We start from the raw sequence: 57119 nt of genomic DNA on the forward strand, positions 1-57119 counted from the left end.
TGATTTCTAGCCTTTTAGTCATTGTGGCGAACACATTCATGTGTGCAAAAGCTATTTGGAAGCGTGAATATGTATTAGCCATTATCTATTTTGTAATAGCCTTCAGTGTAACCATGTTTTTCACTTCTATAAAATTTGGGAAAATTGGTGGATAGAGAGTTAGACGTTTTCCACATGAAGATTATAAGAGCTTATTCATGAAATATCAGCTTGGATTTGGGAATAAACGCGTGTAGCTAAAATACAGGCAGTAAAAGTTAGAGCCTGGGAAAAAGCGGATATTGATACTAGCGGACTAACTTATTTCAGGCACCCGTAGCTTCCATGTCTTCCCACCTCGGTAAAACCCTTTTCCTGCTCGGCCTGGGCCTGATGTTGCTGGGGGCGCTGCTGTGGCTGGGCGGCGGATTCAGTAGTGACTGGCATCTTGCTGTAGCCGTTGCTTTCGCCCCTACTTCCCGTTCAGCTTGCGTAGTTGCTGCGTGAAGCTGAACGGCACCGACTGCTCATCGAAGGCCAGCACGAACGTAAGCTGCCGGGCGGCATCGAGGCGGGGGAAATACACGAGGCCCACGGCCCGGTCGCCGGGCTGCAGGGTGGCGCGCTGCAGGGTGCTCACGGCCAGATCCGAAACGGTCTGGTTCAACTGCTCCGCCCGCACGGCCCGTACGACCCGTTGCACCTCGAAAAACGCCTGGCTGCCCTCGTGCCGGACCTGCCGGCTCGTTCGTTGCAGGGGCGTTTCGCGCTGGTTGGCGCTGGCCACGTCCTCGGCCGTATTGGCTACCAGCAGCAGAATCTGAACCAGATTCACCCGGCTTGCCTTATCGGCCAGTTCGTCGCGGCGGTGGGCCAGCGAATCCAGCCGCACTTCAGGATTTAGAGCCAGCCGGCGGTCCGCCGTGAGAGTGGGGGCAGCCGGCGCGCCTTCTCCATGTCTTGCCGTGCTGTCGGGTTGTGGAAAGTAATAGAAACGAGCCGGGTCGATGGTTACGGGGTGGTTGGCGGCGTTGCTGAACTCGGCCTCAAATACCAGTTCCCGGGCATCGGCCCGCACAAACTGCAGGCGCACGTACACGCTATCGGAGTGGCTGACGAGGTTCGAAGTCCGGCCCGGCTCCGAACTTATAGGAGCGATACTCAGGGTTTGGGTGGGCGCGCATGCCGTCAGTCCGCAACCCAGCACCAGCGCCGAAGAGAGACCCATCAGCAGCCGGCGTGCCATGAGTGAACTAGCAGTAGATAATGAGAGCATAGAAAGATGCTTTAGACTGGATAAATATAAGCTGCTGCCGTTCAAGCAGCCGACGCTACAGGAATACTTCGCACAAGAATGAAGCCGCTTTTGCTCAGTTACTTAGAGTCGATATGTTTTTTTATGGAGTGATAAAGAACTTCTTAGGAACAGCTATCCGCTGCCAAGCCTTCCCGCCGGGGCTACGGCGCAGGCACAGCTGGCAAAATGCTTACCCACAGAGTATTCGGGCTGGCTTGTTTAATGGTTCAACTTGCGTAGCTCCTGCGTGAAGTCGAACGGCACCGGCTGCCCGTTGAAAGCCAGCACGAACCGTAGTTGCCGGGCCGCGTCGAGGCGGGGGAAGTAAACGAGGCCCACGGCCCGGTCGCCGGGTTGCAGGGTGGCGCGGCGCAACAGGGCGCTTGCCATGGTGGTTGCCTGGGCGTGCAGAGCCTGGGCCTCATCAGCGTGGCCGGCCCGCTCGTTGTCGAAGGAGATTCGGTCGTTTTGGTGGGCGATGTCGCGGGCTTCTTCCTGCGCCGCCGTTTCATCTTTGCCAATACTTTTGATATCCTCGGCCGTGTTGACAACCATTGTCAGGATTTCGAACAAGCTCACTTTCTCGGCTTTTTCGGCCTGCTCGTCGCGGTGGACTGTCAGGAGGCTTAGCCGCGTTTCCGGGTCGCTGGCCTGGTATCGGCTTGGCGCGAGGCCCAGGTATGCCGGGCGGTTGGCGGCACTGTCGGGCAGCGGCAGAAAGTAAAATTGAGCCGGGTCGATGGTAACGGAGTGGTTGGCGGCGTTGCTGAACTCGGCCTCAAATACCAGCTCCTGATCTTCGGCCCGCACGAAATGGAAGCGCACATATACGCTATCCGGATGGCTGATTAAATCCGAAACCGGGGTGCTACCCCAACCAACCGGACTCATGCTCAGATACCTGTTCGGCCCGCAGGCCGTTAGCAGCATCCCCAGCAGCAGGCTCAGCAACAGCCGCCAAACTGCGGATAGAACCGAAATAACCGATATAAACATACAGTGGAGTGGATGGATAAGGGGCCGGACTGTTCAACCGGTGCAACGCTATATAGAAGCTTTGCGCAAGAATAAGGCCGTTTTTACCTATCACTGAGAGGGGCTACCGAAGCATCAGCTCCGGGGGCAGCACCGCCGCGCCGTCGGCAGCTACCGGTAGTGGCCAGGCCCGGCGTACAGCCACGAGGGGCACCGGCCCGAACAGGTGCGGAAACCACGCCTGCCGGCCCGCCGCCCACTCGCGCTCCACGCGCACACTAGCGGCCATTAAGGTAGTTTCATCAATTTCCAGCAGCAGCGCGCCGGGGCTGCCGGCGTAATAGAGGCGGGCGGTTTCGAGGACCTGATCCAGCTCCGACGCATGGATAAACCCTTCCGCTGCCAGGTCGGGGCTGGCGAAAAAGCCGGTTTGCTGCGCCTGCTCCCAATCATGGGGTTGGCTGATGCGGTAAAGCATGGGGTCGGAATCTAACATTGAAATTGACAACGGTAACAGTCGGCTGAAGTACGGTCGGCAGAATGACCGTAGCGCCAAGAGCCAACAAGTGACAGACTAAAAAGTGGGAGCCGGCAACTATAGCTGCCGGCTCCCACTTTTTAGTCTGTCACTTGTTGGCTCTTGGCGCTAGGCTTGCCACACATCCTGTTGCACGGCTTTGCCCACCGTCAGCACGAGGCGGACGGGGTTGGGCACCAGCGTCAGGCGGGCTTCCTTGCCGGAGTATTTCTCCGAGTCAATCCAGACGCCCTCTTTGGGGCTGGGCTTGGGGCCGGGGCCGGCGGGCAGGTAGGCGGTGGGCAGCAGCACATCGGTATCGGAGCTCAACTCGTCGTGCACTTTCTCGAGGGCTGCTTCCAGAAACGGGCCGTATTCCTCGTTGAAGTCGTCTTCGAGGTCGTGGAGTTCCTCTTCTACGTCGTCGTAGCGGGCATCGTCGTAGGTGAGTTTCTGCAGTTCGGCTTTCTTGTCGATGAGGGCCACGAGGGCTTTGTTAAGCTCTTCCGAATTCATAAGGCTAAAGGCAATAGGTTCGTTGGCAAAGGTAAGGGCTGAAAAAGAACTGGCACATGGGTCGAGCGAAAGAACGGTGGCAGGCCAAACCCAAAAACAGTAGCAGGCGAAGCGGAAGCAGACCACGACACCGTTTCAGGGCTCCGCCCAGTACCATTCTGCCCGCCAGCCACCCCTTGAGCAAAAACCCGTATTTTTACCCAACCCAATAAATTCTCCGCCAACCTACCCATTCTTATGCAAACCATGACTTCCCCGGCCGTGCAGGCCCATCCGGCCCACGATTTTCTACCCCTCAACGGTACCGATTACCTCGAATTCTACGTCGGCAACGCCAAGCAGTCGGCCTATTTCTACCAGGCCGCGTTCGGCTTCGAGCTGGTGGCCTACGCCGGCCCCGAAACCGGCGTGCGCGACCGGGCCTCCTACGTGCTGCAGCAAAACAAAATCCGCCTGGTGCTCACCACCTCGCTGCTGCCCGACTCCGACATTACGCGCCACGTAGCCCAGCACGGCGACGGCGTGAAGGTGATGGCGCTGTGGGTAGACGACGCCCGCAAATCGTTCGAGGAGACCACCAAGCGCGGTGCCAAAGTGGCCTTCGAGCCCTACGTTATCGAGGATGAGCATGGCTCCGTGACGCTGGCCGGCATCTACACCTACGGCGAAACCATCCACACCTTCGTGGAGCGCAGCAACTACTCCGGGCCGTTTCTGCCGGGCTTCGTGGCCCGCACCAGCACCGTGCCCCAGGGCAACCCGGTGGGCCTGCAGGTAGTCGACCACTGCGTGGGCAACGTGGGCTGGGGCGAGATGAACCAATGGGTGAAGTTCTACGAAGACGTGCTGGGCTTCAAGCTGCTCATTACCTTCGACGACGACGACATCAGCACCGAGTATTCGGCCCTGATGAGCAAGGTGGTGAGCAACGGCAACGGCTTCGTGAAATTCCCCATCAACGAGCCCGCCGAAGGCAAAAAGAAAAGCCAGATTGAGGAGTACCTCGACTTCTACCACGGCCCCGGCGTGCAGCACATGGCCCTGCTCACCGACGACATCCGCACGACCGTGACGGAGCTGCGCCGCCGCGGCGTGGAGTTTCTCAACGTGCCCGCCACCTACTACGACGACCTGCTGGAGCGCGTGGGCCACATCGATGAGGACCTTGACAGCGTGCGCGCCCTGAACCTGCTTATCGACCGCGACGAGGAGGGCTACCTGCTCCAGATTTTCACCAAGCCCGTGGAAGACCGGCCCACCGTGTTCTACGAAATCATCCAGCGCAAAGGCGCCAAAAGCTTCGGCAAAGGCAACTTCAAGGCCCTGTTCGAGGCCATTGAGCGCGAGCAGGGCCTGCGCGGTAACCTGTAACTGCGCAGGCAGGTAGAAACCTGTCATCCTGAGCATGCTGCGCTTAAAGCAGGGACGAAGGACCTTATCCCGTGAGAACGAATCGTCGTTACGGGATAAGGTCCTTCGTCCCTGCTTTAAGCGCAGCATGCTCAGGATGACAGGTTTTTTCGTCATTTTTGCCCGACCTAAATACTACGTACCAACACCTAAGCACTAAACCTAATGGCCCTTTCCCCCGACCTGCAAACCAAAATCAACGGCTGGCTGACCGACGACTACGACGCCGCTACCCAGGCCGAAATCCGGCAGCTGCTGGCCGATAACCAGGACGAGCAACTGTCCGACGCGTTTTACCGCAACCTGGAGTTTGGCACCGGCGGGCTGCGCGGCGTAATGGGCGCGGGCTCGAACCGCATGAACCGCTACACGCTGGGCATGGCCACCCAGGGCCTGTGCAACTACCTGCTCCAGTCGTTTCCGGGCCAGGAAATAAAGGTGGCCGTAGCGCACGACTCGCGCCACAACAGCCCCGAGTTTGCGCGCATCGCGGCTGATATTTTTTCAGCCAACGGCATCACGGTGTATCTGTTCGAAAGCCTGCGGCCCACGCCTGAGCTGTCGTTTGCCATCCGCGAGCTGGGCTGCCAGAGTGGCTGCGTAGTTACGGCCTCGCACAACCCCAAGGAGTACAACGGTTTCAAGGTGTACTGGAACGACGGCGCCCAGGTGGTAGCGCCTCACGACCAGAACATCATCCGCGAGGTAGAAGCCATCAGCTCGGTGCGGGAAGTGAAGTTCCAGCCCGAGCCCGCGCGCATTCACCTGGTGGGAGCCGAACTGGATGCCGCCTATCTGGCCCGGGTGAAAGACCTGAGTATCAACCCCGAGGCCATCCGGCGGCAGCACAACCTGAAAATCGTGTATACGCCCTTGCACGGCACCGGCATTACTATGGTGCCGGCCGCCCTTTCGCAGCTCGGCTTCGATAACCTGCACATCGTGGAAGCCCAGGCCACGCCCGACGGCAACTTCCCCACGGTGCTCTCGCCCAACCCCGAGGAAAAGGTAGCCATGCAAATGGCTCTCGACGAAGCCCAGGCCCTCGATGCCGACCTTGTGCTGGCTACCGACCCCGATTCGGACCGCGTGGGCATCGCCCTGAAAAATACGGCTGGCGAATGGGTGCTAGTCAACGGCAACCAAACGGCCGCTCTGCTCACGCATTACGTGCTCTCGGCCCGCAAGCAGGCCGGCAAGGCCACCGACAAGGACTTCATTGTGTACACCATCGTAACGAGCGAGGTGCTCGGCGACATTGCCCGCTACCAGGGCGTGAAAGCGTACCGGACCCTGACGGGTTTCAAGTACATTGCCGGTGTCATCCGTGAGCGGGAGGGCGAGGAAACCTACGTGGGCGGCGGCGAGGAAAGCTACGGCTACATGCTCGGCGACTTCGTGCGCGATAAGGACGCTATTTCGGCCTGCGCACTACTGGCCGAAATGGCCGCCGTGGCCAAAGACCAGGGCCACTCGCTCTACGAAGAAATGGTGGCCATGTACCTGCGCTACGGTTTCTACAAAGAGCACCTGATTTCCATCACCAAAAAAGGCCAGCGCGGGGCCGAAGAAATTCAGGAAATGATGCGCGAGCTGCGGGCCAACCCGCCCGCCACGCTGGCCGGCCAGCCGGTGGTGGAAATGCGCGACTTCAAAACCGGCAAAATCAAGGACCTGCGCACCGGCCTCGAAACCGAAACCGGCCTCGAAAGCTCCAACGTGCTCCAGTTCATTCTCGAAGATGGCAGCAAGATTTCGGCCCGCCCCAGCGGCACCGAACCCAAAATCAAGTTCTATTTCAGCGTGAAGCAGCCGCTGGCCTCGGCTGTGGATTTCGACTTGGCTACCCGCTTGGCCGACGAGAAAATCCAGCGCATTATCGGGGATATGGGTCTTAATTGAGTTGATAGCTTGACGTGCTGGCTGATTAGTATAAGCGAGGCGGGGACGGGTTTGGGGCTCGCCCTCGCCTCGCTTACGTAACAGGTTAAGCGCTAACAGCTCAAAAACTAAAAAGCTTGGCCCAGGCCGAAGTAGAGCAGCTTATCCTCGCGGGAGAGGCCGTAGTCGAAAGATATGATGGTAGACTGGTTCCAGGCCAAACGTAGGCCCGCGCCATAGGAGGCACGAATGTCGCGCAGGCCCAAATCCTGCCACCGGTCACGCACGGTGCCAGCATCGACGAACGGAGCCACTGCGAAGGTGAAGCGCTGCTTGCCCAGCGTGGTTTCGAATAGTCGCGCCCGGAGCTCCAGGTTGGCAAAGGCCACCGAGCGGGCCAGGAAGCGGTTGGCCCGGTAGCCGCGCAACGACTGCCGCCCGCCCAGGGCATTGATACTACCGTCGGGGCTCCACTGGTCTTGAAACTCGAAAAACGGGGCGCGGTTGCCGAAAATGGTGCCCGCGCCCAGCCGGCCGGCCAGCACCGTGCGGGGCCCTAGTGGCAGCCGCTGGTAAGCTTTCCCTTGCACAAATAGCTTGTTGAAGTTAAACTGCGAGCCGATAATACGGTTAGAAAACTCGTTGGCCACCTCGAAGTAATAGCCCCGCGTGGGGTCGGGCTCAAAGTCGCGGGTGTCGTAGAGCAGAGCCGTTTGCAGAATCGAAATCCAACCGCCTTCTAGCCCAAAAACGCGGTCCTGTTCGAAGTCGCGGCGTAGTAGGGAAGTGCCATTAGGGGCCTCGGTAGCTTCGCCCGAAATGGGCATCAGGGCTTCAGCTGGCTCGCCCTCGAAGGTTTTATAGCTCAGGTGCTGAATCTCGTAGCCACCCATTACGCGCCACCGGCCCGCGCCCAGGGCATAGTCGGCCTTGAGGTTGAGCATAAACTCGGTTTCGCGGAAGCGGTTCGACAGCGCATCGGTAACTAGGGCGGAAGCCTCGCCGGGCTGGCTGGGCCGCAGTGTTTTGCGGGCGCGGTCGAAGGCTTCGTAGGTGGCGTAGGTGGGGCCGCCTTCAGGCGTGGAAGGCAGCCGCAACTCGCCGAGTGTGGCTTCGGTGAGGCCGAAATACAGGTTGGCCGGGTTTTGCTGAGCCTTGAAATCGAGCTTGAAGCGCCAACGGGTGCCATTGTAATAGGGGGCATCCAACCCTAGCACCAGCTCGCGGGCATTGGAGGTATAATAGGCCGCGTTGGCTTTTAGCTTGAGCAAATAAGGTGTATAGGCAAAAAACGGGTTGGTGCGCTGCCCATTCCAGTACACATTCGTGCGAGCCCCAAAGCCAAAGCCCGTCACCGGGTCGGACGAGAAGTCGGGCAGCCCGGTAACGAACGTCCCTTCGCGCTTCTTGGCTAAGTCCGCGTCCGACATACGCCGCGACTGAATGAAGGAAACGGTATCAGGTAGGGTAGCCGTTGGGGCCGAGACCTGACCCCGCGCCGCCAGCGGGGCCACCAGTAAGGTTACGCAAGCAACCGACCAAAAATTACGCGTCATGCAAACTTGGGCTAATCGTTGGCTTCGTTCAGCCCATCATACGGGCTACTAGATGTCCAACATGAATATCTGATGAATTTGGCTACAAGGTTATAGCCCGATTCTAAAGCAAATCTGTGGTCCGATACAGTTGCAAGCTCCATTCTTGAACGCAAAAACGCCCCGTACAATTAGTGCGGGGCGTTTCAAAAAATACTAATGTCGGTTCTGCTACTTGCTTTTCTGGTCGTTGTCCTGAGTAGCCTTGCGGATTTCCTTTTCGTCTACCTGGTCGCTGATGGGGGCACTGGCATCGGTTTCGCCATCGGCGGCCGTGGTCATTACCTTCTCGGCACCAGTAAGGCTGGTAGCAGTGCTGCCGGTTTTGGTCGAGTATACTTTGTCGTCGTTTTGGTCGGTGGTCTTCTTGGAATCAGACATGGAGTAGGAAAAATAGGAGGAGAATAGATTACGACTGGCCCCGAAAGGGCTGCCTGCTATCTACTACGCATGGCAGGGGCGGCAGGGTTACTTTTTCGGCTGATTAGTCTTGGTGCTGGCCAGTTCCTGCGCCGCCCTACTGCGGCTTGCGGCGGCGGGGCCGACGGGTGCCCAGCAGCAGCAAAATCAGCAGTAGCAGCGCGGCGGCGGCCAGTGCCCACCACGTAATGGCGGGCAGCCCGCGGTAGTAGGGCATGGCCGGCGAGTAGTTGCCCAGCAAACTCAGGCCCGCAAACAGGATGATGGCCACCGTAACGGCCGCCAGAATGCCGCGGCCCACCAACTCGTCGGCTTTGGCCATGAGCAGCTGGAAGCCACTGAGCTCGACGCGCAACCGTAAGTCGCCGCGCGAAATTTTGCGCACGATCTGCCGCACGTCGGTGGGCAGCGTCTGGAGCAGGGCCAGCAGTTGGGTGCCGGTGTAAAGGGCCTCGTTCTGGATGTTCTCGCGCGAGTACTGCTCAGCAATAATGCGCGCGCCGTAGGGCCGCACAAAGTCGAAGGTGTTGAAGCGCGGGTGCAGCACCTTGCCAATACCTTCCAGAATCACCAGGGCCCGCAGAATCAGAAATACCGCGCCCGGCACCTGCAGCTTGTAGCGGTAGATTACGTCTTGCAGCGAGTCGGCCAGATCCGACATGCTCATTTCCTTCACATCGAGCGAGGCGAAGTCCTCAATCAATTGGCTCAAATCGGCCTCGAAAGCCCGCATATCGGGTATTTCCGAGGTCAGGGCCAATCGGCGGAAGTTGAGGGCCATACTGCGCGCATCCTGCCGGGCCATGCCGATGAATACGCCCGCGAAGGCATACTTCTGCTGCTTGGTCAGGCGGCCCACCATCCCAAAGTCGATGAGCACCAGCGTGCCGTCGGGGCGCACCAGCACGTTGCCCGGGTGCGGATCGGCATGGAAGGCGCCGAACTCGAAAATCTGGGTCAGGTAGATGTCCATCCCCGTTTCGGCTACCTTCTCCGGACTCAGGCCCCATTCCAGCAGCTGTACTTTATCGGTAATCTTGCAGCCACTCACAAACTCGATTACCAGGATGCGGCTGGTACTCAGCTCGCGGTAGGGCTTCGGAATGTAGAACGTGTCGTAATCCTCGTAAAGCAGCCGAAACTGCTCCATGCTGCGGGCCTCCGAGTTGTAGTCCAGCTCCTTTATCATGCTGCGCTCGAAGGCATCCACAATGTCCTGCGGATTACTCAAACCCTGCTTTTTGAGGAAGCCGGCCGTCAGCCGTACCAGCTCGCGCAGTAGGCTCAGGTCGGTCCGTACCTTCTCCTGCACGTCGGGCCGCTGCACTTTCACCACCACCTGCTCGCCCGTCAGTAGCCGGGCGCCATGCACCTGCCCGATGCTGGCCGAGCCCAGCGGCACCTCCTCAAAATCAGCAAACACCTCTTCCAGCGGCTGGCCCAGCTCGCGCTCAATAATGGCGCGCGCCTCCGCCACCGGAAAGGGCGGCACGTTGCTCTGCAGCTTCTCAAACTCGTCAATCAGGGGCTGGGGCAGCAGGTCGGCGCGGTTGCTCAGGGCTTGGGCCAGCTTGATGAAAGTGGGCCCCAACTCCTCGATAATCATCCTGATTCGTTCCCAGCGGGTCGTTTCAAATACCGCCTGCTCGCCCTCCAGCCACGAACGGCGGCGGCTGTTGGGTACCAGCCGCCGCAGGGGCGTGCTCGTTACCACGTCCTCGAAGCCGTAGCGGATCAGCACTTCGGCTACCTGCCGGATGCGCGAAAGATTGGAGATGGTGTTCTTGAACATGCTCGGGACAAGTTACGGCGAAAGCGGAGCGTACTGAGCTTCTGCTGTTCACAAACAAAAAACCCCGCCCGTAAAGTACGGATGGGGTTTTTTACTTCACTTTAGCGGAGCTTACGACTTGGCGTCGGCAGCATCAGCCTTGTTTTCGGCTTTCTTGGCGGCACCAGCCGAACCAGCGGCCGATTTCTGCGTTTTGCCCGCGGCGGCGCTGGTTTTATCAGCAGCTTTTTTCACGGTGCTGGCGGCTTTGCTGGTGGCACTGGCCACTGCGCCTTTAGCGGCGCTGGCGGCCTTAGAGGGGGCGGCCTTCTTGCTGCCCGATGTAGCGGCGCTGCCGGCGGCCGACTTACCGGCGGCCTTGCTGCTGCGCTTCAACTCCTCCAGCTCCGAGTTGGGCGCCACACCCACCGTTTTCAGCATTTTGGAAGCCAGGCTCTGGGCCTGCTTTTCCAGTTCCTTGCGCTTGGCATCGGTGTTCTTCTTGAGGTCGTCCATGATTTTGGCGCCTTCTTTCTCCGAGAGCTTGCTTTCCTTCACCAACGAATCAATGGTTTTTTGTACCCGGTCGTTGGTCAGCGACACGAAGCCCACACCGGCATTAACGAACTTCTTGAACAGATCTTCCATGAGGAGTTGGGATTGAATGAGTGGAAAGTGAAGGAAATCAGGGGAAAACCGCCTGCCCGAAGCCTACGGTCTAGAAATAGTATGCAAGCCTACTATTTTTTACAAACCTACGAAATACCTGCTATATAGTTAAGCCACAATCTGATTTTTCTCATCTGATGAAGCTCATTCTCAGACTGCTTGCGCGGCTGTAAGGGGCCGGGAGGCCGCAACGGCGCCAGCAGGAGCGGGGGCAGCTTCGGTCCATATCTGCCGGGTAAAGTCGGCTACCCGGTCGAGGGCGAGGTCGGCTTCGGGCACGAAGCGCCAGAACAGGTGCCACCAATGTACCAGCCCGTCGAAAATCTGGAGCGTAACGGGCGTACCGGCCATGCGGGCCTTGTCGGCGAAGCGGCGCACATCGTCGCTCAGCACCTCGGCGTCGGAAATCTGCAGCAGCAGCGGCGGCAGCCCGTGCAGCGCGGCGCGGGCCGGCGAGAGCAGCGGGTGGCTCAGGGGGGTATCGGCGGCATAAAGCGGCCCCCAGCTCCGGATTTCGAGCGCCTCCAGCAGCAGGCTTTCGTGGTGGCACACGCTGCGCAGCGTACCGGCGGGCAGCTTCAAATCGGTCCAGGGCGAAAGGCCGATGGCGGCGGCGGGCAGCGGCTCGTCGGCGTCGCGCAGGGCCAGTAGCAGCGCCAGGGCCAGCCCGCCCCCGGCCGAGTCGCCGGCCACGATAATGTCGGCGGGCGCGTAGCCCTGGTTCAGCAGCCAGTAGTAGGCCGTCAGGGCATCTTCTAGGGCGGCCGGAAACGGGTATTCGGGGGCTTTGCGGTAGTTGATGGCCAGCGCCGTTACGCCGCACTTCTGGGCCAGCCGGCCCACCAGGGCCCGGTGGGTATTAAGTGAGCCCAGCACGTAACCGCCGCCGTGCAAATATAGCAGCACCCGCCCCTCAGCCGCCCCGGCCGGCCGCACCCACTCGGCCGGAATGCCTTCCACGTCGGTGTCTTCCAGGAACACGTTCCAGGGCATAAACTGCCCGAAAGCCAGTAGCTCGGCAAACAGGCGCATAGCAGGCAGCTGGGGCCGCCGCTCGGCCAGCGGCCCCGTCGCCGCCACCAAAAACTGTTGCAATACTATGTGTTGAGGCGAGGACATATCGAAGGGAGTTAACAACTATGGACCAAGAGCCAGGAGTTCTACGTCTCTGATCAGACGATGTCCATTGTCTTATTCCTTCAATTTCAGATGGGTGGAATCGGTACGAATACGTGGTCCTTAGAATAGGTTCTCAATTCTTAATCCGGTGGTTTCGGTAGCCGCGGATGGCAATGGGAATCCAGCCCAGCAGCGGAATAAAGAAACTGATGGTGAACGGGTTGCGCCAGAGCATGCGCCAGTAGGCGCCGGGCGTGCGCAGGTCGAGGTCGAAGTGGCGGCGGCCGGCGCGGATGTACTGGCGCTCAAACTCCTGATACAGTGCGGGCCAGGCCCAGGGCAGAAAAAACGGGAAGTAGCGCCAGTTGGTTTTCACGCGCTGCCATAGCTCGCCCCAGCGGTAGGGCTGCTGCCCGTACTTGGCCACGGCGGCGTCCAGCTCGGTTTGCATGCGGGCGCGCAGCTGCTCCGATAGGGCCCGCAGGTCGTCGCGGGTGAGGTCGGCGGGGTCCTTGTCGGTTAGCTCGTAGGGCTTCACGCGGGTGCCCAGCACAAAGGTGAGCTTGGCCGGAAACGCCATGTAGAAAAACCAAGGCTGCAGCAGCACCAGCAGCAGCACCGGCCCCACCGGAATAAACGGAATCCCGATTTTCTTGCTCAGCCGGTTCACCCACTCCCAGGTGTAGGTGTGGGGGTTAAGGTACTCGCCGTTGATGGTATAGAACGGAATGATATCGGTGCGGTGCTCGATGCCCAGGCGCACGATGCTGGTGGCCAGGCGCTGAAGCCGGTACTTGTTGTTGAACCCCTTGCCGATGCCCGGCACCCCCTCGGGGTACAGCATCAGGTTGTGGTCGTTGTAGTACATCATCGTCTCGAAGTTGAGCGTGGTGGCATCCACGCAGCCGGCCCGCTTCCAGAAGTCTTTCACCAGAAACGGATTCATCAAAATCGATTGCGAGAGCATGGGCGCCGATAGCGGCCGGGGCAGGTCGCGCAGGTCGGGCAGGTGGCGCCAGAGGTGGGCCAGGGCCACCATGGCATCCCAGGGGAAAGCCATACCCGAGTGGTTGGAGGCAAACAGCAGGGGCCGGTCGGGGCGGTTGCGTTGGGGGTAATCCTCGAAGCCCACCAGCTCGGAGCGGAACCACACCCGGTCGAGCAGCTGCATGATATTCTGGTCGAGCGTTTCGACGAACTGCTCGTCGAAATAATCGGTGTAGATATGCTGGTTGGCCACAATGGCCGGCGGTGGCCCGGCAGGATTCGCGGCGGTGGGATTCGTCATAAGGGGCAGGAAGACGGTCGGGTTTCCAATGTACTGCTTTTAGCCGCTCCCTAGTTGCGCCCCGGCGCAGTACACTACAAAAACGCCGGCCGGCGGATACCCCGCGGCGGTTCTCAGATCTGGCGGGTCAGGCGCACCCGGGCTGTTTGTAAATCGTCGGTGCCGGGGCGGCGCACCACAAACAGCAGCTGGCGGCCGTCGGCCGAGTGCAGCATCCGGCTGATGTCGGTGAGCGAGAAAAACTCGGCCGGAATGAGATTAATCGACGTGATTTCATCGCCGGCCTGCAGCCCGGCCTGGTCGGCGGGGCCGCCGGGGTCAATGCGTAGCAGGCGGTAGCGGCGGTAGTTAGGGCCGAACGCCAGCAGGTCGAAGCCGACCATATCGTGCTCGAAAGGGTCGCGAAACTGGCTGTTGGGCCGCAGCAGGAGCCTATTGTGCGGATAATCGATGATGGTGGTGAAGCGCTTGAGCAGCTCGAAGCCCAGGTTACCATTGCGGAACGTTTCGGCACGTCCGGCCACGTCAGCCGAGTCGGGAAACGAGGTGAGCAGCGTACCGACGCGGTAGCGGCCCAGCTGCAGGGCCTGCACCCGGCCCAGAAAGCCGTTGATGGTGCCGTTAAGGCCCAACCCGAGCTGCGTGCGCAGGCGGGCCGGGGGCAGGTGCAGGCGGGGGTCGGAGGTGGTTTCGATTGATAGTGCGTGGCCGGCGCCGGTATCGAGCACCAGCCGCAGGGGCAGCTGCAGCGAGTCGGTGAGCTGCACGGGCAGGGTCAGGTAGGCTTTGTAGCCGTCGAGCTCGAGGGGCAGACTGGTCCAGCGGCGGCCCCGCGGGGCGTGGTAGCGGTCCGGATTAGAGAACACCAGCTGTTGCTGCTCGGCATCAATGCGCACCACAAGGTTGCGAAACACATCGGAGCCGAGCAGGCCGTGCACGGGCACACCTACGTAGCCCGAAATATTCAGCACGTCGTCGGAAAGCATCAGAAACGGGGCCCGCGCCGCGCCTACGTGGCCATCCAGCTCTACTGCCACGGCGGGTACTTGGTAAGCTTCCACGGCCTTCTCCTCGCCGGCCCCCGACACCATCATCCGGCCGGCCGTTATCAGCTTCAGCTCTCGGCCCACCTCCGGGTCGGTGATGAGCGAGATAGTCAGACCCGTATCGAGCAGGAAGTTATACGGCCCCTGCCCGTTTAGCAGCACTGTTACCACAATCAGGTTGCGCTGCAGGGCAAAGGGCACCTTGGCCTGCCGGGCATGGGGCCGCAGCAGCCGGAACACCGGCTCCGAAATCTGCCCCTGGCCGGGTATTACCGGGCCAGCCAGCCCCAGCAACAGCAGCAGCCAATAGGTCAGTCGCCACGGTCGGCACCGGCAGCACACACGCAATAAGACCCCGATTCGCAGTGGCATACCCAGGAATAAACTTCCCGGGTAAGGTACTTAAAATTCGATGTGAAGCGTAACCGCCCGGTTGCCCGCTGCTACCCCGGTGCCTCCCACGCCCCGGCCGGCTGGTAGTATAGCTGGCCGGCGTCTATGCTGAGTGGGGCCGCCAGGTTGTTGTGGTAAAGCTGACCCGTGCCCAGCCCCTGCGGGAAGCCGGGCCGGGCCACCGTGCCGGCCAGCTGGCTGATGGCATTCAACCCCACGTTCGACTCCAGGGCCGATGTCAGCCACCAGCCGATGCCGTGGCTGTCGGCCAGCGCGGCCCAATGCTGGCTGGCGGCCAGTCCGCCCAGTAGCGTGGGCTTAAGCACCAGGTAGGCCGGGCGCACGCGGTCAAGTAGTTCTGCCTGCCGGGCCGGGTCATTCAAGCCAATCAGCTCCTCGTCGAGCGCCACCGGCACGGGCGAGTGGCGGCACACCTGGGCCAGCGCCGCCCACTGCCCGGCGGCAATAGGTTGCTCGATGGAGTGCAACTCGAACCGGGCCAGCTGCTCGAGCTTGCCCAGTGCCTCAGACGGCGCGAAGGCCCCATTGGCATCCACGCGCAGCGTAAGGCGGTCGGAGCCAGCCAGGGCCCGGATATCGGCCAGAATACGCAGTTCGGTGGCAAAATCGAGGCTCCCGATTTTGAGCTTCAGGCAGTCGAAGCCCGCGGCCAGCTTAGCCTCAATCTGTTCGCGCATAAAGGCGGCGTCGCCCATCCACACCAGCCCATTGATGGGCAGGCCGGCCTCGCCCCGGCTGAAAGCGTTGTCGTAGAGCTGGCGGCAGGCGCCGTTCTGGTAATCGAGGGCAGCGGTTTCGAGGGCGAAGCGCAGCGCCGGCCATTCGGGGCCCACCAAATCGGCCGCTTCCTGCGGCAGCAGCTCGCGCAGCTGGCGGCGGTTGAACTCGCGCACAAACCCGTCGAGCGTGGCCGCAAAGTCGGGGCCGTGGTCGGGGCTGAGGCCGGCCAGCGGAGCCGCCTCGCCCCAGCCGGCGCGCTCGGGTGCGGCCGTATCGGAGAGCAGCAGATAGTGCGCCAAGTGCTCGGTGAGGGCCCCGCGGGAGGTGCGGGCCGGGAAGTTGAAACGCAGGGCGCGGCTAACGAATTGAAGCTGAAGCATGTGGACGGGAACAGGGAGCAGCCCACCGCGGCGGGTTTGGGCAATATACAAACTGGCCCTCATGCCAACGCCGCCCCTAACCGGATATGTCCGGCCGGGGGCGGCGTTGGCATCAGGGCCGGAGCCGGCAACAGCTATTCGTTGGTTGTATCCTTGGTTGTGCTACGGGTGGCCTGGCCACCCTTACGGCCGGCAGCGCGGGCTTCTTCGGAAGTAAAGCGGTGGCCCCGCCCACTCTGGTGCGAAGCGCGGCCGCCCTCGCTGGCAATACGGCGCTGGGTGGCCGGGTCCATGGCCGCGAAGCCGCGGGGGCGTTTAATTACGGCTTTTTCGGTGGGGGCCTTAGCGCCAGAGGTTTTCGTAGTTGCAGTGGCTCCGGTTGCAGTGGCTCCGGTTGCAGTGGAGCGGGCAGTAGGGTTGGCGTTCATAGTTGCGGAAAGAAGAGATGAGTGAGCGGCAAAACGGTAGTGATTTCCAAATCGGTGGCCGGTGGAAGAGCGCACTGGATGAATAGGCTAAATCTTACGTTTAATAAGAAGATTTCAACCACAGATGTAAAGCATTTACTGAGGTATAGACAGTAAAATACCACTTTCTACGGACGAGCTCATCCGTATAACTACGCACCAGCTTCGGTAAATCTGCGGGCTGGGACCCGGCTTTGGGCGGGCGTAAACTACTCGGCCGGTTTAGCGTTTTAGCAGTAGATTCCGCCCTTAAACCGTTTCTGCTTATGCCCGCTTTCCTCACCTCCGCCCCGGCCCCGTTGCCCCAGCCGGCGCTGGCTACCCGGCGCAGCTCCGCCGACCGGTTCGCGGCCGTGCGGACGCAGTCGGCGGCCCTGTGCCGGCCTTTGCTGCCCGAAGACACCGTGGTGCAGCCCATGCTCGATGTGAGCCCGCCCAAGTGGCACCTGGCGCACACCACCTGGTTCTGGGAAACCTTTCTGCTGCGCGAATACCTGCCCGGCTACCAGGTTTTCCACCCCGATTACGCCTTTCTGTTCAACTCGTACTACAACTCGCTGGGCTCGCGCGTGAACCGGGCCGACCGGGGCACGCTCTCGCGCCCGCCCCTGGCCGACGTGTACGCTTACCGCCAAGCCGTTGACGCCGCCATGCAACAGTTGCTGGCCCAACGAGCCGAAACGCTGCCGCCAGCCTTTTGGGAGGTGTTCGAGCTAGGGCTCCAGCACGAGCAGCAGCACCAGGAACTGCTGGCCACTGACATGAAGTACATCCTCAGTACCAGCCCACTGGCCCCCGCTTACCTGAATGATAAACCGGCGGCCGACACCTGCCTGCCCGCCCCAAAAGCCACCTGGCTACCGGTAGCGGGCGGCGTGCACCGCATTGGGTTTGAAGGCGAAGGATTCTGCTTTGACAACGAGCAGGCCCCGCACGATACCTACGTGGCCGATTTTGAGCTACAGAACCGGCTGGTTACCAACGCCGAATACCTGGAATTTATGGCCGCCGGCGGCTACCAGGATTTCCGCTACTGGCTGGGCGAGGGCTGGGATTTGGTGCAGCAGCAAGCCTGGCAAGCCCCGCTCTACTGGCTGGAGCGCGACGGGCAGTGGCTGCGCTTCACCTACCACGGCCTGCAGCCCGTGAACATGGCCGCGCCGGTTACGCACGTAAGCTTTTACGAGGCCGATGCCTACGCCCAGTGGCGGGGCTGCCGCCTGCCCACCGAGCAGGAGTGGGAAATTGCGGCCCGCCAGTTCAACCCCAATCCGGCGGCCGGTACCTTCCTGGAAAGCAGCCTCTTCGACCCGCAGCCCCTGCCGCCCGATGCCGCCCCTGACCAGTGCCACCAGCTGCTCGGCGACGCCTGGGAATGGACCTACTCGGCCTATCATCCGTATCCCGGCTATCAAAAAGCGGCCGGGGCGCTGGGCGAGTACAACGGCAAGTTCATGGTTAACCAACTGGTGCTGCGCGGCGGCTCCTGCGCCACGCCCGAAAGCCATATCCGCCTCACCTACCGCAACTTCTTTCATGCCGATAAGCGCTGGCAGTTCACTGGCATCCGCCTGGCTCGTTAGCAGTTAGCCAACAGAACTGATTCAGCAGCCAACAGTAGCCAGCCAACCGCTGTTACTACTGCCCAAATACACCTCTATGCCTCACCACCCTACTGTTCAGGCCGCCGAGTTGGCGCCGTCCTCAACTATCGTTGCCGACCCTAATTTGCTGCTGCAAGCGCACGTGCGCCAGGGGCTGGCCCGGCCGTTCAAGGCACTGTCGTCGATGTATTTCTATGACGATGAAGGCAGCCGGCTGTTCCAGCAGATTATGGCCCTGCCGGAATACTACCCCACCCGCACCGAGTTTGCGCTGCTCAGTCGCCACCGCGCGGCTATTGCGCGGGCCCTGCGCCCCCAGAACCCGGCCGAGCCGTTTTTTCTGCTGGAACTGGGGGCCGGCGACGGGCTGAAAACCAAGATTCTACTGCGCGAGCTACTGGAAGAAGGCGCTGACTTTACCTATGTACCAGTTGATATTTCGGCGGCGGCGCTCGAAGGGCTGGGGGCCAGTTTGCAGGCCGAACTGCCCACCCTGCGCGTGGAGCCCGTAGTGGCCGACTACGCCGACGCGCTGGGGCTGATGGCCGCTCGGCCGGGCCGCAAGGCAGTGCTGTTTCTGGGCTCCAACATCGGCAACTTCAGCCCCGAAGAGCGCCAGCAGTTTCTGCAACGCCTCGCCCGCCCCCTCACCGCCGACGACCGGCTGCTCATCGGCTTCGACCTGCAGAAGGACCCACGCCTGATTCGCGCCGCCTACGACGACAGCCAGGGGGTAACGGCCGCCTTTAACTACAACCTGCTGCACCGCCTCAACCGGGAGATGGAAGCCGATTTCGACCTCGACTACTGGCAGCACTACACCGACTACAACCCGCTCACCGGGGCTGTGCGCTCGTTTCTGGCCAGCACCCGTGCCCAGACGGTGCATTTCGCTGCCCTGGACTGGTCGGTTGATTTCCGGGCCTGGGAGATGATTCATACCGAAAACTCCTATAAATTCACCCGGCCTGGTATCGAGGCTGCCGCGCAGGAAGCCGGGCTGCAGGTGGCGGAATTTTTCACCGACGAGCAGGACTACTTTGCCGACGTGCTGCTGCGGCGCCAAGACGCTTAGCTTGTGCTGCGGCAGCCCGCATGGGCTTTCGAGCTACTGCGCTTCTTCGGCTTGCTTTTTCCTGCTTACTCATGAATACTCCTGTTTCCCTGGCCTCGGGCTACGGCAACTTTGCGGTGCCTCCCGAAGCTGCCGGCGCGGCCGCTCATGCCTTCCAAACTTCCCCGCTAACGGTGCTGCCCGCCGCCGGCTCCGAGGCGCTGCGGGCGGCCCTGGCAGGGCGGCCCCGACCGGCCGACGCCGCCCCACTAGGGCCGGCCAACGTGGTGATTACGCCCGGGGCCAAGGCGGCGCTGTTTGCGCTGCTGAAAACTGTCCTCCGCCCCGGCGACGAAGTGCTACTGCCCACACCCAGCTGGTTTGGGTTCGATGAGTTGGTCGCCCGCGCCGGCGGCACGCTCCGCACCCTGCCCCTCAGCCCCGACAACAACTACGCCCTGCCGGCCGAGCAGCTGCGGGGGGCATTATCAAGCCGCACGCGGGTGCTGCTGTTCACCAACCCTGGCAACCCCACTGGCCGCCGCTACAGCCGGGCCGAGCTGGCCGGCTGGCTGCAGGTAGCGGCCGAGTTTCCCGACCTCTATCTGCTCAGCGACGAGATTTACGACCTCATCTATTTCGAGCCCGAGCCACCTGTTTCGCTGCTCGATTTTCCTGATCCGCGTGGTCGGCACTTAGTGGTAAACGGCTTCAGCAAGTCACTGGCCCTGATAGGGTGGGGGATGGGCTACCTGGTGGCCCCGGCGCCCGTGGCCGCCGCCAGTGCCGCCTGGCAGCATGCTACCGGCGCGGCGGTGCCCGCCCCCCTGCAGGCCGCGGCGCTGGCCGTAACCGAGGCCGCCGCCGAAGTAGCCGGCCGCCTGCTGCAGCAACTGCGCCCCACCCGGGCCTACCTGCACGATTTTCTGGCTACGCTGCCGGCCACCGGGCAACCGCTGCTGCCGGCCGGCACCTACTACGCCTTCCCCGATCTGCGCGCCTACCTGAGTTCTGGCCTGCTACCCGCCCCAGCCTCGGCCGAGCTGATGAGCCGCCTGCGCACGGCCGGTGTCGAGGTAGTGGACGGAGCCGGCTGCCATGCGCCCGGTTTTGCGCGCATCTCCTACGCCGTTGCGGAAGCCGACCTGGCCACGGCCTGCCAGCGCATGACAGCAGTGCTGAGGTGAGAGGCCAGATGAGTAGCAGGGGAGTAAGAGAGTCATTCACTACCTATTACTAGTTTACCTTTGCGGCTCCTTTTTGCCGCCTGGTTATGCTTCCTTCTACTTTTCGCTCGCATCTCAATCCCACACTCAGCCTGGCTTACCCGGTGGTGCTTAGCCAGTTGGGGCACGTGCTGGTGAACGTGGTCGACAGTATGGTAGTGGGCCAGACGGGCAAGATTCCGCTGGCGGCCGTGTCGCTGGCCGTGAGCGTGAGCACTGTGGTGATGGTGCTGGGCCTGGGCCTGACGATGGGCATCACGCCGCTGGTAGCCGCCGCCGATGGCCGCCAGGATGTGGCCGCCAACGGCCGCCTGCTCGTGAACGGGGTGTGGCTGAGTGCCGTGGCCGGACTGGTGCTGGCTGCGCTGGGGTTTGTGGTGCCGGCGCTGCTGCCTCACCTGGGCCAGCCCGAGGCAGTGGTGCTGCTGGCGGCGCCCTGGGTGAAGGTGCTGTTCCTGTCGTTTTTCCCGCTGATGGTTTTCCAGGGCTTCAAGCAGTTTGCCGAGGGCCTGGGCCTTACCCGCCAGGCCATGGTGCTGTCAATCCAGGCCAACGTGGTGAATGCCGTACTCTGCTACGGGCTGGTGTTTGGCAAGTTGGGCATGCCAAATATGGGCATGATGGGCGCCGCCTGGGCCACGCTGATTGCCCGCGTGTTGATGGCTATTCTGATGGCCTGGTACGTGTTGCGGGCCGCGCGGCTGCAGCCCTACCGCCTGGCCGCGCAGGCCAACCTGCAGCCCGATAAAGCGGTGTTGCGCCGCTTGCTGGGCCTGGGCATGCCCATTGGCGTGCAGATGACGTTCGAGATGGGCGCGTTCAGCTTCTCGGCTATTATGATCGGCTGGCTCGGCGCTACTCAGCTGGCGGCCCACCAGATTGCCATCAACGTGGCCTCGGTTACCTACATGGCGGCCAGCGGCATCGGGGCGGCGGCCACCATCCGGGTGGGTAAGTTTTTCGGGGCCCACGATGGCCCCCGGGCCCGGCAGGCCGGCCTGATGGCCTACCTGCTCACGTTTACCTTTATGGGTTTGATGGGCCTGCTGCTGGTGCTGGTTCGCAACTATCTGCCGTTCTATTACAACAACGACCCCGCCGTGGTGGCCCAGGCCGCTACGCTGCTACTGATTGCCGCCGCCTTCCAGATTTCCGATGGCCTGCAGGTAGTGGGCCTGGGCGCATTGCGGGGCCTCGAAGACGTGAAAGTGCCCTCGGTGGTGGCCCTGCTGGCCTACTGGGTGGTGGCCCTGCCGCTGGGCTACGTGCTGGCCTTTAAGCTGAACTGGGGCGCGGTGGGTGTGTGGCTGGGTCTGCTCACGGGCCTGACGCTGGTGGCCGGGTTGTTGCTGCTGCGTTTCTACCGCCGCCCCCAACTAGCCGCCGATGCCAGCACTGCCTCCCTGAACGAACCGGCCCTGGCCATACGGTAAGTGAGCGGTTGGTGAAACAAACAAAAGCTGTCAGTTAACAGCTATACACCAATAGCTTAAAAATATGCTCTTTCCTGCTCCCATCTGGCTTCTGAGTTTGCTGCTACCGATGCCCGGCCCGGCCCAGGTTACGCCGCCGGTCCCCAAAATCAGTTGGAGCGCTGCCCGCCCGCTTACCTGGGCCGACTTCCGGGCCCGCCCCAACACCGACCGGCTGGCGGCCCTCACTGCCTCCACCATCGACGCCACCATTGGCTGCGTTGATTTCCACTTCTCGGGCAAGGTGCAGGCCACGTTTGCGCCCTCCGAGTCGTGGGTGCGCAACGCGGCCCAGGCCTCGCCGGCGCTGCTGCGCCACGAGCAGCTGCATTTCGACCTGACGGAAGTACATGCCCGCATGCTGCGCCAGAAGCTGAGTCTCATTAAGTTCGACTGCCTGCACCTGCAACCGGCCTTCAACAACATCACGAAAGTGGCCTTCCTGGCCTGGCAGCGCGATGAGGCACGCTACGACCAGGAAAGCAACCATGGTCTCAACGCACCCAAACAAGCCGAGTGGGAACAGAAAACCCGTCTGCGACTGGAGCAGCTCGACGCATTTGCCGAGTAAGTAGGCGATATGGTGAGATGATGAGTTTGACGCTCGGTAACCCTGATTGCGCAACTTGCGCCGTCGGGCCGCTGAAGCATCAAACTCACTATCTCACCATTTCACTATTTCACCTCATGCTAACCTGGGAAGAATTCGAGCGCGTGGATATGCGCGTGGGGACTATCGTGGAGGCGCACGAGTTCCCGGAGGCACGGCAGCCGGCCTACCGGCTGCTGATTGATTTGGGGCCCGAAATCGGCCTGCGCAAGTCCAGCGCCCAGATTACGCACCATTACCGGGCCACCGACCTGCCGGGCCTGCAGGTACTGTGCGTAGTGAACTTTCCGCCCAAGCAAATCGGGCCGTTGCGCTCCGAAGTGCTGGTTACCGGCGCCCCCGATGCGGCCGGCCACATCGTGCTGGCCACGCTGGCCGCCCCGCTGCCCAACGGCAGCCGCCTGCGGTGAGTGAGTGAAAAAGCCCGTCATTCTGAGCGGAGCGAAGAATCTCGCGTGCCACAGTAATTCCTGACGACAGGGTTAGCGTTGCACGCGAGATTCTTCGCTTCGCTCAGAATGACGGTCTATTTTCCCTCCCTTACTTCTCAAGGGTGGCGAGGCTATCGACGACGGACTTATAGAGTTTGTTCAGCTCCTGGCCCTGGATGGCGTAGTAGCGGAAGCTCTGGGTGAAGGTGGAGTCCGAGACTTCGTGGCGCCAGTAAATTTTCTTCTGCTCCTGCCGAAACAGGGCCCGGCTGGAGTCGGGCGTCAGACCAGCCGACTCGACGCGAGCTTCCAGCGTGTGCAGCTCAACCAGCAGGTTCACCATTTTGTCGGGGGGCAGTAGTTGGGCGGGGGCGGGCACCTCGTCGGTCTTCTGGCAGGCGCTGGCAGTCAGCAACAAAGCCGATAGCAGCGCCGATACCAGCACTCGGTGGGCAGGGGAGAGGCAGTGGGAAATTCGTTTCACGAAGGCAAAGTTAGGTCAATGCTGTAGTTTAGGCCGAATGAAACCCGCCGATTCGCCCTTTCAGCAGCTTGTGCGCCGCCTGCGGCAGATGGAAATCCGCATTTTAAAGGCCGTGGATGCCCAGTTGCAGGGCAATTTTCACTCCGTATTTAAAGGTACGGGCCTGGAAGTGGACGAGGTGCGCCTGTACCAGTACGGCGACGAAGTGCGGGCCATCGACTGGGCCGTAAGCAGCAAAGGCCACGGCACGTTCGTGAAAACCTACAAGGAAGAGCGCGAGCAGCAGGTGCTGCTGCTGCTCGATGTGAGTGCCTCGCAGCAGGTGGGCGCGGCCGGCCGCCGCAAGCTCGATGTGGGCCGCGACATTTGTGGGGTGCTGGCACTGGCCGCCGCCCGCCAGGATGCCCAGCTCGGCCTGCTGGCCTTCTCCGACCAGAAGGAGCTGTACCTGCCCTCGGGCAAAGGCACCCACCACGCCTACGCCCTCATTAAACGGCTGTATGAGCTGGCGCCCCAGCACCGGCAAACGGCGGTGGCGGCCGGCATCAAGCAGGCGCTGGGGCTGCTGAAGCGGCGCAGCATTGTGCTGCTTATTTCCGATTTTATCGACGCCGATTATGAGCGCGAGCTAACCATGCTGGCCCGCAAACACGATTTAGTGGTGCTGCAACTGCTCGACCAGCGCGAGCAGGAGTTCCCGCCTCTGGGCATTATTCCGCTCCACGACCAGGAATCGGGCCGCACCGTGTGGACCAACACCTCGTCGGCCGCTTTTCGGGCCCGCTACCGGGCCACCTACGAGCAGAATCACGCCCAGATTGGCCAGATTTGCCGCCGCCACCGCACCGAGTTCCTATCCATCAGCACCGCCACCGACTTCGTTCCCCAGCTGGTGAACCTGTTCCGGCGGCGCAACCAACGTGGGAGTCGTGGGTAAGGCAGTGGGGTTGAAGCGGTGGGGGTTCCGGCGCCTGCATAGTTGGCTGCCGGTTGTGGCAGTTCTGCTGCTGCTGAGTGGTGCCGCCGCCGCGCAGGTGCCGGGCCTGGCAACCGCTGCCACTACCGATACCACGGTTACAGCTGCCCGATCTGCGCCTCCTGCTGCGCCGGCGCAGCAGGAGGCAGTGGCGCGGGGGCGGTTCCGGCAGGCTACCGTGCGGGTGGGCGAAATTGTTGAGTTTGAGCTGACCTCGGACCACGCGCCGGCGCTGGAAATCATCTTCCCTGACTCGGCGGCCAATTTTGCACCCTTTGAGCACGTGGGCCGCCGCTACCAGCCCACCCGCACCCGCCGGGGCCGCAGCCTCGACCAAGCCGTGTACCGCCTGCGTACCTTCAGCCTCGATTCGGTGCAGACGCTGAGCGTGCCCGTAACCGTGCTGCGCGGCCGCGATACGCTGCTGCTGCCCACCGCGCCGGTAATGCTACGGCTGCGGCGTACGGCCCCGGCTACTGGCCTGGTAGCCGAGTTGCCCGCCCTACGCCAGAATCTGCAGCTGCTGCCCGTGGCCCAGCGCTTCAACTACCCCTATTGGCTGGCCGGGCTGGCTGCGCTGCTGCTGCTGGCTGGTGGGCTGGTGCTGGGTTTTCGGCAGCGCCTGCGCCTGCGCTACCGCCGCTACCGCCTGCGGAAGAACCACGCCTACTTCCTGGCCCAGTATGCCCGCCACGTCGAACGATTTACGCTTTCCCGCTCGCTTACTAACATGGAGCGGGCCATCACGCTCTGGAAAAACTACCTCTCCACGCTCACCAACTTCAACATCACCAGCCTCACCACCCGCGAAATCGTGGCCCGCTACCACCACGACCCCGCCGTGCGCCAGGCCTTGGAGCTAGCCGACCGGGTTATATACGGCAATCAGTTTTTCGAGGAAGACACCGAAACCGACATCATGTTCGACCTGCTCCGCCAGTTTGCCGACCGGCAGTATGCGTTGGTGATGACGCAGGAAGGCGAATGAGTGACGTTCTTTGCCCGCTTACTCCCTATTCCCCCAGCCTCTCCCCAAATGCAAGATCTGCTCGACAGCCTGCGCTACGCCACGCTGGCCGGCTTTAGCTGGGAGCAGCCGCGCCTGCTGCTGCTGCTGCCGCTGGTGCCGCTGCTGTTCGTGCTGCGCTGGGCGCTGGCGCGGCGGCGGCGGGCGCACCTGGATGTGGCCTTCGTGGCCGGCGAGCTGCGCCGCGACTGGAGCGCGGCCCTGCGCTTCGTGCCCGATGTGGTGCTGGCCCTAAGCCTGGGTTTCGGGATTGTGGCGCTGGCCCGGCCCCAGCGTACCGACGAGCGGGTGGTGCAAACCGGCCAGGGCATTGATATTGTGCTGGTGCTCGACGTGTCGGCTTCAATGGAGCTGCAGGATTTGCGCCCCAACCGCCTGGAGGCCGCCAAGCGCGTGGCCCTCGATTTCCTGGACCGCCGCCGCGGCGACCGGGTGGGGCTGGTGGCCTTTGCCGGCAACGCCTACTCGCTGGCCCCCCTGACTACCGACTACGAGCTACTGCGCGAAAACCTGCAGGGCCTGCGCCTGGGCCTGATTGCCAACGACGGCACGGCCATCGGTACGGCGCTGGGCGTGGCCACCAACCGTCTGCGCGACTCGCCCTCGCGCACCAAAGTGTGCATTCTGCTCTCGGATGGCGAGAACACGGCCGGCTCGCTCGACCCGCTCACGGCCGCCCAGCTGGCCCACGCCTACGGCCTCAAGCTCTACACCATCGGGCTGGGGCAGGATGGCGTGGTGCCCTACGGCACCGATGAAAACGGCCGGCCCCGCTTCGTGGAAACCCGCCTCGACGAAACCACCATGCGCCAGATTGCCCAGGCCGGCGACGGCCGCTTCTTCCGCGCCACCGACAACGCCGGCCTGCGCCAGGTATTCGACCAAATCAACCGCTACGAGAAGTCCGAAATCAAGCAGACCCGCTACCGCAACACCCAAGACTACTACCGCACCTACCTCTACTGGTGCCTGGGCTTCTGGCTGCTCTGGCTGGGCCTGAAAAACACATTTCTGACCAACGCGCTGGAAGATTGAGGTAGTAGTTTTTACTGATTTTCCGGCTGATTACGCTGATTCGGGAGTTTCCGCCACCGCTGCTGTAACTTGACCGCCCCGCCCGAACGAGTCGGGCGGGGCGGTCTGTTTATTTAGGATTGATGAAATCAGAACTTCTAGAAAAGTGTATTCATCAGCCATTGCGCCAGTTTCTTGGCCATAGTTTAAAAGAGTGTTTCTACCACGATGTATTTGGTCAGGATTTATTAACCACTAATAACAAGGGCATAGATATTATTGCGCAACAGCTAGAGCTAATATTCGATAATAATGAATCAATTTTCATTTCATGGGATACTATTGACGGATGGCATCAGTATAGTCTGAGTATTTCAAACAAAGCATTTTGCAAAAATACCGAAAGATATCTGGCAAATTCCTCTTTCTGGCAATATTATATTGGTTCTGCCTTTTCCGGCTACGAAGTGTATGGTTACGTCGAAAATAAAATCATAACATATAATGCATTGAATATCCCAATCAACACAGCTTGTTATTATAATGAACCTCATCTTGTGCTACTGTATTTTGATAATATTACAGTAGCAATAGCTAATTTTTGCTTAGAGGATGACTTTGTGCCCACACTTCCGATGGGAGACGACGTGTGGATATTATTTGATCCAATCAGTATCCAACTATGCATAAAAAAGCTAGGCCTCGAGAAACTCGAGGCCTAGCAAATACATATTATTAGCAAAGGTAAACTTATCTCCCCACCACCTTAAATAGCGTACCGGCACTGAGTTTGTCGGTGGTTTGCATGCCGTTCAGAATAGCCAGCTCCTGGTGGCGCTTGGTGGAAACGCCGTTGGCCGTTAGGGCCTGGGCCAGCGTCTGGCCGGCTTTGGCGGTGCGGATGCGGATTTTCTCGCTCTGGCGGTTGAGCTTGTTGGCGTCGGTGAGACGGCGGAAGCCCTGGGCGGTGCGCTGGAAGGTGGCCCCGTAGCTGTTGAGCGTGTTGGGCGCGCAGAGGCCGATGAGCGCGTAGAGCGTTTTGCCATCCTGGATGACGTAGGACAGCGTGCTGGCCTGGATGCCCTGGCGGCCCTGCTGGTCCTGGCCCACCTGGTCGCCCTGGATGGCCACGGCGGGCAGGCCGTTGATGGTTGTGCGGGTGGCCTGGGGCGAGTTCAGGCTCAGCTCCTTGGCCAACGCCTGGGCCGCTTCATCGGCCGAATTGCCGGGGGCTAGCGTGAGAATCTGCACGGCTTTGCCGTTGGGCTCGGCCATCTGGAACTGCTGGGGCGAGTTCTGGCTTTTCCAGCCCTGGGGAATTGGAAACTGGAATTTCAGCTCGGGATGGTAAAATACGCCGCCTTCCACGAATCCCTGGCGCGGGTCGTCGCCGTAGGGCAGGCCCTCAATCATGCGCAGGTAGCCGTTGCGGTTTACCGTGAGGGCCCGGCCGCCCTGCTGCTGCTTGGCCTGGGAGGCCAGCTGCTTCACGGTGCTATAGCGGTCGGCCGAGTTGGGGTGGCTGCTCAGGAACGTGGGCGTGCCACCGGCGCCGCTGGCCTGCTCCTGGCGCTGCAGCGTGAGGAAGAAATCGGCCATGTGAGAGGCATCATACCCGATTTTGCTCGAATACGCCACGCCCAGCTTGTCGGCCTCGCGCTCATCGTCGCGGCCGTATTTCAGAAACACCAGGCCCACGCCCTGCGAGAGGGGCTGGGCAATGGAGGCCACCCGCTTCGAGAGGATGGAGCCCAGCAACAGCGCCCCGGAAGCCAGCGTCGAACGGCTCTGCTGCTTCTCGCCGTGGCGGGCCGTTACGTGGCCCAGCTCGTGGCCCAGCACCCCCGCAAACTGCGCCTCATCGTTGAAATGGGCCATAATGCCGCGCGTGAAGTACACGTTGCCATCGGGCGCGGCAAAGGCGTTTATCATCGGCGAATCCAGAATCGTAAACTGGTAGCCGAAATCGGCGCGGCTGGACACGGCGGCCATCTGCTGGCCTTTCTGGTCGATGAATTTCTGCAGGACCGGGTTATTGAGCAGCCCAAACTGGGCCACCACCTGCGGGTCGGGCTCCTTGGCCGGGGCCGGGGCGCGGAAGGCCGTGGAGCCGGCCAGTGGCAGCAGCAGCAGCAAAGCCGCCCGGCGCAACGAGGAAGAGTAAGTGGTTTTCATGGGCAGGAAATCAGAAGAGAAGAGAATACGTCGCTACGCACCTCTACCGTAGAAAGGTTACAACGGCGGGCGGCGCGGCCCCAAACGGGCAAAAAAATGGCGGACTGCGTTGCGCTGCCCGCCACCTGCGTGGTTGAAACCAAATACCCCGCCAGTTCTATTTGCCTACCACTTTAAACAGCAAGCCGCGGCCCAGCTTGTCGGAAAGCTGCATACCATTCAAAATGGCCATTTCTTCGTGGCGCTTGGCGGGCACGCCGTTGGCCGTCAGGGCCTGGGCCAGCGTCTGGCTGGTTTTTACGGTGCGGATGCGCACGTGCTCGGGCTGGCGGTTGAGCTTGTCGGCCGAAGTGAGGCGCTGGAAACCCTCCATGGTGCGGGTGAACAGGGGCGCATAGGCGGCAAAATCCTGGGGCGCGCTGCCGCCAATCAGTACGTAGAGCGACTGGCCGTCCTGGATGATGTAGCTCAGCACCTGCATGCCGGTTTGCTGCTGGCCGGTTTGCTGGTCCTGCTGCACCTGGGTGCCCGTGAAGGCCAAAGCCGGGAAGCCGTTCACCTTCAGTTCGCGCGACTGGCTGACCTGCAGGCTCAGCTCCTTGGCCACGGCCTCAGCGGCCTGCTGCAGGTTGTCGCCGGGAGCCAGCGTGAGCAGCATCATGGCCTTGCCGGCCGGGTCGGCCATCTGGAATTGCTGGGGCGAGTTCTGGCTTTTCCAGCCCTGCGGAATCGGAAACTCGAACTTTAGCTCGGGGTGATAAAAGGCGTTGTTTTCCACGAAGCCCTGGCGCGGGTCTTCGCCGTAGGTGATGCCGTCGATGAGGCGTAGGTAAGCGTCGCGGTTGATGTCGAGCTTGGCGGGCGTGCCGGGCTTGGCTTTCCACTCGGCCGCCAGCTGGTTTACGTGGGTGTAGCGGTCGGCGGGGTTAGGGTGCGTGCTCAGAAAATCGGGAATGGCCTCGCCCCCGGCTTTCTGCTGCTCGCGCTCCAGCGTACGAAAGAAATCGGCCATTTCGGCGGCGTTGTATCCGATTTTGGTCGAGTATTCCACGCCCAGCTCATCGGCCTGGTTTTCGTCGTCGCGGCCGAATTTGAGGGTGAGCAGCTGCAGGCCCTGCATGGCCTGCTCGCCGAAGCGGGCCACCTGGGGCGAGGCAATCATGGCCCCCATCAGACCCACTTGGCTGATAATGGAGGTGGTTTGCTGCTTGGCCGAATGCCGGGCCGTTACGTGGCCGATTTCGTGGCCCAGCACGCCCGCAAACTGGGCTTCGTTGTTGAAGTGGGCCATGATGCCGCGTGTGAAGTACACGTAGCCGCCGGGCACGGCAAAGGCATTAATCACCGGCGAATCGACGATGCGGAACTGGTAGTCGAGGTCGGGCCGGTGCGAAATCCTGCCCATTTTGTCGCCCATCGTATTGATGTACTGCTGCAGCTTCTCATCCTGATACAGCCCAAACTGGGCCACAATGGCCGGGTCCGACTGCTTGCCCATCGCCAGCTCCTGGCCTTCCGAGACCAGCATGACTTCTTTTTTGCCCGTAACGGGATTCACGGCGCAGCCCGACAGCAGCAGGCCACCAAGCAGCAGGGAGGGGAGAAAACGTAGACGCATAGGAGTAGGAGTTAAGGGAGAGTTGTCCTCTTCAACGCAACTCGGCGGCTGGCGTTGGGATGGGCGGTGGCATGAACGTCAGGTTGAGCGGAGTGGAAGCATCGCTACCGCTTCGTTGCAGCCGACAGGACTGCCATTACAGTAGAGATGCTCCGGCTCCGCTCAGCCTGACAATCTTTTTTAGCCTGCACCGGGCGAGGCTTCCCCCTTCCTCCTTATGGCTGCTGCTCTTCCTGCTGCTCTTCCTGCTGGATTTCCTGTTCTTCCTGCTCCTGCACCGTAAGGCGGCCCTGGCGTCGGTCGAGCCAGTTCATGACGGGCGTGGCCAGCGTACCGTGCAGAATAATGGATACGAGCACCGTGAAGCCAGTAGTGGCCCACAGCTCGCGGCTGTTGGGGAAATAGCGGGTATCGAGGGCGAAGGCCAGGTAGAAAAACGAGCCGATGCCGCGAATACCGAAAAACGACACGATGAGCCGCTCACCCCAGTCGAGGCGGCTGTTGCTCAGCGTGAGCAGGCCGCCCAGTGGCCGCAGCACCAGCAGCAGAATCAGTCCCAGCGCCACGCCCGTCCAGTTCAAATAGTCGAATAAGCCCCAGGCAATGGAGCCACCGAACAAAATCAGAATCACCACAATCAGCAGGCGCTCCAGCTGGTCGGTGAAGTCGTGCATCTCGTCTTGGTGCTCGTGGCTACGCTCGTGGCGGCGCAACGTAACGGCAGCCACAAACACGGCCAGAAAGCCGTAGCCGTGTACCAGCTCGGTGAGGCCGTAGGCTACCAGCGTAACGGCCAGCGCCACAAAGCCATACGCGTTGGGCCGAATGCAGACGCGCCGGGGCAGGTCAAAAATCAAATACGACAGCAGCCGGCCCGCCAGCCAGCCGGCCAGCACGCCCATGGCCACGCGGTAGCCTACATCCATCCAGGCCCAGTGCCAGAGCCGCTCGCCCAGGCTTTCCTTGGCGATGGGCAGTAGCGCCAGCGCCAGATACACGAACGGGAAGGCCAGGCCATCATTCAGGCCGGCCTCGCCGGTGAGGGCGAAGCGCACGTTGTCTTCGCCGCCTTTGCCGGGCTCGCCCACCTGCACGTCGCCGGCCAGCACGGGGTCGGTGGGCGCGAGGGTGGCGGCCAGCAGCACGGCCGAGGCCAGCGGCAGCCCGAACAGGCCCCAGGCCACGCCCACAAACCCGCCAATCGTGAGTACCATCAGCACCAGCACCAGCAGCAGCGGAATGCGCCAGGCTTTCAGCGAAAACCGCTTATCAATCTTGAGGCCGGTGCCGGTGAGGGCCACCGTCACGCAGATTTCGGTGAGGTGGGTGGCAAAGGTGGAAAACTCCACCGGATCGGGGTCGGGCAAGCCCAGCGGCAAACTAAAAATCAGCATGCCCAGCCCCACAAACAGAATCGGGTAGGAAAGCGGGTACTTCTTGAGCAGCGACGGCAGCCAAGCCACGCCCAGAATCGACACGCCGAGCACGACGAGGATGGTATTATACATAGTTGGGTGATAGGGGAGGCCAGGGAATCAGCCGTCAGTCATCTTGAGCAGCGCAAAGGACCTTATCACGCAGAAACAGCTAATCTGGTTTCGTACAGTAAATCGTGCTCACCTGATAAGGTCCTTCGCAAGCTCAGGATGACAGCAGGCGTGGTCGTCGGCCAGGCCCCCAGGTTCTTATAACCCCTACGGCCGCCGGCTGTTCACGTCGAGGCGCTGGTAGCCGATGAGCAGGTCGGTGCGGGTGCCGGGCGGGCGGTAGTACACCAGCAGGTCGTACTGGTTTTCGGTTTCCTGGTGGCTGCCTTCCCACGGAATGCTGTTGGCCCCGGTAGGAGTCTGGGTGGCGTAGTAATAGTTGTAATAGCCCTGCTTGAGCAGCGCGTGGCCCGTGTAAAGCCGGGTTGCGGCATCATAATTCAGCCTGAATTCATCGCGCAGCTGCCAGTCGCTCAGGGCCCCGAGTACGTACACCGGGCCGGCTGCGGGGGCATCGGCGCGCAGCTGAAACGTCACGTCGAGGTACTCGGTGTTGGTGCTGGGGTCGCCGGGGTACTCGCGGCTCTCAATCAGGCGCTGGCCGTTGATGTCGTCGTACTGGGTGTACCGCTCGCTGGCCCGCGAGGCTTCGGGCAGCAGCAGCGCGGCGCGGGGGGTGGTGGTAGCATCGAGGCTGGCCACGCCGGCGCCGGCCGAGCGGAAGGTGCGCAGGTCCATGAACCGGAACTCGCTCAGGCCGGGAAAGGCGTTTTCGAAGTTGAAATACTGGTAGTCGAGCTGCTGCTCGGCGTCGCGCACGAAGGTGGGGCGCAGGTTGTAGTGGGCATTATCCCAGCGAAAGTTCTGGCGCAGCACCACCTTCACCTCCTGGGCCGGATTGACGAGGGCCATGTTGTAGCGAATCCCGAAGTCAATCTGCTGCCAGCGGAACCGCTCCTCGCCGGCCACCGGAATGCCCTGCTTCATGGCAATCTGCACGGCCCCATCCTCGAACACCAGCACCCGGCGGCTGAGCAGCGGCGTGCCGCCCGCGCCCTGCACCACCCACAGGTAGTTGCCCGACAGCTTCACGCGCGGCATCTGCACTTGGTAGTGCTGGTAGGGTACCTTGGTGCTCACCGAGGGCCGGTAGTTGTTGATGAGCTGCTCGTTGATTTCGCTCAGAAACTGCATATCGGTCAGCATCGAGGGCTGCCAGTTCAGGTCGCAGTGCACGAGCTTGGCCGTGAGCCGCTGGCCCGACCCGCCCAGCACATCGAACTCCAGCACCGGCTGCTGGCCCTGGCTGAGCGGCACCACCGGCGGATTGAACACCTGGCCCGCCTGGCCCGTGGGTACGTAGCAGAGTACGGTGCGCACGTTGGGGTCGTAGATGTAGTCCTCGTAGCGCAGCTTTTTATCGACGTAGTACTCAGTGCCTACCTGGCCGGGCGTGGCGGGCCGGCGGGCGGCGTTGGGGTCGGTGATGGGCGTACCCAGCGGCACGCAGGCGGCCACCGGGAGCAGCCCCAGCAGCGGAAGAAAGCGGGAAAGTAAGCGCATGTTGCGAAGGTAGGGCGAAGCGGCGGTTTTGGGCGGCGGCGCAAACACGCTATATTTAACTCGCTCCCTACGGGTTAGTTGCGGGTCAAGCAAAGGGTGTTGAGCTGAAAGACTTGGATAAATTCATCACTACGAATGTTGGCAGCAATATTCGCAGATAACTCTTATGTAATAAAGCAAGATGGATAGATACCAGATACACGAAGCCGCTTTAAAATCTGAATACGAGTCTGCGTTGAATCTGATTGGATTGAAAGTGGACTTAAATGAGTTAGATACTTATGGACATACTGCTCTACATTGGGCAGTATTTACAGGAGATACAGATATGGCAAGAATACTTCTTGAAGCTGGAGCAAATCCCAATATCCTATCTTCTGACGGTGTAACTCCAAAATGGTGGGCAAGGGATTTTGGTTTGTTGGAAATAGAGCTATTACTAGATATATATGGTGGCAAAATATTGACTAATAAAGATTTTAACAGGGCAGCATTTTCAGCTTTTAATAATATGATGGGACAATCTCTTCCAGAAGAGGATAATATAGACTAGGACTTGAGGCCCGTAAAAATCATCGAACCAATTACCCTTTTTTACAACACAGCCCGCAACGCAAAGCCCCGCCCGAAGCACTAAGATTCGGGCGGGGCTTTGCGTTGCGGGCTGATGCATCACAGCCGAACGGCCGCTAGATGTTCTCCGGCAGCAGGATGGAATCTTCGAAGTTGCCCAGGATGGCTTTTTCGCCTTCCGTCACGGCTTCGACCAGCAGCGCGCCACCCACAAAGGCGCCTTTCCAGGATTCGCCCAGGCCGCCGAACACTTCGGCCCGGTCGCCACGGGAGCGGAGCTGGTTGAGGCCCACTTTGAAGGCGCGCACCTCCTTGGCCGTGCGGGCGGCCAGCTTGGCGTCGTCGGAGGCAATGGCGGCCACCAGGGCCCCGTTGCTGATGTTCATCTCGCCCACCAACTCCTCCACGCGGTCAACGAGCACAATGCTGTCGATGGGGCCGAAGGGCTCCTTGAAGTACAGCTCGCTCTGGCGCGGCAGGTTCACCAGCGCCCGCGGGGCGCGGTAGGCGCTGCGGTCCTGGCCGGGCAGGAACAGGCTGTCGTCGAGCTGGCCCTCGTAGATGGGCGTGGCCCCGGTTTTGAGCGCGTCCTGGTAGAGGCGGTCCAGGTCCTGGGCCTGGCGGGCGTTGATGACGGGGCCGAAGGCCAGGTCGGGCAGCGCGTCGCCGGGGGCGTCGACCAGCGTGGGGTTGCCGATTTTCAGGTCCCGGATGGTGTTCCAGTACGTTTCGAGGAACTGCGGGAACAGGCGGCGCTCCACCACGAAGCGCACGTAGGCCGTGCAGCGCTGCTTGCCGTAGTCGTAGCCCTTCTTGAGCTGCTGGGCCATGCCGTCCCAGTCGGAGTAGTCCCAGATGCCGTAGGTGTTCACGCCCTCCATTTCCAGCATGTAGCGCTTGTCTTGCTGGGCCAGCGCGTCGGCAATGTTGCGGCCGTTGTAGCGCCCGCCCACGAAGCTGAGGCAGTCCACGGCATCGTTGCGCACCAGCACGTCGCTCAGCTCGCCACCCGAGCCGCTCACCAGCGTGACGGGCAGGCCGCAGCGGCGGGCAATGGCAAAGGTCAGGCTCAGGGAAATAAAGCCGCCATCGGTGGGCGTTTTGGCAATGACGGCGTTGCCGCACAGCGCCTGCACCAGCACCGCGTGCAGCAGCACCGACATGGGGTAGTTCCAGGAGGCAATATTGCTGACCAGGCCCAGCGGAGTACGCTTGCCAAGCATGCCCTCGATGTTGTCCACGTACCACTGCACGCCGTCAATGGCGCGGTCGATGTCGGTAAAGCCCAGCTTGTAGGTTTTGCCGATTTCCCACATCAGCAGCTTGCCCACCAGCTCCACGTGGGGCTGCAGCTGGGTCAGGCAGTCCTGCACCCGGCGTTTGCGCTCGTCGAGGTCGGTATTGGCCCAGGCGGCGGCTTCGGCTTTGGCGGCCTGCACGGCCCGCAGGGCGGTTTCGTCGTTGAGCATCGGTAGCCAGCCGAGCTGGGTGCCGTCAATGGGCGAGATGAACTCGCGGGGTTTGCCGGGCTCCTGCCAGCGGCCTTCCATCAGGTTGAGGAAGCCGTTGCCGTCGGCGGTGAAGATTTCGGGCGCTACACTTTTGGTCTGTTGCAGCAGGAAGCCGAATTCGACCTGCGGAGAAATCATTTTTGCCATGAGGAAAGAAAGAGTTAGGTAGCGAAATGAAGCACCAGAAACCGCGGCTCCGGGCCGATAAGGTACGCGGTTCCGACCAACATCAACCGGTCGGCTCATTAAGGCTGTGGGGCGCCCCTTTGTTCAGCGCTGGCCCTGCTCACCCCGCCGCCATAGCGCCGGCAGCAAACGCAGGGCGGCGCTGAGGCGGGGTATCGACACTCGGCGTATATTTAGCCGACGCCCCGGCAGCCGCCCGACCCAGTAGCAATGGGGGCTGGCCCAGCGCTACTGCGCCGGGCGATTTGCCGAAAGTTGGCGCTAAAGCAGTCCGGCGGTCCGTCCGAACAACTTGGTTCGGGCGGGCCGCCGGGTAACGTTGAGGATGTATTGGTGTTTACACTAGCTCGGCCAGCTCCAGCCAGCGGAGTTCCTTGGTTTCCAGTTCCTGGGTGAGCGTGCCGAGGCGGGCACCCCAGGCGGCAAATTCGTCGGCGCTACCGCTGCCGCCATTCAGCTTGCTGGTGACCTGCTGCTTTTCGGTTTCGAGGGCGGCCATGTCTTTTTCGAGCTGCTCGTACTCGCGCTTCTCGGCGTAGGAGGCGCGGCGCTTGGCAGCGGCAGCGGCCGGGGCGGGGGCAGCCACCGGCGCAGGCTTGGCGGCCTCGGCTTTGGCTTCGGCGCGGGCCGTTTTGGCGGCTTTTTCCTCTTCTACCAGGGCGGCTTCGGTTTCGCGCTCGGCCAGGTACTCGCGGTAGTCGGTGTAGTTGCCGGGGAAGTTGAGCACGGCCCCGCCTGGTTCGAGCACGAACAGGTGCTCGGCCAGCTGGTCGAGGAAGTAACGGTCGTGACTCACGATGAGCAGACAGCCGCCGAAGTGCAGCAGGAAGTCTTCGAGAATGTTGAGCGTGCCCAGGTCGAGGTCGTTGGTGGGCTCGTCAAGAATCAGGAAGTTGGGGTTCTTGATGAGCACCCGCAGCAGCTGCAACCGGCGCTTTTCGCCCCCGCTGAGCTTGTTGACCAGCGTGTACTGCTGAGCCGGCGGAAACAGGAACAAACTCAGGAACTGGCTGGCCGTGAGCACGTCGCCGTTGGCCAGCTCCACCACTTCGGCCACTTCCTTCACAATGTCAATCACGCGCTGGGTGGGGTCGAACTCCAGCTCCGTCTGGGTGTAGTAGCCGAACACGGTGGTCTGGCCTACCTCAATAGTACCGGAGTCGGGGGCGAGCTTGCCGGTGAGCATGTTGAGCAGCGTGGATTTGCCCGCGCCGTTGGGGCCCACCAGGCCAATGCGGTCCTTCTTTTTGAAGACGTAGCTGAAATCGTCGAGCACCACGTTGTCGCCGAAAGACTTGTTGAGGTGGCTGGCTTCGATGATTTTGCCGCCCTGGCGGGTGGTTTTCACGCTCAGCTCCACGTTCTGCTTGCTCAGGTTGGTGCTGGCCTTTTCCTTCGTGATGTAGAAGGCGTCGATGCGGGCCTTCTGCTTGGTACCGCGGGCCTGGGGCATGCGGCGCATCCAGTCGAGCTCCTTTTTGAAGAGCTGGCGGGCCTTCTCGACTTCGGTGGCCTGGCGCATCTCGCGGTCGGCCTTTTTCTCTACGAAATAGGCGTAGTTGCCCTGGTAGCGGTACATCTGGCCCTTGTCGAGCTCCACAATTTCGTTGGCCACGCTGTCGAGGAAGTACCGGTCGTGGGTAACCATGAGTAGCGTGAGGCTGGGCGACGACAGGCGGTTTTCGAGCCACTCAATAGTGCTCAAATCCAAGTGGTTGGTGGGTTCGTCGAGCAGCAGCACGTCGGGCTCCTCAATCAGCACCCGGGCCAGGGCCACGCGCTTGCGCTGCCCGCCCGAAAGCTGGCTCACGTTGCGCGTCAGCAGCTCGCCCAGAATGCCCAGCCGCGACAGTATTTGCTGCACCTGGGCCTCGTAATCCCAGGCCTGGAGCGAGTCCATGCGCTCGAGTACCCGTTGCAGGTCGTCGGATTTGTGGTCGGGGTCGTTGACGACGTGCTCGTATTCCTTGATGGCCTTGAGCGTGTCGTTCTGGCTGGCGAAGATGGTTTCTTCCACCGTCAGGCTTTCATCGAACACCGGCTGCTGGCCCAAATACGTCACGCGGATGCCCTTGCGCACGCTCACCAAGCCGGTATCGGGGATTTCGAGGCCCGCCAGAATGCGCATGAGCGTGGTTTTGCCGGTGCCGTTGATGCCCACAAAGGCCACGCGCTGGCCTTGGAGCAACCCGAAGTTCAGGTCTTTAAACAGCCAACGGTCGGCGTAATTTTTGGAGAGGTTTTCCGCGGAAAGAAGATTCATGCCCCAAAGGTACGGCGGCAGGGGATGAAGTAGTGGAATGACGTTCTTTTCTCTTTGCCAGCGCAATGGCCACAACGCGCTACTTCAGATGCTGCGCCGCTTTCGACTCCTGCAGAAACAAAACCGCGTCGAACTCACTGTGCAGCTCGTGGGAGGCAAAATTCTGGGGTGCCTCCTGAATGCCAATGTCGCGAAACTGCTGCTGCTGAAAAAGCCAGGCATTCTCATCATTCAGCTTCAGCCGGCGCATATCCAGCACAAAGGCGGGCAGTTTGGTGGCCTGAAACCAAGCCTCATAAGACCCGGCCGGAGCCGGTTGCGCGGCGACCGAACGAAACGTGTGGCCGCTCTCTGCCGCATAGCTGCCCTGCCCGAAGGCAAAGCCCAACGACAAATACGACGGACCAAAGCTGGCCCTCAGCCACTCTCCCAGCGGGCGCTGGCTCAGGGCGGAGGTAGCCACGTGCGCGTTGTGCGCCCAAACGGCCAGCTTGGTCGGGGTCCCGTTCAGGCCCAGGTTTTGGCTGAGCCAAAGCACGTTTTCGGCCATGCAGGCGTCGCGGTAGTCGCCGCCCTGGCGCAGGGGCAGGCGCCGGAAGGTGGCGCCCTGCTCCAGCCGGCGCAGCTCAAACAGAAAGCGCGCCTGCTGGCGGGCAGTCCAATCGGGGTTGCGCACGAGCTTGAAACGGGTATCGAGGCCGGTGCGCAGCTCGCGGATGAGGCGCAGCAGCGTTTGCAGGCGGGCATCGGTGGGCTGGTGAGGCGTCTGGAACAGGTCGAGGGCCGGCCCCCCGCCGCTGCGCGGAACCTGCGCCAGCGCCGCGGCCAGCTCCCGCAGCCGGGTCTGCACAAACTCGTCGTCGGGGCGGGCCGCCTGTTGCAGGAATGCCAGCGCGTTTTCGGGCGCCTGCATATCCATGCCGGCAAACTGTACTTTGGCCACGCCGGGGCGTTGGTTGTAGGCGCGCAGGTAGCGCAGCAGGTCGAGCACTTCCTGGGTGCTGAACACGCCCAGACTGCCCACCAGCCGGGCCGGGTCGCCCTGCCCGGTTTGCAGATACTGGTTCAGCGGCTCGCAGTCGGCGCTGCTTTCCAGCACGAAACCCGTAAAGCCTTTTTGCTCCACCAAGTAGCGCACCAGCCGGTGCTTCATCTCGAATAAGCTGCCCGAGCCGTGCGTCACCTCGCCCAACCCCACCACCCGCGCATTGCCAATCAGCGGCCCCAGTGCAGCCAAATCCGGCGTTTTGGAGGCCGCACCGGCCGCCGGCGCACTAACCGGCAGCGGCACCAGCACCCGGCGCAGCCAAGCCACCTCGGCGGTGGTGGGCGCGGCGGGCGCGGGCGCGGGCGGTAGGGCCGGTACGTAGGGCTGCCCGTCGAGGCTGAAGGTAAAGTCGTCGAGCAGCACCGTGGCCGGACCGGGCAGGCGCATACCCAGCGACAGGTCGGTGGCAAACTCATCGTCGGCCACCGGAATACGCAGGCTGAACGCGGCCCATTCCGCCCCAGGCCGGGGCGGCGGCGGCAGCTCGACCACTCCGTGGCTCCACTGCGACTCGGTGCCGCCGCGGCCATCGGTGCTGAGCCGGGCGTAGGTGAAAACCGGCAGGGCGGGCGCGCCCGCTCCGGCCGGGGCGGGTTGGCGCCAGTAGCCGCTCACTCGTAGCATTTTGCCGCGCAGCTGCGCGATGGGCAGTGTGCCCAGGTACACCACGGGCACCGCCTCGCCGGGTCGGGCGGGTGGGGCGGCCGTCAGGCGCAGGCTATGGCGGCCCTGTCGGGGCAGCAGGCTGTCCAGGCGCAGTGTTACGCGGGTGGGGTCGGGGCGGGCGGCGGGCGGCGGCAGCTGCTCGAAGCTCCAGGCAGGAGTTTGGCGCTCCTGGGCGGTCAGCAGCAGGGCCTCGGTGCCGGCCAACGGCCCGTCCTGATACCGGCGGCCATTGATGCGCACCTCGACGTCATCGAACCAGACCTGCCCGCTGCCATAGGCCCGCACGCCCAGGCCGAAGGCGGTGGCAGTGGGTTTCACGACCAGCGTCAGCTCCAGGCGGCGCCACTCCTGGTTGGGCGGCAGGTTTTCGAGTTGGTCGCGCCGGTCTTTGCCGTCATCATTGTCGGGCGTGTGGGCGTAGGCATAGAGGCCGGCCTGGCCCGCGAAGCCGCGGGTGCGCACCCAGCCACTAACCGTCACGAGCCGGCCACGCACCGAGTCGACGGGAAAAGAAAACAGCGTATAAATGGCTGCGGAAGTAGGTTCGTCGGCCTTTTCCAGGTCGAGGCGCAGACTGCCCCGGCCCTGCCGGAACGTCGCCGTGTCGAAATTCACGACTGTGCCACCGTCCATTTTGCGGGCCCACAGCAACAGCGGCCGGCCCCGATTGGCATTGGCCTCCAGGGCCAGGTTGAGGTGCGCCTGAGCCGGAGCCAGCAGCGGGTACAACAGCAGTAGCAGCAAGGCCAGCCGCTGATTGATTTTGGAAAGTAGCATAGTGGGAAGAAGTATAGCAAAAGTAAAAGGTCGCCTGGCTCAAGTGGCCGCAGGAAAATCCGGTCCGACGCCCCAAAGACAGTCGGCTGTCGCAAGGGCCATCAGGAATTGGTCAGCAAGAGGTATGATACTAACGAACATGGCAATATTCGGTCGGATGACTGTCGCCGACGCGCCCCAGCCGGCCGACTGCCCCTCTACACCTCTGCTGGTGCTGATAGTAGCTTCTCTACAGATTATTTGCTCCGCGAACGCCAGATGAGGGATGACAGTACCTTTGCTCTTTATCCCTTAACTCACTCACCGCCCTATGCCTCTCCCCATGACTTCGCGCCGCTGGCTGTGGCTTTTTCTGCTGGTGCTGGGCGGGGCTTTTGCCTGGCAGCTGGGCAGCTGGGGGCCGCTGGAAAGCAGCGAGGCCCGCTACTCGGAAATCGGCCGCGAAATGCTGACCGGCCGCGACTGGCTGCACCCGCGGCTGCTCGGGATTCAGCATTTCCATAAGCCGCCCCTTACGTACTGGGTTACGGCGGCGGGGCTGGGGCTGTTTGGGGTGAATATGGTGGGCGTGCGGCTGCTGCCGGTGCTGGCCGTGCTGCTACAAGTGGGGCTGGTGTACGCGCTGGGCCTGCTGCTGTTTGGCAACGACAGGGCCCGGGCCCTGGCGGCGGCCGTCATCTACGGTACGCTGCCGGTCGTGCTCATTTCGGCCCTCAACGTAACCACCGACGTGTACCTGGCCACCCTGGAGCTGGCGGCGGCTTACGGCATCCTGCGCTACTACCACGATGGCGGGCAGCGCTGGCTGTACCTGTTCTGGCTGGGGCTGGGACTGGCCTTCCTCACCAAGGGGCCGGTGGGCTTCGTGCTGCCGCTGATGGCCGTGGCGGGCGCCTATTTCCGGGTGCCGGCCGCCGAGCGGTTGGGCGGCGGGGCGCGACGGCCGTTTACGGTGCACCACGTGCTGGGGCTGGCGCTGTTCGTGCTGGTAGGGCTGAGCTGGTACCTGTATCTGATGGCCGAAAACCCGGCTTTCGTGCGCTATTTCCTGTACGAGCACACGGTGGAGCGCTTCGCCAACGCGGCCACTTTCAACCGCAGCAAGCCCTGGTGGTTTTACGTGCTGCTGGCGCCGGCTACCAGCCTGCCCTGGGCAGTGGCGCTGGTGGTGCGGGCCGCGCGCACGCCCTGGGCCACGGTGCCGCGGCTCTGGCGCAACGTGCTCATCTTCTGGGTGCTGGTGCCGCTGTTGTTCTTCTCGCTCTCCAAATCCAAGCTGCTGCTGTACGTGCTGCCCATTTTCCCGGGCGTGGCCCTGCTCACTACCTACTATCTGGGCCGCTGCACCGAGGCTGTGCTGCACCGCTGGTACGTGGGCATTGTGGGCTTTTTTGGGCTGCTGCTGGGCATACTGTGCCTGCTGCCCATTTTTGCGGCCGTGTTCGAGCTGGGCCTGGAACTGCACCCGCTGGTTTCGCTCTGGCCGGCTATTGGGGTGGTTACGCTGGTGCTCACGCTCAGCATCTGGAACCAGGTGCGCATTGCGCCCCGGCTGCTGGTGGGTACCGTTATTTTCACGGTTTTCCTGCTGATTTCGGCTAAGCCCATCATGCAACAGAACGAGCTGGCCTTCAACGGCAGCCGCCCGCTGGCCGAGTTCATCACCAGCCAGGGCCTGCAAACCCGCCCGGTCGTGGTCTACGACCAACTGCTGCCCTCGCTGGCCTTCGAGCTGGGCACGCTGCCGGTCTTTCTCAACGACGGCAACACCAGCCTCAACCGCGAAACCCAGTTTGAGCCCGGTACCAGCTGGCACCGCTACCTGCTCTACCTCAATCAGCCCGAAGCCGAAGCCCCCCTGCGCCAGCTGCTCGCGCAACAGCCGGTGCTGCTGGTAAAAGGCGAACTGAAACCCGAGCGCCAGTGGCTGCTGCAAAGCTTCACGCACCAGGAAAAGCTGGGCAAGTGGGTGGTGTATTGGTAGCAGCTGCCCGCAACTTACCGGGTCCGCTGGCGCTCATCCTCATTGCCAAACTCCCGCTGTTTGCCCTGTAAAAGGCTGTTGCCAATATCGTAGCTGAGGGTGAGGCGGAAAAACCGACTGCTGTTATTCTCACTGTAAACCTGCCTGATACCGTTGACTGTGGAGCTATAGTCTTTCAGGTAAGCCGTATTAAATGCGTCGTTCAGCAGGGCCGTAACGTGCAGTCGGTTGTGCAGAAACTGGTGCTGCAACGCCAAGTTCAGCCCCGACGTGTAGCCCATGCGGTACAGGCCCCTGGCCACCGGCGAAGCGTACGTGTAGTCTGCCTGGAGCGTGGTAGCCGGGCCCAGGGTGAAGGTGTTCGTTGTGGCTCCATACAGCTGGATGCCATTGCGGGGCCGGGCCGCCAGGCCGTTGCTGAACTGCGTGGCCGAGCTCAGCCCGTACAGCTGCGTCTGGGTTTGCCACCAGGCCGTAACGGGGGCCGTGTAGCTCTGGCCCAGCCCGTAGGCGTACTCCCGAAAATAGTTCTGCCGGCTGATGGTCAGCGTGTTGGTGGCCGGCTCGGCCGTGAAGACGGGCCCGAAACCCGCCACCGTGTGGGTGAGGAAGGCGTTGGTTCGCCAGGCGTTTTTGTAGGCGTAAGTCAGCTCCAGGTTGTTGGCGAAGGAGGGTTGCAGAAACGGGTTGCCTTCGGAGTAGCTGTTGCTGTTGATATAGGATCGGAAGGGGTTGAGCAGGCCGAAACCGGGGCGGTTCACGCGCCGGCCGTAGGTGAGCCGGAAGCGGTGGTCGTCACTCGGTTGGTAGGTGAGGTAGGCCGAGGGAAACAGCTTGCGGTAGCTTCTGGTAGTTCGCTGGTCGAGGGTGGCCGAGTAACCCCGGGTTTGGGTGTTTTCCAGCCGTAGCCCCAATTGCAGGCTCATCCTGGCGCTGAAGGGGCGGGTGCCACTCACGTAGAGCGCCTGGGTTTGTTCGCGGTACTCAAAGGTATTGGACCGGCTGGGGTCCAGTTGCGGAGTAGCCGGCCGGATATCGTAATAGGCCAGCCCGCTTTGGCTGCTGATCAGGCTGATTTTGCCCCCGTACGAAAGCTGTGCCCAGAGCAGCGGATGGGTCATGTCGGCCTTCACGCTACCCGTCCGCACCTGCTGGTACGAATCGTTACGAGCCGCCAGACTGGTTCGCACAAACTCCTCTTCGGGTGTAAAAACTTTGGCTATAAGCGTGTTGTCTAACTCCGAATCATACGTGAAATAATCCGCATCGACCGACAGCTGCCGCTGCAAGGTATCCAGCACTGATACCAGGTGCGCGTTGTAGGCGTGGCTGCTGGTGCGTACCCGGCGGGCATCCGTATTGCGCACCAGCGAGTCCAGCCGCTGTTGCCGGTTGCGGATATCGATGGTCGTGTAATCCTGGCTGCCTGGGGTCGCGTAGGTGCCGGCGTACTGCCCCCCCACGGAGAGGTTCGGTGTAAGGTCGTAATCCAGCGCCAGCCGGGCCGAGGCGTTGTTTTCCTGCTGCCGGCCCGTATAGCGCAGGTTCCAGAGGCCGCTGGGGTAGGCAGTGGTAAGCGTCTGCCTGGCCTGGCTGTTACCCAGCTTGCCGCCCACGCTCCCGGCGAAGCGTATCCGGCCCTGGTTGTAAATAAGGTTATTCCGTAGCGCCAGGCTCCCATACGTGTTCTGTTCGTAGCTGAGAGTACTGGTATTTTTCCAGGAATCGGCCGCTCCCTGCCTGAGGTTGATATTCAGCAGCCCGGCACCGTCGGCCTCGTATTCCGCCGGCGGATTGCTCATCACCTCCACGTTGCGGATGCTGCTGGCCGGAATGGCTTTCAGGTAGGCTACCAACTCTTCGCCCGCTAGTTCGAGCAAGCGGCCGTTCACCAGCACCCGCACGGCCCCCCTGCCCAGCAGGCTGATGCTGTTGTTGCGCACCAGCACGCCAGGGGCCGCGCTCAGGGCCTGCACTGCATCGCCCCCCGTTGCGGCGGCGCTATTCTCCACGTTGAAAATCACGCGGTCCGGCTGATATTCTACCAAAGCCTTCTGGCCCACTACTGTTACCTCCCGCAGGGCGGTGGCGCTGGTTTTCAGAATGATGGTGCCCAGCGTTGTAGCGGCCGCTAATACCACCGGTTGCTCCCAGTCGCTAAAGCCCAGGAAGCTCACTTTGAGTTGGTAGGCCCCCGGTGCCGCCTGTAACTCGAAACGGCCCTGCTCGGTAGTTGCAGTGGCCGCGACCAGCTGACCGGCGGGGGTAAACAGCACCACGTTGGCCCAGGCCACGGGCGCCGTCCCGTCCGTTACGGTGCCGCTGAGCGTACCCTGCGCCGCTACCCAACCAGGCAGCAGCCAGCACAGCAGCCCGAGCCAGTGGCACAGTATGGGCATCCGCCTCCGGGAGTTGCGCCCTGGCTGCACCCGGGGGAGGGGTAATTGGAAGAAGCGACGCGGCATGCGGGAAACGATTGAGTACCTGGCTTTGCTACCAGGTAACCCAAAGGTGCGGCCCCGCTTCCGGCCCTGCGACCGACTAAAAAAGTCGAACCACTTTCCCGTTGAAAAATGCGTCCGACTTTTCTCAGCCGACGTTCGACTTTATTTTAACTGTCTGTATATGAAAGTATTGAATAGTGAAAATTCGGTTGGGTCCTTTCAATAGCAGACGGAAACAGGCTCTGTATTTTACTCTGTAATCGGCTCAACAACACTTCTCCTCAAGCGCTTCGGTACTGCGTTGGGGTTTGGCCCGTGTGCTTTTTGAAGGAAGTATTGAACGAGGATTTGGAATTGAATCCGACTGCGTAGAGAATTTCGAGTACGGTTAGCTGGGGCTGGCTGGCATCCTTGAGCAGGTGCATGGATTTGGTGATGCGGTACTCATTCACGAAATCAAAAAAGTGCTGGCCCAGGTGATGGTTGATGAGCACTGACAGCTCCCGCACGGGCCAGTTGAGCTGGGTAGCCAGCTCCTGCACGGTCAGGTCGGGGTTGAGGTAGGGCTCGGCCTGCGCCATGTAGTTGCGCAGCTGTTGCACCTGCGTTTCGGTTTGTGGTGGGGCCAGGGCTTCGGTGGCCTTGCTGGCCGCCGGCTCGCCGGCCAGCAAGGCCCCAACTGGTTCCAGGGTCGAATCGACGCCGCGGAAAAGGGCTGGGTGATAAAGCGCCTTGAGAATGAACCAGGACAGAACGCAAGTGGCGTTGATGCCAACCAGCAGTTCAAAGCCCGCGAACCAATCCTGCTGGTCGGTGAACTGCAAGCCGTTTTTGACCACGACAACGACGTGTAGCAACGTCAGGGTAGCCGTTAGCTGGAACAGCCACTTGTAGGTAATACTGGCCGGATTGGTGTAGTTTTCCTGATACGCCTGCTTGTACTTTTTAAGGATTATGAAAATGGCGGCGGTATAGACCAGAAATTGCAGTTCGCCCAGCCAACGAATAACTACAGATTCGGGCTGATCCCTGAAGTTCTCCAAGAAATGCAGCTTGGCGGCGGCATCGACCAGGTAAAAACGGGGCAGCAGCCCTAGCGTGAGCAGCCCGAAGGGCAACAGGTGCCACAGGTGCCGGGGCTTCAACCGAAAGTCGGAGTAGCAAACCGCCAGGGCGTACAGGTAAAAAACAGGATTAATGAGAGTGTTCGTGGTGATTTTGAACACCAGCAGCCCTGGGTAAGGCAGCAGATGACGGTTCAGAAACCACGAGCTGATATCCAAGGCGTTGAGCAGAATAAACGTCCCAAACAGCCGGTTGCTCAGGCGGTGCCTGGTCGGAACCGTCAGCAGGAACAAGGCCAGCATGCCCGCAATAAAAACGGCCAGCATGCTGATAACCTGAATCAGACTTCTATCATGCATTAGGCGAGGAAATAGGAGAAGCAGGCAGTAACTTGATCAGCCAGGGTTGTTGCGCCAAACGTGAAGTTACGTTTTCAATGCTTTCAACGAATCGTAATCTGGTGCCGTTGGGGCAGTTCACAGGCTGTTACTTCTGAAACTGCGCTACGAATTCAGCCCTGCACCACCGTAGACGGCTGCCGCCTTCTCGCGCAGGTTGTAGCCTGATGACATGACCTCGCCATAAGCCCCCGCCGAGCGGATGGCCAGCAGGTCGTGGCGGTGGGTTTCGGGCAGCAGCCGGGCGCGCCCGAAGGTGTCAGTTGACTCGCAGATGGGCCCCACGATGTCGTAGGCCAGTTCGGGGAGCTGGCTGCTCAGGTTCTGGATGTGGTGGTGGCTGCCGTAGAGGGCCGGACGCATGAGTTCGGTCATGCCCGCATCGAGAATGGCGAAACGCGTGTGCTGGCTTTCCTTCACATACAGCACCCGGCTGAGCAGCGTGCCGCACTGCGCCACCACCGAGCGGCCCAGCTCCACATGCACCTGCTGGCCCGGCCGCCGCTGCAGGTACTGGTCAAACAGGCCAAAGTAGGTGGCAAAATCGGGAATCGGGTGCTCGTCGGGCTGTTCGTAGCTAATGCCCAGGCCGCCGCCCACGTTGAGGTGGGGCAGGTGGTGGCCGCGTTCTTCGAGCCAGGTCTGCAGGTCGTTGAGCTTGCGGCTGAGGGCGGCAAACACGCTCATCTCGGTTATCTGGGAGCCGATGTGGGCGTGCAGGCCAATCAGCTCCACGTGGGGCAACTGCTCCAACTGCTCCAGCACGCCGGCCAAATCGGGCAGACTAATACCGAACTTGTTGGCATCGAGGCCCGTCGTGATGTGGGGGTGGGTGTAGGCGTCCACGTTGGGGTTGATGCGCAACGCCACCCGCGCCTTGCGGCCCTGCCTCCCGGCCAGCTCATCGAGTACCCGCAACTCGGGTACCGACTCGGCGTTGAAGCAGAAAATATCGGCCGTCAGGGCCAGGTTAATCTCGGTATCCGATTTGCCCACGCCGGCAAACACCACGTCATCGGGCCCAAAACCGGCCTCCAGGGCCCGCGCTACCTCGCCGCCGCTCACGCAGTCGGCCCCCAGCCCGGCGCGCCGGATGCGCGCCAGCACGGGTAGGTTGGAGTTGGCCTTAAGGGCGTAGTGCACCCGGAAATTGCCCGGCCGCGCCGCCGTCGTCAGCGCGGTCAGCGTCTGGTCGAGCAGGTCGAGGTCGTAGTAGTAAAAAGGGGTAGGCTGATGCAGGAATTCAGCGGGAAGCGTGAAAGACATGGTTGAGGGGTGTTTGGGGTAATGTTGTTAGGAATAAAGGAACTGGGTAAAAGAATGGTGTCATGCTTCGACTTCGCTCCGCTCAGCATGACGTTTCCTCTCACTCCTCGCGTCCTTCAAATAGCCCCGCATTCAATGCCTTTAATGCCCGCACTTTATCGGTGGTGCTGACTAGGATGCTGATGTTGTTGGGCGAGCCGCCGTAGCTGATCATGCGCACCGGTACGTCGCGCAGGGCGGCGAAGGCGCGGTGGGCACTGCCGTTGGCGTCCTGCGTAAGGCTGCCGACGAGGCAGATAATGCTCTGGTTTTCATCGACGGCCACCGCACCAAAGTTCTGTAGCTCGGCCACAATCTGAGGCAGACGGCCGGCGTCGTCGATAGTCAGCGACACGGCTACTTCCGATGTCGTAATCATATCAATGGACGTGCGGTGGCGCTCGAATACTTCGAACAGGCTGCGTAGGAAACCGTGGGCCAGCAGCATCCGGCTCGATTTCACGTTGATGGCCGTGATGCCGTCTTTGGCGGCAATGGCCTTAATGGACCCGGGGCCGGTGCGCGCCGAAATGAGCGTGCCGGGTGCGTCGGGCTGCATCGTGTTCAGCAGCCGCACCGGAATGCTGTGCGCCCGCGCCGGTAGTACTGAGCTGGGATGTAGGATTTTAGCTCCGAAATAAGCCAGTTCGGCGGCCTCATCAAACGACAGCTCGCGCACCGGGTAAGTGCCGGTTACTACGCGCGGGTCGTTGTTGTGCAGCCCGTCAATATCGGTCCAGATCTGAATTTCCTCAGCTTCCAGGGCCGCTCCCATCAGCGAGGCCGAGTAGTCGGAGCCACCGCGCCGCAGGTTGTCGATGCCGCCGCGTGCGTCGCGGCAGATGAAGCCCTGGGTGATGAACAGGGCGTTGTTGGGGTAGGGAAGCAGCGCGGCCATCAGTCCCTGCCGGATAGCGGCCGCGTCGGGCTCGCCGTCGTCGGCGAGGCGCATGAAGTCGAGCGCGGGCAGCAGCACGGCCGGGCGGCCCAGCACGGCCGTCACGTAGCCGTACATCAGTTGAGTGCTCAGCAGCTCGCCCTGCGCCAGAATGATTCGCTCGTCGGCGGGGGTTAGCGGGACCGCCAGAAAATCCAGCAGTGTTTGAAAGTGCGTGTCGAGGATCGGCAGCAGGGTATCGGCAGCATCGGCCAGCAGCTCGCGGGCCACGTCGTGGTAGCGTTGGCGCAGGAACGCAATGCGGGCCTCGGCAGCGGACGCGTCGCCGCTGCCGAGCAGGCCCGCAATTTCCACCAGTGCGTTGGTGGTGCCGCTCATGGCCGAGAGCACTACCACGCGCCGCCCCAGGTGCGGGGCATGCATGAGCTCCGCCACTTCGCGCATCCGTTGCGCCGACCCAACGGACGTGCCGCCAAACTTCAGAATCTTCATAAGAAACAATTGTGGGGCGAAGCACCGCTTCGCCAGCGCCAAAAAAAACGCCGACCCTCGAAAGGACCGGCGCGGAAAATGTTCAGAATCAGGTACGATGAACTAATGCGACGGTCGGGTCGGGGTGCGTTTTTTCGATTTCTTGACCATCAGGGGGCCGCTGCCTACGGGCTTGCCCTTGCCGCACGCGCCCATGGCGCAAGCCGCGGGGCTGGCGAAGAAGGCGGAAGCAGCAGGAAACAGACGCGACATAGGGCGGTAGAAAACCAGGGATACAACGGGTGTTTGGCCTCGTTGCGGCCGCAAGTACGCTCCGGATTAACAATATTCCAGTACGGCCACGAAAAAAAGTTGTGGTTTGGCCAGCTGCCATGGCGGGCATTGCCCGGCGCGAACTGCCCCGGCAGCGCCTTTACCGGCCTAGTTGCTTGGTCACCCAGGCCGGGAGCTGGTTTTGCTGGCGCAGCCGCAACAGCTCGTCCAGCTGCTTGTTTTTCTTGTAGCCCCCCGCCTGATAGGCCACAAGCAACGTGTGAATGCCTTCTACATTAAGCAGCACCTCATCCTGCACCTCGGGGTGCTGGAGCTGGTAGCGGGCCCAGCCGCCCATGAACAGCAGCAGTTGGTCGGGATCCTGCTTGACGAGGTCGGCCACGTACTTCTGCAGCTGCACCTGCACGTTGGACGAGCCACTCAGCCACTGAAACACGAACTTGTTGGCCGCCTGCCGCTGAGCCGTTTGCTGGCCGGCGGGCGTTTTCTCCAGCCAGTTCACCGCCTCCACCACCTGGGGCTCAAAGCGGATATAATCTTCCGGCAGCCTGAGCGTATAGTCGGGAACCTGGTAGCCCGATTGGGCCTGGGCTGCAGGACCACCTAGCAGCAGGGCCAGCAGCAAAAAAAGGAAGGTCGGTTTCATGGTAGAGGGGACTAGGGAGATAAAAAAGCCGGGCCGGCTATTGCCAAGGTACACGAATATCGCAGGGATAAGTAGGGTTAAGCACAGGCTCTGGGCCCTCGCGTGCACGCTCACTACTCTGGAGACGGGATGTCCTTGCTGAAGGGCAGGTCGGCTTTGGTATCGGTTACAAAAAAAACTTCTGCTGCCACTTCGGAGCGCTGGTTGCGTGTGGGAGCACATAGTAGCCGGCCGCTTGCAGTTGGCGAGGCTTCCCACTTCAGCGAGGTGCAGTTGGTAAGTCCAGCCGTGAGCCTGCCTACACCCTGGGGGCAGAATACACAAGTAGGTGCCAGGCGGAAGGAAGCACAGAAGCCCATCCGGTGCCGCTACCGTCTGGTAACGAATGGTTCTACTTCTCGCGTGCTCGTTTCGGTTGGTCCCTGTCCCGGCCGGGTTGGGCCCCGGAACGGAATAGGGCGGCCGGTGGCCTGGCTGCGGTTGCTGGCCGCATCAAGTGCCTCAAAGGTCGCGGTGCAGGCTTCATCTGGCCCGAAGGTGAAATTGCCGTCACACGTGAACCAGCCGATTCCCAGCTGATTTTGCCAGGGCGTAAGGTAGCTAATCACCGGGGCCTTCAGGCGTGCACTTCGGATGGTGACCCGCACCAGTACCGGCGAAGCATCCTGCACGGGGAAAGAAAACAGCACATAGTTATTTATGCCCTCACTGTTCTCCGAGTACTCTTGGCGCACGGGGGTGGGCGTAGCCGTCCAGCGCGGAGCCTGCGTATCGGGCAATGTGCTGCTGACGCGCCAGCGGTGCACAATAACGAGTTGCTTACTGCCAGCCTGGGCGCGCTGCATTCGAAATAAGCTGTAGCCAGCAGAAGACGGCAGGCTGGTACGCAACTGATACGTGGTATCGGGCAGCAGGGGTCGGGCGGGCTGCATCAGCACTTGCCGGGCGCTGCTGAAACGGTTAGCCGGCTGCTCCAGTAGGAGCAGGGGTACCGAATCCTGCTTTGACCACAGATATACCTGAATTTGGTGCCCGAACTGCGCTAGCTTCGGGCAGGCAATTGTATTGAGCTCCGCAGAAAACAGGAATATCTGGCGGGGTTGGATAGGAGCATGCGCGTCTGGCCATACTGCAACATTCGGTTGAGAGATGCACTGTCCCGCTACCGGCCCGGCGGTAAGTAAAAGTAGCAGCGCGAAAAAACAGAAACAGCGACGCATAGAAACCAACTATTATACAGCCTAAAACTACATATCAAGGCCCATCGTGCATTGCACAATGGGCCTTGATATGATATATAAGCCGATACTCTACCGCACCGGCTTGGGTATGACGGGCAGGCTCTCGTGGCCCTCGGCGTCCACGCTCACCACGCCAAAAATGAAGTTGTCCTTGCTGAAGGGCAAATCGGCTTTGAGGTCGGTGACGAAGAATTTCTGCTCCCACTCGGGGGCGCTGGTAGGGCGCATAAGCACGTAGTAGCCGGCCGGCTTTTCGCCGGTGGCGGGGGCTTCCCACTGCAGCTCGGTGCGGTTGGTGAGCTTGGCCGTGAGCACGCCTACATTGCGCGGGGCAGCCGGGGCCAGGGCCAGGCTGGCCAGCGTAGCCAGGTTGACGCCGGTATTGCTGCGCAGGTAGTCGAAATCCATGAACTTGGCCAGGTCGCCGTACTCCTCGCCCTTTTCGGTGCGCAAGTCCTGGTGCTGGTGCCGGAAATCCTCGTTCATCTCCGAGAAGCGCACCGCCGTGAAGCCCTGCTGGTTGAAGGGCGTATGGTCGCCGCCGCGCAGGAACCGGTCGGGGCGGTACTCGAGCACCACCTCGTGGCCGGGCACGTACTGCTTGGTGGCCTCGCGGGCGTAGCGGGCCAGCTGGCGGCTAGGCGAGTCGTTCTCGGAGCTCAGCGTGCGGCGCGTCCGGGCTTCCTCGGGCGTTTCGGTGGCCGGTACGCCTTCGCTGAATACCCGTAACTGGGTCTTGTTCTTTATTTCCGGATCGTGGCCGGTCGAGTTGCCCATGATATCGTTGTTGAGCATGGCCACCAGATTCCAGCCCTCTTTCTTGGCGCGTTGGGCCAGGTGGGTCGAGCCATAGAGGCCCTGCTCTTCGCCCTGCACGGCCACGAAAATGATGGTGGCCGGAAACTTCTGTTGGCTCATTACGCGGGCCAGCTCCATTACGGCCACCGTGCCCGAGCCGTCGTCGTTGGCCCCGGGCGCGTCGGCCGTAGCGTTCATCACGTCGGTCACCCGCGAGTCGATGTGGCCGCTGACGATGAAGATGCGCGTATCGGTGGGGTCGGTGCCGGGCAGCGTGGCCATTACGTTGGCCATCAGCACCGGCTGGTTGATGCGGCGGCCGTCGGGCTTGATGGTAAACGTGTCCTGCTCGACCTTGAGCCGCCCGCCGCTGGCTTTACTGTACTTCCGGAACTCGCTCTCAACCCAGTTCCGGGCCGCCCCAATACCGCGCTTTTTGCTCTTGGTGTCGGAAAGCGTGTGGCGCGTACCGAAGCTCACGAGCTTGTCCACATCATCCTGCAGATTCTTGGCCGACACCTGCTGTACCATTTCCCGGATAAGCGGGTTGGGCGTAGTGGCCGGTTTAGTTTGGGCAAAAACGGGCGTGGTTAGCAGGCCAAGGCCAAGCAGCAGGAGTAGGGAGCGGGACATAAAGGAGTTTTGATTGGAAAGGTATAGACGCAATTCCGGCTTAGGCGTTGCGGGGAAAGTAACGCGAACTTTGTAGTTCGTGGCTGCGCGCCGATAGAATCGTTTGAAAGGCGCGAAGCCGCGAACTACAAAGTTCGCGCTACAGCCGTGCCACGACCACGCTGGCCGCGTTGCCGCCGAACCCGGCGGCGTTTACCAGCACCCGCCGCACCGGCCGCAAAGCCGGGCCATTTACGTCGGTTTCGAAAGGGGGCGTAGGCCAGGTTTGGGTTTCGAGCACATACAGAGCGAAATCCAGACTTAGGGCAGCCGAGGCGCCCAGTGTATGGCCCAGCAGCCATTTATTGGATAGTAGCAGCGGTAGATGCTCGCCGAATACGGCCCGCAATGCCGCCCGCTCGGCCGCGTCGCCGGCCGGGGTACCGGGCGAGTGCAGCACTACCGCGTCTATTTCGGTTGGGGCGGCGTTGGCCTGCTGCAACGCCGCCCGCATGGCCTGCTGGAAATGCTGGCCGTCGGGCGAAAGGCCCGTTTTGCTGCCCAGCGCCTCGAAGCCGAAGCCCACGCCGCTGAGCAGTAGCGCCGTTGCGCCGGTTGCCTGCAATGCCGCCCGGCTGCCGCGTTCCAGCACAAAAACGGCCGCGCCCTCGCCCAGCACAAACGTGGAGGGGCGGCCCGCGCCCGGCCGGCAGGGCCAGTTGGTGGCCTCGAAAGGAGAGTAAATGCCGATGGCCCGCATCTGGGCCAGCGTAAAGGCCGTGAGTGGGGCCTCAGCGCCACCGGCCAGAAACCGGTCGGCCATGCCAGCGCGCAGCCAGGCCACGGCGTTGCCTAATGCCTGGAACGCGCTGCTGCAGGTGCTGGAGTGGCTCAAAGCTGCCGCACCCGTTTGGCCCGCATCAAAGGCCACCCAGCTGGCCACGTTGCCCAGCGTTGTCAGCGGCGAAGCTGCGGCTGGCACCCGCCCGTCGGCCAGAAACTCCGCATGAAACTCCTCCAGCCGCCCCGTAGCCCCCCGGCTACTCCCGATGCTGACGGCGAGATTACCCGTTGCCAGTTGCCAGTTGTCAGTTGCCCGGTTGTTTTCATTGGCTATGCTGGCAACCGATAACCTCGCGGCCAGTATAGCCAGCAGTACGGTGCGGTCGAGCTGGCGGTAGGCGGGGTGGGCCTGGCGCAACGTGGCTACTGCGGCTTCGGCCTCGGCCGGCAGGGCCGCTACGGGCAGGCCCGCCGGGTGCGCGCTGAAGGGCGAAGCGGCCGCGTTCCAATCCGACTCCAGCCCCAGCGCCGATACTCGGCCCCGGCCCCGGATGACGACTACGGCATCTGAAGAGGGGTTAATCATGCAGAATGTGGGGCAGGTTGGGGGCGGGCACGAAGTCGAGGACCACCTCGCGCATCTGGCGCAGCACCGTGTAAAGCAGCGCCATCTCGGCATCGGTGGTGCAGTAGGGCGGCAGCAGGTACACCACGTTGCCTAGGGGGCGCAGCACCACGTGGTGGTCGAGGGCAAGCTGGTAGAAGGCGTCGCGCAGGCGGCTGAAGTAGCTGGTGCCCTCACCTGGGTCGTACTCTACGGCCAGAATGGTGCCCCGATGGCGCACTGCCCGAATGCCCGGCTGCCCTTCGATTTCGGCCCGGAAAGCAGCGTGGGCAGCAGCTATGCGACGGCGCTGCTCGGTGCATTCCTCGGCGCGGGTGAGCTCCAGGCTGGCCAGGGCGGCGGCGCAGGCTACGGGGTTGGCCGTGTAGGAGTGGCCGTGGAAAAGCGCCCGCATCTTGTCGTCGCTCAAAAAGGCCTCGTACACCGGAGCAGCGCAGGTAGTTAGGCCCATTGCCAGGGTGCCGCCGGTGAGGCCCTTCGAAAAGCACATCAGGTCGGGCTGCGCAGTCAGCAGGCTGCTGGCAAACAGCGGCCCGGTGCGGCCGAAGCCGGTCATCACCTCATCGGCAATGCAAAGCACGCCGGCTGCCTGGCAACGGTGCAGCATTTCGCTCAGAATGACGGGCTCATACATGACCATGCCCGCCGTGCCCAGCACCAGGGGCTCAAATATGAAGCCGGCGACTTCGGGGTTTTGTAGCAGCGCATCGAGCTGGGCCAGCACTTCGGCCTCGCGGCCCGGCACCGGCACATCGATAAACTTCACGTCAAACAGCAGCGGCCAGAAAGGCTCGGTGAAGGCGCCGCGGCTGCTCACGGCCATGGCCCCGAACGTGTCGCCGTGGTAAGAATTCTTGAAGCAGATAAACGTGCGCCGCGTGGGCTGCCCCAGGTTGTGGAAGTACTGGAGCACCATTTTCAGGGCCACTTCCACGGCCGTCGAGCCGTTATCGGAGTAGAAGGCGCGAGCCTGGTTTTCGGGCAGAATTTCCAGCAGCTGCTCGGCCAGCTCGACGGCGGTCGGGTGGGTGAAGCCGGCAAACAGCACGTGCTCCAACGTGCGCAGCTGCTCACTCACGCGGGCCGCAATGTGTGGGTGGGCGTGGCCGTGCAAATTCACCCACCACGACGAAATGGCGTCGAGGTAGCGGGTGCCGTCCTCGGCTACCAGCCAGCTGCCCTCGCCCCGGGTAATGGCAATGGGCAGCGGGGCGGTCTGCATCTGGGTGTAGGGGTGCCACAGTACGGCGTGGTCGCGTTCAGAAAGGGTAGGCATGCGGCAAAGGTAGGCCCAATGCCGGTTGCCGCGGAGTAATCCGCGTTTTCGTGGCCGGCCCCGCATTGCCGTGCGAGGCCCGTGGCGCTAAGCCAGGCCCTCTTATGCGCTCATAAACCACTCCCGATACTCCGCCGCGTACCGCGCCACCACGGCGGCCGACACCGCCGGCTCCTCCAGTATCCGGGGCATTACCGGCCCGTTGTAGTAGCTCAGAATAGCCTCCTCGGTGGCCGGGTTGGGCGCGCCGTTGAACACGAGGCCGCGCACCGGAATCTGTCGCTGCCGCAGCGCCTCCAGCGTGAGCAGCGTGTGGTTGATGCTGCCCAAATAGTGCCGCGACACTACCACCACGGCCAGCCCCAGCCGCTGCACCAAGTCGGCTACCGAAAAGCCGGGCGCCAGCGGCACCAGCAGCCCGCCTGCGCCCTCTACCACGAGGTGGTTGCTGGTTGTGGGTAACTCGAAATCGTCGGGCCGCAATATCAGGCCCTCGGCAGCAGCGGCGGCGTGAGGCGAGGCCGGCAGCGCCAGCCGGTACCGCTCGGGCCAGAAGCGGCTGATGGGGTTCGTGACAAGCCCGCGCACGGTACCCGCATCGGTCGTGGGCGTGAGGCCCGCCTGCACGGGCTTCCAGTAATCGGCCTGCAGGGCCTCGGTAAGTATGGCCGCGACGAGCGTTTTGCCCACGTCGGTGCCTATGCCAGTGATAAAAAGGTTTTCCAAAAGAAAGTGAGTTAACGAAACATATGCTTCTAAAGATCAGACTCCTTTTTCAATGATGCTACAATCAACGTAAGCTAAATGGAGCGTAACAAACGCTTACTTATACAGCGTGTTATCTGCCAGCCCGTTCAGGTAAAACTGCACACAGGCCTTCAGTTCGTCGCCGTACTGGCGCAGCTTGGCAGGGTCGGGGGTGGCGAGGGGGGTAGCGGGCAACTGGTGGCGTTGGTAGGGGTAGAGGCGCACCTGGTCGTTGGCGGTCAGCTCGGTTACGTAGTCGGCGTGGATTAGCCAGTAGCTGCCGCCGCTCAGAAACAGGGCCCGGCCGCTGGTGCCGGTATCGAACACCGAGGAGCCGAAGGGCAGCAGCTGGCCGTCGGCGGGCAGGCCCAGCAGGTCGAGCACGGTGGCCGGCACATCGGCCTGCTGGCTGATGCGGGGCTGGGGCAGGGCCGGCAGCGGCTGGCCGGGGGCGAAGAGCAGCAGCGGCGTTTTGTACTCGCCCAGCAGGTTCTGGTAATCGGGCGCGTCGGATTGGGAGGTGTGGTCGGCCAGCAGGATAAACAGCGTATTATCGTACCAAGGCTGCTGCCGGGCCGTGGCGAAGAACCGGCGCAGCGCTAAATCAGTGTAGGCAATGGTGGGCTGAATGGCCAGCGGGCCGGTGGGCAGCTGGCCCTCATACTTGGCCGGCAGCCCGAACGGCTCGTGGGCACTCAGGGTAAAAAGCGTGCTGAAGAACGGCTGCTTCTGCCGGCTCAGCTGCCGGCTGAAATACTGTAAATAGGGCTCATCAAAAATGCCCCAGTGCCCGTCGAAATCGGGGCTGTTGGCGGCGCCGGGGTATTCATCGAGGCCGAAATACTGCTGCATGCCGGTCATGCCGCTGAAGGTGTTGAAGCCCATGGTGCCGTTCTGGGCCCCATGGAACAGGCTGGTCTGGTAACCGTGGCGGGCCAGCAGGCTGCCCAGCCCGTGCATCTCGTCGGTCTGGAAATCGGAGGTGATAAAGGAGCCTTCCATCAGGCTCGGCAGGCCGGCCAGCACGGCCGGCAGGGCCTCGATGGAGCGGCGACCATTGGCGTAGTGGTCGGGCAGCAGCAGGCCGCCGCGGGTGGCCAGCGAGTCGAAAAAGGGCGTGTAACTGCGCCGGCCGGGGTTCTCAACGCCGTTGTACTCCGAGCCGAAGCTTTCGAGAATCAGAATTACCACGTTGCGGCCCGGCAGCGGCACCGTGGCCCGCTGCGGTAGCGGCCGGGCCGCCAGAGCCGCCCGTAGCAGCTGCTGCGTGCCGAAGTACTCCTTGCGCTCGGGCGCGGCGTAA

General features: G+C 62.0%; 48 protein-coding genes (2 of these 48 cut by a window edge). 15 read left to right on the forward strand and 33 right to left on the reverse strand.

Going from position 1 to position 57119, the window contains the following annotated elements:
- On the forward strand, nucleotides 1–155 hold the 3' portion of the coding sequence (locus tag BLW21_RS21000) for a hypothetical protein (protein WP_139255038.1). It extends 103 nt beyond the left edge of the window; only the last 155 of its 258 coding nucleotides appear in the window; the start codon falls outside the window, past its left edge; its stop codon occupies nucleotides 153–155.
- Nucleotides 156–451: 296 nt separating this feature from the next.
- On the opposite strand, the gene BLW21_RS01180 is transcribed toward BLW21_RS21000, so the two are convergent.
- From BLW21_RS01180 to BLW21_RS01195, 4 genes are all read right to left on the reverse strand, one after another.
- Nucleotides 452–1225: a hypothetical protein gene (locus tag BLW21_RS01180; protein WP_092737033.1), complete on the reverse strand. Its 774-nt coding sequence runs from the start codon at nucleotides 1223–1225 to the stop codon at nucleotides 452–454.
- A gap of 270 nt (nucleotides 1226–1495) precedes the next feature.
- The gene (locus BLW21_RS01185) at nucleotides 1496–2272 is read right to left on the reverse strand and encodes a hypothetical protein (protein ID WP_092737036.1); all 777 of its coding nucleotides are present in this window, start codon (nucleotides 2270–2272) and stop codon (nucleotides 1496–1498) included.
- Between the two features lie 103 nt (nucleotides 2273–2375).
- The gene (locus tag BLW21_RS01190; RefSeq protein ID WP_092737038.1) at nucleotides 2376–2747 is read right to left on the reverse strand and encodes a DUF952 domain-containing protein; all 372 of its coding nucleotides are present in this window, start codon (nucleotides 2745–2747) and stop codon (nucleotides 2376–2378) included.
- A 150-nt stretch (nucleotides 2748–2897) separates the two neighbouring features.
- A complete protein-coding gene (locus BLW21_RS01195) occupies nucleotides 2898–3284 on the reverse strand; it encodes a hypothetical protein (protein ID WP_092737040.1) in 387 nt (128 codons plus the stop codon).
- Between the two features lie 237 nt (nucleotides 3285–3521).
- Between BLW21_RS01195 and hppD the strand changes: the two genes are divergently transcribed.
- Together hppD and BLW21_RS01205 are read left to right on the forward strand one after the other, a co-directional pair.
- Nucleotides 3522–4655 carry a 4-hydroxyphenylpyruvate dioxygenase gene (gene hppD / locus BLW21_RS01200; RefSeq protein WP_175470809.1) on the forward strand — a complete coding sequence of 378 codons (1134 nt, stop codon included), beginning with the start codon at nucleotides 3522–3524 and terminating at the stop codon, nucleotides 4653–4655.
- Nucleotides 4656–4859: 204 nt separating this feature from the next.
- Nucleotides 4860–6596: a phospho-sugar mutase gene (locus BLW21_RS01205; protein ID WP_092737042.1), complete on the forward strand. Its 1737-nt coding sequence runs from the start codon at nucleotides 4860–4862 to the stop codon at nucleotides 6594–6596.
- A 107-nt stretch (nucleotides 6597–6703) separates the two neighbouring features.
- On the opposite strand, the gene omp85 is transcribed toward BLW21_RS01205, so the two are convergent.
- The 9 genes from omp85 to BLW21_RS01250 form a co-directional block, all read right to left on the reverse strand.
- Nucleotides 6704–8131 (reverse strand): Omp85 family outer membrane protein, encoded by a 1428-nt coding sequence (gene omp85, locus BLW21_RS01210; RefSeq protein WP_092737044.1) that lies wholly within the window; start codon nucleotides 8129–8131, stop codon nucleotides 6704–6706.
- Between the two features lie 210 nt (nucleotides 8132–8341).
- Nucleotides 8342–8551 (reverse strand): hypothetical protein, encoded by a 210-nt coding sequence (locus BLW21_RS01215; RefSeq protein WP_092737046.1) that lies wholly within the window; start codon nucleotides 8549–8551, stop codon nucleotides 8342–8344.
- Nucleotides 8552–8687: 136 nt separating this feature from the next.
- Nucleotides 8688–10382 carry an ABC1 kinase family protein gene (locus BLW21_RS01220; RefSeq protein ID WP_092737048.1) on the reverse strand — a complete coding sequence of 565 codons (1695 nt, stop codon included), beginning with the start codon at nucleotides 10380–10382 and terminating at the stop codon, nucleotides 8688–8690.
- Between the two features lie 111 nt (nucleotides 10383–10493).
- Nucleotides 10494–11009, reverse strand: a complete 516-nt coding sequence (locus BLW21_RS01225; RefSeq protein WP_092737050.1) for a phasin family protein — start codon at nucleotides 11007–11009, stop codon at nucleotides 10494–10496.
- A 171-nt stretch (nucleotides 11010–11180) separates the two neighbouring features.
- Nucleotides 11181–12149 carry an alpha/beta hydrolase gene (locus tag BLW21_RS01230; RefSeq protein WP_092737052.1) on the reverse strand — a complete coding sequence of 323 codons (969 nt, stop codon included), beginning with the start codon at nucleotides 12147–12149 and terminating at the stop codon, nucleotides 11181–11183.
- A 133-nt stretch (nucleotides 12150–12282) separates the two neighbouring features.
- Nucleotides 12283–13437: a lysophospholipid acyltransferase family protein gene (locus tag BLW21_RS01235; protein ID WP_245711773.1), complete on the reverse strand. Its 1155-nt coding sequence runs from the start codon at nucleotides 13435–13437 to the stop codon at nucleotides 12283–12285.
- Nucleotides 13438–13550: 113 nt separating this feature from the next.
- Nucleotides 13551–14855, reverse strand: a complete 1305-nt coding sequence (locus BLW21_RS01240; protein WP_092737054.1) for an aspartyl protease family protein — start codon at nucleotides 14853–14855, stop codon at nucleotides 13551–13553.
- A gap of 71 nt (nucleotides 14856–14926) precedes the next feature.
- On the reverse strand, nucleotides 14927–15997 hold the full coding sequence (locus tag BLW21_RS01245; protein ID WP_092737056.1) for an o-succinylbenzoate synthase: 1071 nt from the start codon (nucleotides 15995–15997) through the stop codon (nucleotides 14927–14929).
- A gap of 134 nt (nucleotides 15998–16131) precedes the next feature.
- On the reverse strand, nucleotides 16132–16425 hold the full coding sequence (locus tag BLW21_RS01250) for a KGG domain-containing protein (protein WP_092737058.1): 294 nt from the start codon (nucleotides 16423–16425) through the stop codon (nucleotides 16132–16134).
- Between the two features lie 305 nt (nucleotides 16426–16730).
- On the opposite strand from BLW21_RS01250, the gene egtB reads away from it, so the two are divergent.
- From egtB to BLW21_RS01280, 6 genes are all read left to right on the forward strand, one after another.
- Nucleotides 16731–18047 (forward strand): ergothioneine biosynthesis protein EgtB, encoded by a 1317-nt coding sequence (gene egtB / locus BLW21_RS01255; protein WP_262490429.1) that lies wholly within the window; start codon nucleotides 16731–16733, stop codon nucleotides 18045–18047.
- Nucleotides 18048–18123: 76 nt separating this feature from the next.
- Nucleotides 18124–19143: an L-histidine N(alpha)-methyltransferase gene (gene egtD / locus BLW21_RS01260; RefSeq protein WP_092737060.1), complete on the forward strand. Its 1020-nt coding sequence runs from the start codon at nucleotides 18124–18126 to the stop codon at nucleotides 19141–19143.
- Nucleotides 19144–19214: 71 nt separating this feature from the next.
- A complete protein-coding gene (locus BLW21_RS01265; protein WP_175470810.1) occupies nucleotides 19215–20309 on the forward strand; it encodes a pyridoxal phosphate-dependent aminotransferase in 1095 nt (364 codons plus the stop codon).
- An 86-nt stretch (nucleotides 20310–20395) separates the two neighbouring features.
- A complete protein-coding gene (locus tag BLW21_RS01270) occupies nucleotides 20396–21781 on the forward strand; it encodes an MATE family efflux transporter (protein WP_092737064.1) in 1386 nt (461 codons plus the stop codon).
- Between the two features lie 64 nt (nucleotides 21782–21845).
- Entirely contained in the window at nucleotides 21846–22391 is a 546-nt protein-coding gene (locus BLW21_RS01275) for a DUF922 domain-containing protein (RefSeq protein WP_139255039.1), read from the forward strand.
- A 116-nt stretch (nucleotides 22392–22507) separates the two neighbouring features.
- Complete coding sequence (locus BLW21_RS01280) at nucleotides 22508–22840, forward strand: tRNA-binding protein (protein WP_092737068.1); 333 nt, start codon at nucleotides 22508–22510, stop codon at nucleotides 22838–22840.
- A 130-nt stretch (nucleotides 22841–22970) separates the two neighbouring features.
- Here BLW21_RS01280 and BLW21_RS01285 read toward each other — a convergent pair whose 3' ends face one another.
- Nucleotides 22971–23345 (reverse strand): DUF4296 domain-containing protein, encoded by a 375-nt coding sequence (locus BLW21_RS01285; RefSeq protein ID WP_139255040.1) that lies wholly within the window; start codon nucleotides 23343–23345, stop codon nucleotides 22971–22973.
- 37 nt (nucleotides 23346–23382) lie between these two features.
- Here BLW21_RS01285 and BLW21_RS01290 point away from each other — a divergent pair, with 37 nt between their 5' ends.
- The 4 genes from BLW21_RS01290 (at nucleotide 23383) to BLW21_RS01305 (ending at nucleotide 27084) form a co-directional block, all read left to right on the forward strand.
- Nucleotides 23383–24282: a DUF58 domain-containing protein gene (locus BLW21_RS01290; protein ID WP_092737072.1), complete on the forward strand. Its 900-nt coding sequence runs from the start codon at nucleotides 23383–23385 to the stop codon at nucleotides 24280–24282.
- 55 nt (nucleotides 24283–24337) lie between these two features.
- Complete coding sequence (locus BLW21_RS01295) at nucleotides 24338–25309, forward strand: hypothetical protein (RefSeq protein WP_139255041.1); 972 nt, start codon at nucleotides 24338–24340, stop codon at nucleotides 25307–25309.
- Between the two features lie 48 nt (nucleotides 25310–25357).
- The gene (locus BLW21_RS01300; RefSeq protein WP_092737076.1) at nucleotides 25358–26383 is read left to right on the forward strand and encodes a VWA domain-containing protein; all 1026 of its coding nucleotides are present in this window, start codon (nucleotides 25358–25360) and stop codon (nucleotides 26381–26383) included.
- 122 nt (nucleotides 26384–26505) lie between these two features.
- Nucleotides 26506–27084: a hypothetical protein gene (locus BLW21_RS01305; RefSeq protein WP_092737078.1), complete on the forward strand. Its 579-nt coding sequence runs from the start codon at nucleotides 26506–26508 to the stop codon at nucleotides 27082–27084.
- Between the two features lie 28 nt (nucleotides 27085–27112).
- Here BLW21_RS01305 and BLW21_RS01310 read toward each other — a convergent pair whose 3' ends face one another.
- From BLW21_RS01310 to BLW21_RS01325, 4 genes are all read right to left on the reverse strand, one after another.
- Nucleotides 27113–28537: a M48 family metalloprotease gene (locus BLW21_RS01310; RefSeq protein ID WP_092737080.1), complete on the reverse strand. Its 1425-nt coding sequence runs from the start codon at nucleotides 28535–28537 to the stop codon at nucleotides 27113–27115.
- A 157-nt stretch (nucleotides 28538–28694) separates the two neighbouring features.
- The gene (locus BLW21_RS01315; protein ID WP_175470811.1) at nucleotides 28695–30155 is read right to left on the reverse strand and encodes a M48 family metalloprotease; all 1461 of its coding nucleotides are present in this window, start codon (nucleotides 30153–30155) and stop codon (nucleotides 28695–28697) included.
- 215 nt (nucleotides 30156–30370) lie between these two features.
- On the reverse strand, nucleotides 30371–31663 hold the full coding sequence (locus BLW21_RS01320; protein WP_092737082.1) for a cation:proton antiporter: 1293 nt from the start codon (nucleotides 31661–31663) through the stop codon (nucleotides 30371–30373).
- A gap of 186 nt (nucleotides 31664–31849) precedes the next feature.
- A complete protein-coding gene (locus BLW21_RS01325; protein ID WP_139255042.1) occupies nucleotides 31850–33205 on the reverse strand; it encodes a type IX secretion system plug protein in 1356 nt (451 codons plus the stop codon).
- A gap of 181 nt (nucleotides 33206–33386) precedes the next feature.
- On the opposite strand from BLW21_RS01325, the gene BLW21_RS01330 reads away from it, so the two are divergent.
- Nucleotides 33387–33758: an ankyrin repeat domain-containing protein gene (locus BLW21_RS01330; RefSeq protein WP_092737086.1), complete on the forward strand. Its 372-nt coding sequence runs from the start codon at nucleotides 33387–33389 to the stop codon at nucleotides 33756–33758.
- A 136-nt stretch (nucleotides 33759–33894) separates the two neighbouring features.
- On the opposite strand, the gene BLW21_RS01335 is transcribed toward BLW21_RS01330, so the two are convergent.
- The 3 genes from BLW21_RS01335 to BLW21_RS01345 all read right to left on the reverse strand — a co-directional run bounded on the left by BLW21_RS01335 (nucleotide 33895) and on the right by BLW21_RS01345 (nucleotide 40229).
- Nucleotides 33895–35427 (reverse strand): aldehyde dehydrogenase family protein, encoded by a 1533-nt coding sequence (locus tag BLW21_RS01335; protein WP_245711774.1) that lies wholly within the window; start codon nucleotides 35425–35427, stop codon nucleotides 33895–33897.
- Between the two features lie 385 nt (nucleotides 35428–35812).
- Nucleotides 35813–37738 carry an ABC-F family ATP-binding cassette domain-containing protein gene (locus BLW21_RS01340; RefSeq protein WP_092737090.1) on the reverse strand — a complete coding sequence of 642 codons (1926 nt, stop codon included), beginning with the start codon at nucleotides 37736–37738 and terminating at the stop codon, nucleotides 35813–35815.
- Between the two features lie 79 nt (nucleotides 37739–37817).
- Entirely contained in the window at nucleotides 37818–40229 is a 2412-nt protein-coding gene (locus BLW21_RS01345) for an erythromycin esterase family protein (protein WP_092737092.1), read from the reverse strand.
- Between the two features lie 310 nt (nucleotides 40230–40539).
- On the opposite strand from BLW21_RS01345, the gene BLW21_RS01350 reads away from it, so the two are divergent.
- Nucleotides 40540–42213: an ArnT family glycosyltransferase gene (locus BLW21_RS01350; RefSeq protein WP_092737094.1), complete on the forward strand. Its 1674-nt coding sequence runs from the start codon at nucleotides 40540–40542 to the stop codon at nucleotides 42211–42213.
- 14 nt (nucleotides 42214–42227) lie between these two features.
- Here the strand turns inward: BLW21_RS01350 and BLW21_RS01355 are convergent, their stop codons facing one another.
- The 12 genes from BLW21_RS01355 to BLW21_RS01405 form a co-directional block, all read right to left on the reverse strand.
- Nucleotides 42228–44612 (reverse strand): outer membrane beta-barrel family protein, encoded by a 2385-nt coding sequence (locus BLW21_RS01355; RefSeq protein WP_175470812.1) that lies wholly within the window; start codon nucleotides 44610–44612, stop codon nucleotides 42228–42230.
- A 326-nt stretch (nucleotides 44613–44938) separates the two neighbouring features.
- On the reverse strand, nucleotides 44939–46081 hold the full coding sequence (locus tag BLW21_RS01360) for a helix-turn-helix domain-containing protein (protein WP_092737098.1): 1143 nt from the start codon (nucleotides 46079–46081) through the stop codon (nucleotides 44939–44941).
- A gap of 144 nt (nucleotides 46082–46225) precedes the next feature.
- Entirely contained in the window at nucleotides 46226–47386 is a 1161-nt protein-coding gene (gene lysA / locus BLW21_RS01365) for a diaminopimelate decarboxylase (RefSeq protein ID WP_092737100.1), read from the reverse strand.
- A 100-nt stretch (nucleotides 47387–47486) separates the two neighbouring features.
- Nucleotides 47487–48815: an aspartate kinase gene (locus tag BLW21_RS01370; protein ID WP_092737102.1), complete on the reverse strand. Its 1329-nt coding sequence runs from the start codon at nucleotides 48813–48815 to the stop codon at nucleotides 47487–47489.
- A 102-nt stretch (nucleotides 48816–48917) separates the two neighbouring features.
- Nucleotides 48918–49067, reverse strand: coding sequence for a hypothetical protein (locus BLW21_RS21430; protein WP_175470813.1), 150 nt, complete (start codon nucleotides 49065–49067; stop codon nucleotides 48918–48920).
- A gap of 160 nt (nucleotides 49068–49227) precedes the next feature.
- Nucleotides 49228–49734 (reverse strand): hypothetical protein, encoded by a 507-nt coding sequence (locus tag BLW21_RS01375; RefSeq protein WP_092737104.1) that lies wholly within the window; start codon nucleotides 49732–49734, stop codon nucleotides 49228–49230.
- Between the two features lie 368 nt (nucleotides 49735–50102).
- Entirely contained in the window at nucleotides 50103–50666 is a 564-nt protein-coding gene (locus tag BLW21_RS01380; RefSeq protein WP_139255043.1) for a hypothetical protein, read from the reverse strand.
- 378 nt (nucleotides 50667–51044) lie between these two features.
- On the reverse strand, nucleotides 51045–52406 hold the full coding sequence (locus BLW21_RS01385; protein ID WP_092737108.1) for a M20/M25/M40 family metallo-hydrolase: 1362 nt from the start codon (nucleotides 52404–52406) through the stop codon (nucleotides 51045–51047).
- A gap of 139 nt (nucleotides 52407–52545) precedes the next feature.
- Nucleotides 52546–53754, reverse strand: coding sequence for a beta-ketoacyl synthase N-terminal-like domain-containing protein (locus BLW21_RS01390; RefSeq protein WP_092737111.1), 1209 nt, complete (start codon nucleotides 53752–53754; stop codon nucleotides 52546–52548).
- On the reverse strand, nucleotides 53747–55069 hold the full coding sequence (gene bioA / locus BLW21_RS01395) for an adenosylmethionine--8-amino-7-oxononanoate transaminase (protein WP_092737113.1): 1323 nt from the start codon (nucleotides 55067–55069) through the stop codon (nucleotides 53747–53749). Before bioA ends, BLW21_RS01390 begins: the two co-directional genes overlap by 8 nt.
- A gap of 102 nt (nucleotides 55070–55171) precedes the next feature.
- The gene (gene bioD, locus BLW21_RS01400) at nucleotides 55172–55795 is read right to left on the reverse strand and encodes a dethiobiotin synthase (RefSeq protein WP_092737115.1); all 624 of its coding nucleotides are present in this window, start codon (nucleotides 55793–55795) and stop codon (nucleotides 55172–55174) included.
- A 96-nt stretch (nucleotides 55796–55891) separates the two neighbouring features.
- Nucleotides 55892–57119, reverse strand: partial view of an LTA synthase family protein gene (locus BLW21_RS01405; protein WP_092737117.1) — the 3' portion only. The gene runs 722 nt beyond the window's last position; the window shows 1228 of its 1950 coding nt (coding positions 723–1950); its start codon lies beyond the right edge, outside the window; the stop codon is at nucleotides 55892–55894.

Source organism: Hymenobacter psychrophilus (genome assembly GCF_900107135.1).
Classification (GTDB): Bacteria; Bacteroidota; Bacteroidia; order Cytophagales; family Hymenobacteraceae; genus Hymenobacter; species Hymenobacter psychrophilus.

What these genes read in the sequence shown, in the direction of transcription:
- BLW21_RS01380 (WP_139255043.1), bottom strand. Translation starts at nt 50,666, where the DNA reads ATGCAGCCCGCCCGACCCCTGCTGCCCGATACCACGTATCAGTTGCGT.
- BLW21_RS01250 (WP_092737058.1), bottom strand. Translation starts at nt 16,425, where the DNA reads ATGAACGCCAACCCTACTGCCCGCTCCACTGCAACCGGAGCCACTGCA.
- BLW21_RS01385 (WP_092737108.1), bottom strand. Translation starts at nt 52,406, where the DNA reads ATGTCCCGCTCCCTACTCCTGCTGCTTGGCCTTGGCCTGCTAACCACG.
- hppD (WP_175470809.1), top strand. Translation starts at nt 3,522, where the DNA reads ATGCAAACCATGACTTCCCCGGCCGTGCAGGCCCATCCGGCCCACGAT.
- BLW21_RS01230 (WP_092737052.1), bottom strand. Translation starts at nt 12,149, where the DNA reads ATGTCCTCGCCTCAACACATAGTATTGCAACAGTTTTTGGTGGCGGCG.
- BLW21_RS01205 (WP_092737042.1), top strand. Translation starts at nt 4,860, where the DNA reads ATGGCCCTTTCCCCCGACCTGCAAACCAAAATCAACGGCTGGCTGACC.
- BLW21_RS01360 (WP_092737098.1), bottom strand. Translation starts at nt 46,081, where the DNA reads ATGCATGATAGAAGTCTGATTCAGGTTATCAGCATGCTGGCCGTTTTT.
- lysA (WP_092737100.1), bottom strand. Translation starts at nt 47,386, where the DNA reads ATGTCTTTCACGCTTCCCGCTGAATTCCTGCATCAGCCTACCCCTTTT.
- egtB (WP_262490429.1), top strand. Translation starts at nt 16,731, where the DNA reads ATGCCCGCTTTCCTCACCTCCGCCCCGGCCCCGTTGCCCCAGCCGGCG.
- BLW21_RS01245 (WP_092737056.1), bottom strand. Translation starts at nt 15,997, where the DNA reads ATGCTTCAGCTTCAATTCGTTAGCCGCGCCCTGCGTTTCAACTTCCCG.
- BLW21_RS01220 (WP_092737048.1), bottom strand. Translation starts at nt 10,382, where the DNA reads ATGTTCAAGAACACCATCTCCAATCTTTCGCGCATCCGGCAGGTAGCC.
- BLW21_RS01290 (WP_092737072.1), top strand. Translation starts at nt 23,383, where the DNA reads ATGAAACCCGCCGATTCGCCCTTTCAGCAGCTTGTGCGCCGCCTGCGG.
- BLW21_RS01180 (WP_092737033.1), bottom strand. Translation starts at nt 1,225, where the DNA reads ATGGCACGCCGGCTGCTGATGGGTCTCTCTTCGGCGCTGGTGCTGGGT.
- BLW21_RS01390 (WP_092737111.1), bottom strand. Translation starts at nt 53,754, where the DNA reads ATGATTAACCCCTCTTCAGATGCCGTAGTCGTCATCCGGGGCCGGGGC.
- BLW21_RS01215 (WP_092737046.1), bottom strand. Translation starts at nt 8,551, where the DNA reads ATGTCTGATTCCAAGAAGACCACCGACCAAAACGACGACAAAGTATAC.
- egtD (WP_092737060.1), top strand. Translation starts at nt 18,124, where the DNA reads ATGCCTCACCACCCTACTGTTCAGGCCGCCGAGTTGGCGCCGTCCTCA.
- BLW21_RS01265 (WP_175470810.1), top strand. Translation starts at nt 19,215, where the DNA reads ATGAATACTCCTGTTTCCCTGGCCTCGGGCTACGGCAACTTTGCGGTG.
- BLW21_RS01345 (WP_092737092.1), bottom strand. Translation starts at nt 40,229, where the DNA reads ATGCTACTTTCCAAAATCAATCAGCGGCTGGCCTTGCTGCTACTGCTG.
- BLW21_RS01350 (WP_092737094.1), top strand. Translation starts at nt 40,540, where the DNA reads ATGCCTCTCCCCATGACTTCGCGCCGCTGGCTGTGGCTTTTTCTGCTG.
- BLW21_RS01240 (WP_092737054.1), bottom strand. Translation starts at nt 14,855, where the DNA reads ATGCCACTGCGAATCGGGGTCTTATTGCGTGTGTGCTGCCGGTGCCGA.
- BLW21_RS21430 (WP_175470813.1), bottom strand. Translation starts at nt 49,067, where the DNA reads ATGTCGCGTCTGTTTCCTGCTGCTTCCGCCTTCTTCGCCAGCCCCGCG.
- omp85 (WP_092737044.1), bottom strand. Translation starts at nt 8,131, where the DNA reads ATGACGCGTAATTTTTGGTCGGTTGCTTGCGTAACCTTACTGGTGGCC.
- bioA (WP_092737113.1), bottom strand. Translation starts at nt 55,069, where the DNA reads ATGCCTACCCTTTCTGAACGCGACCACGCCGTACTGTGGCACCCCTAC.
- BLW21_RS01320 (WP_092737082.1), bottom strand. Translation starts at nt 31,663, where the DNA reads ATGTATAATACCATCCTCGTCGTGCTCGGCGTGTCGATTCTGGGCGTG.
- BLW21_RS01330 (WP_092737086.1), top strand. Translation starts at nt 33,387, where the DNA reads ATGGATAGATACCAGATACACGAAGCCGCTTTAAAATCTGAATACGAG.
- BLW21_RS01335 (WP_245711774.1), bottom strand. Translation starts at nt 35,427, where the DNA reads ATGATTTCTCCGCAGGTCGAATTCGGCTTCCTGCTGCAACAGACCAAA.
- BLW21_RS01225 (WP_092737050.1), bottom strand. Translation starts at nt 11,009, where the DNA reads ATGGAAGATCTGTTCAAGAAGTTCGTTAATGCCGGTGTGGGCTTCGTG.
- BLW21_RS01305 (WP_092737078.1), top strand. Translation starts at nt 26,506, where the DNA reads ATGAAATCAGAACTTCTAGAAAAGTGTATTCATCAGCCATTGCGCCAG.
- BLW21_RS01300 (WP_092737076.1), top strand. Translation starts at nt 25,358, where the DNA reads ATGCAAGATCTGCTCGACAGCCTGCGCTACGCCACGCTGGCCGGCTTT.
- BLW21_RS01315 (WP_175470811.1), bottom strand. Translation starts at nt 30,155, where the DNA reads ATGCGTCTACGTTTTCTCCCCTCCCTGCTGCTTGGTGGCCTGCTGCTG.
- BLW21_RS01355 (WP_175470812.1), bottom strand. Translation starts at nt 44,612, where the DNA reads ATGCCCATACTGTGCCACTGGCTCGGGCTGCTGTGCTGGCTGCTGCCT.
- BLW21_RS01270 (WP_092737064.1), top strand. Translation starts at nt 20,396, where the DNA reads ATGCTTCCTTCTACTTTTCGCTCGCATCTCAATCCCACACTCAGCCTG.
- BLW21_RS01370 (WP_092737102.1), bottom strand. Translation starts at nt 48,815, where the DNA reads ATGAAGATTCTGAAGTTTGGCGGCACGTCCGTTGGGTCGGCGCAACGG.
- BLW21_RS01275 (WP_139255039.1), top strand. Translation starts at nt 21,846, where the DNA reads ATGCTCTTTCCTGCTCCCATCTGGCTTCTGAGTTTGCTGCTACCGATG.
- BLW21_RS01235 (WP_245711773.1), bottom strand. Translation starts at nt 13,437, where the DNA reads ATGACGAATCCCACCGCCGCGAATCCTGCCGGGCCACCGCCGGCCATT.
- BLW21_RS01310 (WP_092737080.1), bottom strand. Translation starts at nt 28,537, where the DNA reads ATGAAAACCACTTACTCTTCCTCGTTGCGCCGGGCGGCTTTGCTGCTG.
- BLW21_RS01325 (WP_139255042.1), bottom strand. Translation starts at nt 33,205, where the DNA reads ATGCGCTTACTTTCCCGCTTTCTTCCGCTGCTGGGGCTGCTCCCGGTG.
- BLW21_RS01190 (WP_092737038.1), bottom strand. Translation starts at nt 2,747, where the DNA reads ATGTTAGATTCCGACCCCATGCTTTACCGCATCAGCCAACCCCATGAT.
- BLW21_RS01375 (WP_092737104.1), bottom strand. Translation starts at nt 49,734, where the DNA reads ATGAAACCGACCTTCCTTTTTTTGCTGCTGGCCCTGCTGCTAGGTGGT.
- BLW21_RS01185 (WP_092737036.1), bottom strand. Translation starts at nt 2,272, where the DNA reads ATGTTTATATCGGTTATTTCGGTTCTATCCGCAGTTTGGCGGCTGTTG.
- BLW21_RS01280 (WP_092737068.1), top strand. Translation starts at nt 22,508, where the DNA reads ATGCTAACCTGGGAAGAATTCGAGCGCGTGGATATGCGCGTGGGGACT.
- BLW21_RS01195 (WP_092737040.1), bottom strand. Translation starts at nt 3,284, where the DNA reads ATGAATTCGGAAGAGCTTAACAAAGCCCTCGTGGCCCTCATCGACAAG.
- BLW21_RS01340 (WP_092737090.1), bottom strand. Translation starts at nt 37,738, where the DNA reads ATGAATCTTCTTTCCGCGGAAAACCTCTCCAAAAATTACGCCGACCGT.